The sequence below is a fragment of the Cellulomonas sp. genome (assembly GCF_017744555.1).
In the GTDB taxonomy this organism is placed as follows: Bacteria; Actinomycetota; Actinomycetes; order Actinomycetales; family Cellulomonadaceae; genus Cellulomonas.
The window spans coordinates 1-40,730 of the sequence record NZ_JAGIBD010000029.1 but is presented as its reverse complement, the minus strand read 5'-3'; the positions used below and the strand labels follow the sequence as shown (position 1 = coordinate 40,730).

Genomic DNA, 40,730 nt, shown 5'->3' with positions numbered 1-40,730 from the left:
CCGACGTGCGCCGGCCGGCGTGCGCCGTCCAGGTCAGAGCGTGACGCGCCCACCCAGCGCCGACCGCACGGCCCCCACCAGCTCGGCCGACCCCGCGAGGTCCCCGAACACCGGCTCGACGGCGAGCATCCGCTCGGCGAGCCCGTCGTGCGGCCCGCGCGCGGCCTCGGCCAGCACCGCCGCCATAGGGTCGTCGAGCGCCACGGCCCGCCCGTCGACCACGAGCTCCCCGAGCGACGCGGCCCGCACGTACGCGATCCATGCCGCGATGGTCGCAGCGGCCGCGACCGGCACCGCACCCGCCGCCAGCCGGTCCCGCACGGTCCCGAGCAGCCGCTGCGGGAGCTTCTGCGACCCGTCCATCGCGACCTGCACGGTGGTGTGCCCGGTGTGGGGGTTGGCGAACCGGGCGAGCACGTCGTCGCGGTACTGCTCGAGATCCATGCCGGGCGGCGCGGCGAGGGTCGGCAGCACGTCGTCGTCGACCAGCGCCCGGACGGTGGCCGCCAGGTCGGGGTCGGCCACGGCCTGCGCGATCGTCGCGTACCCGCGCAGCGCGCCGAGGTAGGCGAGCGTCGAGTGGCTCGCGTTGAGGATTCGCAGCTTGGCCCGCTCGTACGGCACGACGTCGTGGGTGAGCAGGGCGCCCGCGCTCTCCCAGGCGGGCCGAGGGCCGGCGAACGCGTCCTCGACCACCCACTGCGAGAACGGCTCGCCGACCACGAGCCCCTCGTCGACGAGCCCGAGCAGCGACTCGGCCTCGGCGCGGTGCGCGGGTGCGGTCGCGGGCACGATCCGGTCGACCATCGTCGACGGGAACCGCACGCTGCCGGCGACCCAGTCCCGCAGCGGACGGGCCCCCGGTGTCACGGCGAGCACCGCGTCGACGAGTGCGGCGAGCACCGCACCGTTGTCGCTGAGGTTGTCGCAGCACACGACGGTGAGCGGCCCGGCGTCCGCCCGGTGCCGGCGAGCCAGCCCACGGACGAGCAGCCCGATCGGCGACCGTGCCGGAGCGTCCGCCCCCGAGGCGAGCGCCGCGAGGTCCGCCGCGAGGTCCGGGTCGGTGAGGTCGGGGCCGCCGCCGGTCGCCCGCCGGTACCCCTTCTCGGTGACGGTGAGCGTGACGACGTGGGTGGTCGGCGCGGCGATCGTCGCGAGCACCCGCTCCGTGTCCGCGCCGGGGAAGGCCACGCCGCGCACCGTGCCGACGACCCGCAGCGACGTCTCCGTCGTGCCCTTCGTCAGCACCCCGTACAGGCCGTCCTGCGGCGCGAGCTGGTCGGCGACGCGGGCGCTGCGTTGCGTGACGCCGAGGATGCCCCAGCGGACGTCGCCGGTCGCGGTCGCGGCGTCCTCGGTCAGCACCGCCTGGTGCGCGCGGTGGAACGCCCCGAGGCCGAGGTGCACGATGCCGGTGCCCAGGTCCTCCGGGTCGAGGGCGGGCAGCGTGACGTCGGGTCGTCCGGTGGCGGATCGCCAGGTGGCGAGGGACAGGCGCGGCGTCATGCGTCTCCTGCGGTCGCGGCCACGCCGGTCGAGTCGCGGACGACGAGCTCGACGGACAGCCGCACGGGCGCGGGCGACTCGGTCTCGCCGGACGCGGTGCGCCGCCGGGCGGCTCGGGGCGCGTGGTTGACGAGCGCGTCGACGGCATCCCGCCCGAGCCGTGCGAGCGGCACGCGCACGGTCGTCAGGGCCGGCGCGACGAGGGTCGCGGCGGGGCTGTCGTCGTACCCGACCACGGACACGTCGTCCGGCACCCGCACCCCGCGGGCCACGAGCCGGTGCAGGATGCCGAGCGCGACGAGGTCGTTGTGGGCGAGCACCGCGGTCGCGGCGTTCGCGACGACGAGATCGGCGACGGACACCCCGCCGTCGAACACGGGTGCCACGTGTCCGAGCTCGACGACCTCGGTCCCCGGCAGCGACGCGGCTGCCCGGTGGAGGCCTTCGCGACGTCGGGCGTCCGACCACGACCCTGCAGGCCCGCCCGCGTAGGCGATGCGCCGGTGCCCGAGCGCGTGCAGGTGGGCGACGGCCTGACGGACGCCGTCGGCGTTGTCGATGACGACGGACGCCGCGCCGGGGTGCTCGCGGTTCACGAGGAGGAGCGGGACGTCGCGGGCCAGGGCCTCGTCGAGCGCCTCGTCGGTCATGCGTGGCGAGCACAGCACGACCCCGTCGACCTGCGCGCCGAGCCGTCCGACCAGCTCGGTCTCGAGGTGGCCGTCCTCCTCGGAGTCGGCGACCACGACGGCGAGCCCCAGCGCACGCGCGCGGGCCTGGACACCCTTGGCGACGGCGGCGAAGAACGGGTTCTCGAGGTCCGGGACGACGAGGCACAGGTTGCCGGTGCGTCCGGTGATGAGCTCGCGGGCGGCGCGGTTGGGGCGGTACCCGAGCTGTGCGGCGACCTTCCGGACGTGCTCGCGACGGGCGGGCGCGACGAGCTCGGGGGCGTTGAGCGCGCGTGAGGCGGTGGCGGGGGAGACGCCGGCCTCGCGTGCCACGTCCTGCAACGTCACGGGCACGGGACCCTCCGCTCGTCGCGTGCGCCCCGCTGTTCGAGGCGCCATGAAAGCGATTGCAGCACGTCTCTACCGTCGACGGCAAGCCTGACGTGAAGGGCTTGCCAGGTAGAACCGGATGCTGGTTGGGTGGCATGAATACGTTTGCAGTCGGTCATCACTGCGAACTCGTCACGCGAGGAGAGCAACGGCATGACCTCAGCACCCGGCTGGTCGCTGCACCCGGACCGCGCGCTGCCCAGCGACCCCGCGGTGCGCCCGCTCGCGCGCGAGATCCTCGCCGCGACCGAGGCGCTGCCGATCGTGTCGATGCACGGCCACGTCGACGCGGGGGTCCTCGCGCGCGACGAGCCCTTCGCGGACCCCGCGTCGCTGCTCGTGATCCCGGACCACTACCTCGTGCGGATGCTCGTCTCGCAGGGTGTCCCGCACGACGACCTCGGCGTCCCGCGCCTCGACGGCGGGCCGGTGCAGACCGACCCGCGCGAGATCTGGCGGACGTTCGCGTCGCGGTGGCACCTGTTCCGCGGCACCCCGACCCGGTACTGGCTGGAGCACGTGCTCGTCGACGTGTTCGGGGTCGACGAGCGTCCGTCCGCCGACAGCGCCGACCGGCTCTACGACCACCTGGCCGACCGGCTGGCCGAGCCCGCGTTCCGCCCGCGCGCGCTCTTCGACCGTTTCGGCATCGAGGTCCTGTCGACGACCGACGCGGCCACCTCGACGCTCGCCGACCACTCGGTGCTCGCGGCCGACGGCTGGCGCGACCGCGTCGTCCCGACGTTCCGGCCCGACGCCCTGTTCCACGTCGACCGCGCGACGTGGCGTGACGACCTGCAGCTGCTCGAGGAGCGGTCGGGCGTCGCGATCCACGGGTACCAGGACTACGTGCGCGCGGTCGAGGCGCGCCGCGCGACGTTCGTCGAGGCGGGCGCTCGGTCGAGCGACCATGGCCACCTGTCGGCGGACACCACCCCGCTGTCGGCGCGCGAGGCCGCGCGGGTGTTCGACGAGGCGCGCGTCGGCACGGTGAGCGCGGCGGACGCGGCGGCGTTCTCGGCGCACATGCTGTTCGAGACGGCCCGGATGGCGAGCGAGGACGGCCTCGTCATGCAGCTCCACCCGGGCGTGCTGCGCGACCACGACCACGGCGTGGTCGGCGTCCGCGGGCCTGACGTGGGCTACGACATCCCCGTGCCGACCGACTACGTGCACGGGCTGCGGCCGCTGCTGGAGGCGTTCGGGCACCACCCCGGCCTCAGGATGGTGCTCTTCACGGTCGACGAGGACACTTTCAGCCGTGAGCTCGCGCCGCTCGCCGGCGTCTACCCGGCGGTGCGCCTGGGTGCGCCGTGGTGGTTCCTCGACACGCCCGACGGCATGCGGCGCTTCCGGGAGGCGGTGACGGACACGGCCGGCTTCTACAACACCACGGGCTTCGTCGACGACACCCGGGCGTTCTGCTCGATCCCCGCACGGCACGACCTCGCCCGACGGGTCGACGCAGGGCATCTCGCCCGTCTGGTGGCGGAGCACCGGCTCGACCTGGCCGAGGCGGTCGAGACGGCCGTAGATCTCGCCTACCGGATCCCGCAGGGGGCCTACGCGCCCCCGAGGACGGCGACCGTCTACCAGAACGTCTGACGCGTGCGAAGGAGCACCCCGTGAGCGAGATCCTCCAGCGACTGTCCGCGCACCGGATCGTCCCGGTCGTCGTGCTCGACGACGCCGGCGACGCGCACGGCCTGGCCGACGCGCTCGTCGCGGGCGGACTGCCCGTCGCCGAGGTGACGTTCCGGACCGCCGCCGCCCCCGACGCCATCCGGGCGATGACCGACCGCGGCGACCTGCTCGTCGGCGCCGGCACCGTGCTGACCGCCGCGCAGGTCGACCAGGCCGTGGCCGCAGGCGCGTCGTTCGTCGTCTCGCCCGGCCTCAGCCGCGCGGTCGTCGAGCGGTGCCAGGAGCACGGCATCCTCGCGCTCCCCGGCGCCGTGACCGCGACCGAGGTCATGGCCGCGCTCGACCTCGGCGTCACGACCGTCAAGTTCTTCCCGGCCGGCACCTCCGGCGGTGCGCCCGCCATCACCGCGCTGGCCGCACCGTTCGCCGACGTCGGCTTCGTGCCGACCGGCGGCATCGGGCCCGCCAACCTGCACGAGTACCTCGCGGTCCCGTCCGTGCAGGCCGTCGGCGCGTCGTGGATGGTGCCGCGCGGGCTCGTCCGGGCCGGCGAGCTCGAGGTCGTCAAGGACCTCGTGGCCGACGCGGTCGCCCTCGCGAACGCCTGACGACCGACCCTGCCCGAGCCCCCACCGGAGGAGCCCGCCGTGTCCGACCTGACGATCCGCCCGGCCGCCGAGACCCGCTACGACGCGGTGTCCCTCGGCGAGGTCATGCTCCGCCTCGACCCGGGCGAGGGTCGCATCCGCACGGCCCGACAGCTGCGGGTGTGGGAGGGCGGCGGCGAGTACAACGTGGCCCGCGGCCTGCGCCGAGCATTCGGCCTGCGTACGGCGATCGTCACGGCGCTCGCGGACAACGAGGTCGGCCGGCTCGTCGAGGACTGCATGCTCACGGGCGGCGTCGACACCTCGCTGGTCCGCTGGGTCCCGTACGACGGCGTCGGCCGGGCCGTGCGCAACGGCCTCAACTTCACCGAGCGCGGCTTCGGCGTCCGCGGCGCCGTCGGGGTGAGCGACCGCGGGCACACGGCGGCGTCCCAGCTCGCCCCGGGCGACGTCGACTGGGACCACCTGTTCGGCGAGCTCGGCGTGCGCTGGTTCCACACGGGCGGCATCTTCGCGGCCCTCTCCGACTCGGCGGCCCAGACCGTGGTCGAGGCGGTCACGGCCGCGCACCGCCACGGCACCGTCGTGTCGTACGACCTCAACTACCGCCCGTCGCTCTGGAAGGCCGTCGGCGGTCAGGCGCGCGCCCAGGAGGTCAACCGCGCGATCGCGCCGCACATCGACGTGATGATCGGCAACGAGGAGGACTTCACCGCGTCGCTCGGCTTCGAGGTCGAGGGCGTCGACGAGAGCCTGTCCGCCCTCGAGGTCGACGCGTTCGCCGCGATGATCGACCGCGCCGCGACCGCCTACCCGAACTTCCGCGTCGTCGCGACGACCCTGCGCACGGTGCACAGTGCGACGGTCAACGACTGGGGCGCGATCGCGTGGTCCCGCTCGACGGGCGTCGTCCGCGCGACCCTCCGCGAGCGCCTCGAGATCCTGGACCGCGTCGGCGGCGGCGACTCGTTCGCGTCCGGCCTGGTCTACGGCCTGCTCGCGGGCGAGGACCTGCAGACCGCCGTCGACTACGGCGCGGCCCACGGCGCCCTCGCGATGACGACGCCCGGCGACACGTCGATGGTCACGAAGGCCGAGGTGCTCAAGCTCGCGGGCGGCGGCGGGGCGCGGGTCGACCGCTGACGGGCTCCGACGGTTGCCCGTCCGCAGCCTCGACGGTTCGTCGCCGTCTCGCCGTGCCCGGGTGGGCAGGCGACCCCTCACTCGTCGACGAAGCGCCACCAACCGACCGTCGAGTACGCCGAGTCCGAGATCATCTCGCCCGCACCGGGCTCGAGCGGGTAGTGCTTCACGTTCCCGGCCCAGTACCGCAGGATGCGGCCGAGCTCGCCGTTGACGTCGTCGGGCACCACGCCCGCCGCCAGGTCGACCTCCAGCACGAACTTCACGGTCACGCCCCTTCTCGTCCGACCACCGAGCCGCGTCCACTCGCGAGACCACCATGATGGTCGACCGGTCAGGACACGGTTCCCTGGCGGGCCCGACGACCGTGGGGGTCACGCTCGTCGAGTCAGATGCCCGTGCCCAGGTCGACCGTCGGCGCGACGGGGACGTCGGCCGAGCGCGGCCCCGTGAACGCATCCTCCAGACGCAGCAGGTGCATGCCCATCCGCAGCCGCGCCCTGTCGGGGTCGCGTGCCGCGAGGGCGGCGAGGATCTCCTCGTGCTCCACGAAGGTGCGATCGGCCGCGCCGTCGCGGGTGAGCTCGCGCCACAGCCGCAGCTGCGTCGAGTGCCCGGCGAGCCCGGCGACGAGCGCGGTGAGCACGGCGTTGCCCGACGCGCGCGCGATCGTCGCGTGGAACGCGAGGTCTGCCGCGGCGAGCCGTTCGGGGTCGACGGGGTCGGCAGTGAGGGCGCGCGCCGTCTCGTCGAGCGCCGCGCGGGCGCAGGCGAGGTCCTCGTCGCCGATGTGCAGCGCGGCGAGGCCGGCCGCCTCGGTCTCGATGAGCCGGCGGACGGCGTGCGCGGCACCGGACTCGTCGGGCAGGTCCGCGACGAACAGCATCGGGGCGAGCAGCGTGGCCGGGTCGAGGTTCGTCACGTAGGTGCCGTCGCCGTGGCGCGAGTCGAGGATGCCGAGCGTCGCGAGCGCCCGGACGCCCTCCCGCAGCGAGCCCCGGGACACACCGAGGGACGCGGCGAGCTCCTTCTCGGCCGGGAGCCGGTCGCCGGCGGCGAGCGCGCCGTCGAGGATCATCTGCTTGATGCCGTCGACGACATCATCGGAACGAGCCACCTGCGCAGTATTCCCCCTGTGCGTCCCGCGCGGGCCGGTCCGGTCTCAGAGGTCGTCGAGCGGGAGGCGGTACACCCGGTTGGCGGTACCGCCCAGCACGAGGTCGCGGTCGCGCTCGGGGAGCTGGTCGACCGTGCGGCGCAGCCCGTGCCACACCTGCGAGTACGAGTCGCCGGACAGCAGCGCGTACGGCCAGTCGCTGCCGAGCATGAGCCGGTCGGGGCCGAACAGCTCGAGCGCGCGGTCGACGGCCGGCTGCAGGTGCTCGCTGGTCCAGCCGGGTCCGGCCGCCGTGGCGAGGCCCGACAGCTTCGCGACGACGTTGGGCATCTGCGCGACGGCACCGAGGATGGCCGACCAGCGGGTCCAGCCGTCCCGCTCGCCGGCCCGCAGCGCCGCGAGCGGGGGAGCGCCGAGGTGGTCGACGACGAACGTGAGCTTGGGGTGGCGCTCCGCGAGCGTCGCGACGTGGGCGAGCAGCGTCGGGGTGTGCGCGGTGAGGTCGAACGTGAGGTGACGTTCCGCGAGCAGCGCGAGGCCGTCGTCGACCGCGGGGCGCAGCAGCCAGTCGGGGTCGGGCTCCTCGTGCACGCGGTGGCCCACGCCGACCACGGGCTCACGGCGCCAGGCGTCGAGCTGGGCGGCCGCGTCCTCCGGCTGCAGCAGCGGCACCCACGTGACGACACCGGCGACGCGCGGCGAGCACAGGGCCTGGAAGAGCATGAGCTCGGAGTCGGCCTTGTTGTCGGCGGACTGCACGAGGACGACCTTGTCCACGCGCTCGGCGTCGAGCTCCTCGGTGACGTCGCCGAGGCGGAACTCGCGGGCGACGGGGCCCACGTCCGGCGTCATCCAGGGGTAGTGCACCGCATCCGGGTTCCACACGTGCAGGTGGGCATCCACGACATCGGGCATGGATCGGACGCTAGCAGTGGTCCGATGTCTGAATCGATGTCGAATCGAATTCCTCATCGAACCCTCATGCAACCGGACGATCGCCCCCTACTCGTCGGATGACTTTCTGTGTGTCAGTCGGGATGAACTGGGTCATTGCTGACCAGCACTCCGAGCGGCCGTGCCGGTCGGCGGGCGTCACCGAGCGGCGCCCGTCACCGCCCGACCGCGTACCCCTGCATCCCACGCGGGTTCGCCGCCGCCACGAGCATCCCGTCACCGCGCACCCCGGCGGCGCTGAGCCGCCCGAGCTGCCAGGGTCCGACGTCCTCGACGAGGTGCCCGCGCGCCGACAGCGCGACGAGCACCGCGTCGCCCAGCCGCGACTCCGCCACGAGCCCGTTCGGCGTGTGCGTGCGCGGGTAGAACGAGCTCGGCACGCCCGACGAGTGCCACGTCGGCGCGTCGATCGCGGCCTGCAGGTCGTCCCCGCCGAGCAGGTGCCGCAGCAGGAACGGCACCGTCCACTGGTCCTGCTGGTCGCCGCCGGGCGTGCCGAACGCGAACCCGCGACCGTCGTCGTCGAGCACCATCGCGGGGCTGAGTGTGGTCCGGGGCCGCTTGCCGGGCGCGAGGCTGTTCGGCAGGCCGGGCTCCAGCCAGAACATCTGCGCGCGCGTCGGCAGCGGGAAGCCGAGGCCCGGCACGACCGGGCTGGACTGGAGCCAGCCGCCCGACGGCGTCGCGGACACCCGGTTGCCCCAGCGGTCGACGACGTCCACGTGGCACGTGTCGCCCGGGCTGAGGCCGATCGGGGACACCGTCGGCTCGCCGGTCCCGACCGCGCCGGGCGGCACCTCGCTGCCCGGACCGGTGAGCACGGACGACAGCCACGGCACCCGCCCGTCGGGTGCGCCGGGCCGGAGGTCGGCGACCGCCGCCGGGCCCACGAGCGACGCCCGCGCGGCGGCGTACCCGGGGGACAGGAGCGTGTCGAGCGGCACGTCCGGCACGTCGCCGTACCAGGCCTCCCGGTCGGCGAACGCGAGCTTGGCGACCTCGACGGTCACGTGCACGAGCTCGGCGAGCCCCTCGTCCGACGACGAGTCGCGCACGAGCGCGTCGACGCCGAGTGCGTCGAGCATGGTGAGCTGCTGGAGCAGCACCGGACCCTGGCCCCACGCGTGCGTCTTGTGCACCGTGCGTCCCGCGAACCGCACCGACGCGGTCGGTTCCTCTGTCGCGTGCCAGCGCGCCAGGTCGTCGCCGCGCAGCAGGCCCGTGTGTGCCCGGCCCGACGAGTCCATGACCGGCGTGCCGGACTGGAACGCGTCGATCGCCTCGGCCACGAACCCGCTGTAGAACGCGCGCCGCGCCGCCTCGATCCCGGCCTCGCGCCCGTGCCTCGACGCGCCGCCGGCCGCGCGCGACTCCGCGACGAGCCGCTCGAACGTCGCCGCCAGCTCGGGGTTGCGGAACCGTGCGCCGGCCTTCGGGGTCGGCAGGTAGACGGCCGCCGACGTCGGCCAGTGCGCCGCCATCATGTCCGCGACCGTCGCGATCGTGCCGACCGCCGCCCTGACCAGCGGGAACCCGTCGCGCGCGTACCCGATCGCCGGCCCGAGCACGTCCTCGAGCGGCAGCGTGCCGTACCGCGCGAGCAGGTCGAGCCACGCCCCGAACGCCCCCGGCACCACGGCGGCGAGGTGGCCCGTGCCCGGGACGAGGTCGAGGCCGAGCTGCTCGAACGCCGCGATCGACGCCCCGGCCGGGGCCGGACCCTGCCCGCAGACCACGAACGTGCGCCCCTCCGCCGCCCGGTGGGCGACGATCGGCGCGTCGCCGCCGGGACCGTTGAGGTGCGGCTCCACGACGCTCAGCGTGAAGCCGGCCGCGGCCGCCGCGTCGAACGCGTTGCCGCCGGCCTCGAGCACCCGCATGCCGGCCGCGCTCGCGAGCCAGTGCGTGGAGGCGACCATGCCGAACGTCCCGACGAGCTCGGGCCTCGTGGTGAACATCCGAGAATCCTTCCGCACGCCCGTGACGTGCGCCTCTGCCGCGCTGCCGACGTGCGCGTGCGTCGCCGCTCGACGACACGGGGTGACGCCTCGGCGGCGCGGCCATGAACGTCCGGCGAACGGACGGCGAACCCCTGCACCAGGGGCGTCTCACGCCCCTGACCTGCACCGATACTCGTCCGGTGTCCCAGGACCTGACCCACCTCACCCAGCGGCTGTCCCAGGCCGTCGGCGACTACCGGGTCAGCGCGGCGGCCGTCGTGGCCGACCTCGCACACCCGGTCGACGTCGTCGACGCGGACCTGCCCGTGGCCCGGCTGGAGCTCGTCTTCCGCTCCCCGCACGTCGCGAGCGTGGCGGTGCGCGACCCCGCCGACGAGTCCCGGATCGGGCTCATCACACGCCCCCGCTACACCGCCGCGATGACGGGCCGGCTCGGGTTCGGGCGGGCGATCCTCGCGCGCAAGGAGACGGGCGAGCTCGCGGACTGGGCGCCGATGGTCGTGCCGCCGACGGCGGCCGTGTCCGAGGTGGCCGTGCGGGCGATGGAGCGGCACGACGAGCGGCGGTACGACGACGTGCTCGTCGGCGGCGACACGTGGCAGGTGGCCAGCACCGCGGACCTCGTGCGGTCGCTGTCGACGCTGCTCGCCGTCCGGTCGCTGCACGACCCCGTCACCGGCCTCATGCACCGCTCGATGCTCATGCACTCGCTCGGCCGCCGGTGCGCGCAGTCCGTCGGGACGCCCGCCCGCACGGTCGTCGTGCTGCTCGACCTGCAGGGGTTCGCGCACGTCAACGCCGCGCACGGGCAGGCGTTCGGGGACGTCGTCCTCACCGCGGTCGGCGCCCGGCTGCGTTCCGTGACCCCGCAGGGCTGCGACGCCGGACGCACGGGCGGCGACGAGTTCGCCGTGGTCGCGACCATGCCGGGGTCGGCCGGCGACACGCACGCCGCGGCGCTCGCGGACGGCCTGCGGCAGGACCTCGTCGCGGCGCTCGCCGCACCCGCGGGCGGCATCGACCCGGGCGCGTGGCCGCCGGTCCACTCGGCGGTCGTCGTGTCGGCCGAGGGGGGCGGCGACCCCGAGGGGCTGGTCCGGGACGTGCAGCAGTCGATGCGGAACGTCAAGGCGCAGGCCCGGCAGCGCTTCGTCGAGCGGTGGCTCGAGGGGTCGCCCGCACCGGGCGTGCCCGACCCGCGCGGGTACGTCGAGGTCGTCGACATCTGACGACCGGCCGCCGCCCGGCGCCGAACCGGCTGCCCGTCCCGTCGTCGGGTGGTGTCACACGCCGCCGGCGAACCCCAGCCCGCGCCACGCCTCGTACGTCGCGACCGCGGCCGCGTTCGACAGGTTCATCGAACGGCGCCCCGGCAGCATCGGGATGCGGACCTGCTCGGTGACGCGCGGGTGCGCGAGGACGTGTTCGGGCAGGCCGGTCGGCTCGGGACCGAACAGCAGCACGTCGTCCTGCGCGTACGTCCAGTCGGTGTGCCACCGCTGCGCGTGGGTGGTGAACGCGAGGACGCGCGACGACGGCAGGGCCGCGAGCAGGTCGTCGAACGACGGGTGCACGACGACGTGCGCGAGGTCGTGGTAGTCGAGGCCCGCGCGCCGCAGCTTCGCCTCCTCGAGGTCGAACCCCAGCGGCTCGACGAGGTGCAGCGTCGCGCCCGTCCCCGAGACCATCCGGATCGCGTTGCCGGTGTTGCCGGGGATCCGCGGCTCGAAGAACGCGACGTGCAGCACGCGGCCGATCCTAAGCGGCTGGCGGGGGCGGCCCGCGGCGGCCGCGTGCTCGGGCACGGTCGCGCGGCGACTAGCGTGGACGCGCAACCCACCCGAGAGGACGCCACCGATGCCGACCGAGCCCGTCCACCGCGCCGCCGACACCCGCTACGACACCATGACGTACCGCCGCACCGGTCGCAGCGGCCTGGACCTGCCCGCCCTGTCCCTTGGTCTGTGGCACAACTTCGGCGACACCACCCCGTTCGACACCCAGCGGGCCGTGCTGCGCCGCGCGTTCGACCTCGGCATCACGCACATCGACCTCGCGAACAACTACGGCCCGCCGTACGGGTCGGCCGAGGAGAACTTCGGGCGGGTGCTCGCGAAGGACCTGCGGCCGTACCGCGACGAGCTCGTCATCTCGTCGAAGGCGGGCTACGACATGTGGCCCGGGCCGTACGGCGACGGCGGGTCGCGCAAGTACCTGCTGTCGTCGCTCGACCAGTCGCTCGCCCGCATGGGCCTCGACCACGTCGACATCTTCTACTCGCACCGCCCCGACCCGAGCGTCCCGGTCGAGGAGACGATGGGTGCCCTGCACACCGCCGTGACCAGCGGGAAGGCGATCTACGCGGGCATCTCGAACTACTCGCCGTCGCAGACCCGGGCCGCCCAGGAGGCGCTCGCCGCGATGGGCACGCCCTTGCTCATCCACCAGCCGAGCTACTCGATGTTCAACCGGCATGTGGAGCAGGTCGGCGAGGGCGAGACCGAGACGCTGCTCGACGTGATCGGCGCGCTGGGCCTCGGCGCGATCGTGTTCTCGCCGCTCCAGCAGGGGCTCCTCACCAACCGGTACCTCTCGGGCGAGGTGCCGTCGGACTCCCGCGCGGCCCTCGGTCACTTCCTCAAGCGCGGCGCCATCTCCGAGACGTACCTGGAGCGGGCACGGGCCCTCAACGAGATCGCGGCGAGTCGTGGGCAGTCGCTCGCGCAGCTCGCCCTCTCGTGGGTGCTGCGCGACGACCGGATCACCTCGGCGCTCGTCGGCGCGAGCTCGGTCGCGCAGCTCGAGGACAACGTCGCCGCCCTCGACGCCCCGCCGCTGACGGCCGACGAGATCGCCGCCATCGAGCCCCTCGCCGTCCACGGCACGGGCCGCTGAACGGCCCGACGGCCCGGCGGCGCGCCGCCACCGGCCGCTGACGGACCGGGAGAGGTCAGGCGGTGCGCGGTGGGGCCGTGCTCTCGCGGACGACGAGCTCGGTCGCCAGGTCGATGCGCTGGTTCGTCGGGACCTCGCCGCGCGCGAGGGCCAGCACCATCCGGGTCGCCGTGGCGGCCATCTCCTGCAGCGGCTGGTGGATCGTGGTGAGCGCGGGGCCGATCCACTCGGTGACGGGCAGGTCGTCGTACCCCACGATCGACAGGTCCTCGGGGACGCTGAGCCCCAGCTCGCGGGCGGCACGCATGACGCCGAAGGCCTGGAAGTCGGACCCGGCGAAGATCGCGGTGGGCCGGTCGGGCTTGTCGAGCAGGTCCATGCCGTGCTTGTACCCGCCGCCGACGAAGAAGTCGCCGTACCGGATGAGCGTGGGGTCGATGGCGACGCCGGCCTCGTCGAGCGCGGACCGGTAGCCGTCGATGCGAGCCCGTGAGCACAGCACGTCGACCGGCCCCGAGATGACCGCGATGCGCCGGTGGCCGAGGCCGAGCAGGTGCCGGGTGGCGGCGAGGCCGCCGGCCCAGTTCGCGGAGCCGACCGTGGGGACGCCGGGGGGCTGCTCGCCCGCGGTGTCGACGACGACGAACGGGATGGAGCGCGTCTCGAGCTGACGGCGCTGCGCCGGGTCGAGGTCGGACAGCACGAGGATCACGCCGCGCGGCCGGCGGGCCAGGACGTCGTCGAGCCACTCCTGCCGCGGGCGGTGCGCGCCACCGAGCTCGGACAGCACGACACCCGCGCGCTCGGGGCCGGCGACCTCCTCGACGCCCTTGATGATCTGCACGGCCCACGCGGAGTCGAGCTCGTGGAAGACGAGGTCGATGAGCCCGGGGCCGGACGGCGTGCGACCGCGGCGGCGGCGGTACTGGTACCGGTCGATGACCTCCTCGACGCGCGCGCGTGTGACCGCGGCGACGTCGGTGCGACCGTTGAGCACCTTGGAGACGGTCGGGATCGAGACGCCGGCCTCGGAGGCGATGAGCGCGATCGTCGCGGTGCCGCCCGCGGGTCGGTCGTGCTCCTCGTCCGCGCCGGTCGTGGGCTCCTCCGGCTGGCGCGGGTCGCCGCCGGTCTCCGTGATGGTCATCGTGCTCGTGGGCCCCTCGGTTCGCCGCAAGTTTCGGCTTCGAACCTAGCATCGCGGGACCTTCTCGGGTACCGACTTCACCCTGGTCCGCGATGTTTCGAGGTCGAGATGACTGAAAACATGCGGCGATTTGCCAAATGTCATGACCGGATTGACGCTCTCATCCGGCCCGACCTAGTGTCGATACTCGGTTGCTATCGAAACCGATCTCGATACTTGCGGCTCACGACGGCGTGGGGCAGGGAGGTGTGTGGGACATGACGGCGGACGCCACGGATCGGGCCGAGGAGCAGGCCGGAGAGCAGGCCGAGGAGGCCGGTCAGCAGGCTGCGCAGGCCTGGCGGGACGTCACGTTGGGCGCGGCCGAGCGGGTCGACGACCTCGTCGGGCGCATGACGCTCGACGAGAAGCTCTCGCAGCTCGTCGGCCTGTGGGTCGGCGCGGACGCGTCGGGCGGCGGCGTCGCCCCCCACCAGTCGGAGATGACGGCGGACGGTCTGGGCTGGACCGAGGTCATCGAGGGCGGCCTCGGGCAGCTCACGCGGCCTTTCGGTACCGCTCCTGTCGAGCCCTCGGTCGGCGCCCGGTCGCTCGCGCTGTCACAGGCGCAGATCGTCGCGGCCAACCGCTTCGGGATCCCGGCGCTCGTGCACGAGGAGTGCCTCGCGGGCTTCGCCGCCTGGAAGGCCACCGCGTACCCGGTGCCGCTGTCGTGGGGTGCGACGTTCGACCCCGCGCTCGTCGAGGAGATGTCCGCCGCGATCGGTGCGTCCATGCGGGCCGCAGGCGTGCACCAGGGCCTCGCGCCGGTGCTCGACGTGACGCGCGACTACCGCTGGGGCCGCACCGAGGAGACCATCGGCGAGGACCCGTACCTGGTCGGGACCGTCGGCACGGCCTACGTGCGTGGCCTGGAGGGCGCCGGGGTCGTCGCCACGCTGAAGCACTTCGCGGGGTACTCGGCCAGCCGGGCGGGCCGCAACCTGGCGCCCGTGTCCGTCGGCCCGCGCGAGCGTCAGGACGTGATCCTCCCGCCGTTCGAGATGGCGGTCCGCGAGGGCGGCGCCCGATCGGTCATGCACTCGTACTCCGACGTCGACGGGGTGCCGTCGGCCGCGGACGTCGAGCTCCTCACGACGCTGCTGCGCGACACGTGGGGCTTCGACGGCACGGTCGTCGCCGACTACTTCGGCATCCGCTTCCTGCACACGCTGCACGGGGTCGCCGCCGACGAGCAGCACGCCGCCGCCCTCGCGCTGACCGCGGGCGTCGACGTCGAGCTGCCGAGCGTGCACTGCTACGGCAACCCGCTGCGCCGCGCGCTCGCTGCGGGCGACGTCGACGAGGCGCTCGTCGACCGGGCGCTGCGCCGGGTGCTCGCGCAGAAGCTCGAGCTCGGCCTGCTCGACGCGGGCTGGCAGGCGCTGCCCGACGGCGTGGACGACCTCATGCTCGACGACGAGCACGGCCGCGACATCGCGCTCCGGCTGGCCCGCGAGGCCGTCGTCCTGCTCACCAACCCGTCAGGTTCGCTGCCGATCGCGCGAGGCCGTCGTGTCGCCGTCGTCGGCCCGCTCGCGGACGACCCGATGGCGATGCTCGGCTGCTACTCGTTCCCGGCGCACGTCGGCGTGCACCACCCGGACCACGAGACGGGCATCACGATCCCGACGGTGCTGGGCGCGCTGCGCGAGCTCCTGGGCGCGGGGCGCGACGAGCACGTCGACGTCGTCCACGCCCGTGGCTGCGACGTCACGGACGGCGACCGCTCCGGGTTCGACGCCGCGGTCGCGGCGGCCCGGGACGCCGACGTGTGCGTCGTCGCGGTCGGCGACCGGTCCGGGCTGTTCGGCCGCGGGACGTCGGGCGAGGGCTGCGACGCGACCGACCTCCACCTGCCGGGCGTGCAGGCCGACCTGGTGCGCGCGGTGCTCGCGACCGGTACGCCCGTCGTGCTCGTCCTGCTCACCGGCCGGCCGTACGCGCTCGGCGACCTCGCCGACCAGGCGGCCGCCGTGGTGCAGACGTTCTTCCCCGGCCAGCTCGGTGGCCGGGCGATCGCCGAGGTGCTCACCGGTGTCGTGTCGCCGTCCGGGCGGCTGCCCGTGAGCGTGCCCGCCGACCCGTCCGGGCAGCCCGGCACGTACTTGACCGCGAAGCTCGGCACCCGTTCCTCGGTGTCGTCGGTGGACCCGACCCCGGCGTTCCCGTTCGGCCACGGGCTGTCCTACACGAGCTTCGAGTGGGACGTCGCGCCCGTCGAGAGCACGTGGGCAGTCGACGGCGAGGTCGTCGTCGAGGTCGTCGTCCGCAACACCGGTGACGTCGCCGGCGCGGACGTCGTGCAGCTCTACCTGCACGACCCCGTGGCGCAGGTGACCCGGCCCGTCGTCCGGCTCGTCGGGTACGCGCGCGTCGCGCTCGACGCGGGGGAGCAGGCCCGCGTGACGTTCACGGTGCCCGCCGACGTCACGGCGTTCACCGGCCTGCGTGGCGACCGCGTGGTCGAGCCGGGCGACGTCGAGCTGCGGGTGTCCCGGTCGAGCGCCGACGTGCACACCGCGCTGGCGTTGCGGCTCGTGGGCGCCGAGCGCGTCGTCGACCACACGCGCCGCCTCACCACCGCGGTGGACGTCACCGCCGGCGTGCCCGCTGCCGCGGAGCTGACGGAGGCGGTCAGCGCATGAGCAGCGTGCAGCAGGACCCGGTCGTCACCGGCGAGGCGGGCCAGGGCGGCGTCGACACCTTCCCCGGGATGGTCGCCGGGCAGCCCGTGGAAGACGCCCCCGCGACCGACGGACCGTCGCGCCGTAAGTCCCGCAGGTCCCGCACGCAGACGTGGACCACGCACGACGGCCAGGTCGTCCACCCCGTCACGCAGACGTGGGCCCAGGCGCTGCGCCGCGACTGGCGGCTGTACTCGTTCCTCGTCCTGCCGCTGCTGTTCCTCGCGGTGTTCCGGTACTGGCCGATCCTCGGCAACGTCGTCGCGTTCCGCCGGTTCCGCCCGGGCGGGAGCATGTTCGGCGACGAGTGGGTGGGCCTCTACTACTTCCGCATGTTCCTCAACGACCAGCAGTTCTGGCACGCGTTCACGAACACCGTGATCCTCGGGCTGCTCACGCTGGTCGTGGTGTTCCCGCTGCCGATCCTCCTCGCGCTCATGCTGAACGAGGTCCGCTCGCGGCACTTCAAGCGCAGCATCCAGACGATCTCCTACCTGCCGCACTTCATGTCGATCGTCATCGTCGCCGGCATCGTGTTCCAGCTGACGTCGGTCGACGGCACGATCAACCAGCTCATCGAGAAGTTCGGCGGCACCGCGATCGCGTTCATGCAGGACCCCAGCTGGTTCCGCACGATCTACCTGACGTCCGAGGTCTGGCAGACCGTCGGGTGGGGCACGATCCTCTACCTGGCCGCGCTCACGACCATCGACGACCAGCTGTACGAGGCGGCCCGCATCGACGGCGCGAACCGCTGGTCGCAGACGTGGCACATCACGCTGCCGGGCATCCGGCCCACGATGATCGTGCTGCTCATCCTCAACGTCGGCACGTTCATGGCGGTGGGCTTCGAGAAGATCCTGCTGCTGCAGAACCCGCTGATCTACTCCACGGCCGACGTCATCTCGACGTACCTGTACCGGGTCGGCATCGTCTCGAACTCGATCTCGTACGCGACCGCCATCGGCCTGTTCGAGGCCGTCATCGGCGTGGCACTGATCCTGTCCGCCAACGCGATCTCGCGGAAGACGGTGGGGGCGAGCCTGTGGTGACCACCGACCTGACCCCGCCGACCCCGGAGGCCGCCGTCGCGGCTCGCGCCTCGTCGCGCACGGGCACCCACGTCAAGGACAGCCGGGGCTTGCGGGCGTTCCGCCTGGTCAACGGCGCGCTGCTGATCCTGCTTGCGGCCCTGGTGCTGTATCCCTTCGTCAACATCGTGGCCCAGGCGTTCAGCTCCGAGGCGTACATCACGACCGGCCAGGTCAACCTGGTCCCGCGCGGCTTCAACCTCGTGACGTTCGACGTGGTGCTGAGCGACCCGATGTTCTGGCGGAACTACCGCAACACCGTCGAGTACACGGTGGTCGCGACGGCCATCGCGATGGCGCTCACGACCACGTACGCGTACGCCCTGTCGAAGGCGCACCTCAAGGGCCGCAAGTTCTTCATCGGCGTCGCGGTGGCGACCATGTTCTTCAACGGCGGCCTGATCCCGAACTACATCCTCATCAGCCACCTGGGATTCCGGAACACCCTGTGGGCGATCGTGCTGCCCAACGCGATCAGCATCTTCAACCTGCTGGTGATGAAGTCGTTCTTCGAGAACTTTCCGAGCGAGCTCGAGGAAGCCGCGCAGATCGACGGCATGAGCACCTACGGGGTGTTCTTCAAGGTCGTCCTGCCGCTGAGCAAGGCCGTCGTCGCGACGATGCTGCTGTTCTACGCGGTGTCGTTCTGGAACGGCTGGTTCGGGGCCTTCCTCTACATGGACGACCCGAACCTCTACCCGGTGACCGTGTACCTGCGCAACCTCATGGCGGGAGTCACCGGGGGCACCTCGATCCAGGGTGGCGGCACCGACAACCTCACCCAGATCGGCGCCAACGTGCAGGCCGTGACGATGCTCCTCACCGTCCTGCCCATCGTCTGCCTCTACCCGTTCATCCAGAGGTACTTCGTGTCGGGCGTGATGCTCGGCGCGGTCAAGCAGTGACCCCTTCTTTGACCCCTTCTGTGTCCCCTTTCCTCCGGTGCAGGACGACGGAGTTCCACCTTCCAAGGAGAATCATGAGGTCAGCAAGAACGCGCATGGGTGCGGCCGCGTCGGTCGCGGTGCTCGCGCTCACGCTCACGGCGGCCTGCTCGTCGAACGACGACGCGACGTCCGAGCCGTCCGCCTCGGAGTCCGGCATCCCCGCCGCGCAGAGCGTCGGTGCCATGAAGGACTTCACGGTCGGCACGGACTTCGTCGCGACGGAGCCGGTGACGTTCAGCGTGCTGTACCGCGACCACCCGAACTACCCGCTCAAGCAGGACTGGCTGTTCCTCAGCACCCTCAAGGACAAGGCGAAGGTCAGCTTCGACCTGACGAGCGCGCCGCTGTCCGACTGGGACGCGAAGAAGTCGCTCATCATCAGCGCCGGTGACGCGCCGGAGCTCATCCCCGTCACGTACCCGGGCCAGGAGACGCAGTTCGTCTCCGGTGGGACGCTGCTGCCCATCAGCGACTACGCGAAGTACATGCCGAACTTCCAGGCCCGCGTGAAGGACTGGGACCTGCAGCCGGCGATCGACAACCTCAAGCAGGCCGACGGCAAGTACTACATGCTCCCGGGCCTGTACGAGTCGCCGCAGCCGCAGTACTCGATCGCGATCCGGCAGGACGCGTGGGAGAAGGCCGGCATCACCGAGGACCCCGAGACGTGGGACGACCTCAAGGCGGACCTGAAGAAGCTCAAGGCCGCCAACCCCGACGTGTGGCCGATGTCGGACCGCTGGTCCACGACGAACAACAGCCCCCTCGGCGCGGTGTTGCAGGTCGCGGCCCCGAACTTCGGCACCGTCGCCGGCTGGGGCTTCGGCAACGGCCTCTGGTACGACCAGGACTCCAAGAAGTACGAGTACGCCGCGTCTACTGACGGCTACAAGGAGCTCGTCTCGTACTTCGCGTCGCTCGTGAAGGACGGCCTGCTCGACCCCGAGTCGCTCACGCAGGACGACGACACCGCCAAGCAGAAGTTCGCGAGCGGCCAGTCGCTCGCGATCTCCGGCAACACGCAGGAGATCACGGGGTACGCGAAGACGTTCACCGACGCGGGCAACACCACGGCGAAGGTGCACCTCATCCGCGTCCCCGAGGGCCCGGCGGGTGACAACGTCGCCTCGGGCGGCCGCACGGTGTCGGGCTTCATGATCTCGTCGAAGGCGGCCGAGCAGCCGAACTTCCTCGCCCTCCTGCAGTTCGTCGACTGGCTGTACTACTCGGACAGCGGCCTCGAGTTCGCCAAGTACGGCGTCGAGGGGACCACGTTCACGAAGGACGGCGACAAGCGGGCGCTCGCGGCCGACGTCGACTGGAACGGCGTGAACCCGGCCGGTACCAAGAAGCTCAACGCCGACTTCGGCTTCAGCAACGGCGTGTGGATGCTCGCGAACGGCTCGACGAACGAGCTCATCCAGGACCTCAACACCGACGCGACGAACGCGTTCGTGAGCGCGATGTCGGACAAGAAGGAGCTCCCGCTCCCGCCGTCGGCTCCGCTCGACGAGATGCAGCAGGAGCAGATCACGCTGCTGCAGGCCGCGCTCAACGACTCGGTCACGCAGAACACGGCCGCGTTCATCCTGGGCCAGCGCCCCATGTCCGACTGGGACAAGTGGCAGACCGAGCTCAAGGGCCTGAACGTGGATCAGTACGTCGACACGTACAACCAGGCGCTGGCGGCCAAGTGAGCTGACCCCGCCCCCTGACGGCCGGCCCCGCGCACCCCATTTCCTCCCGCGCGGGGCCGGCTGCCGCCGTCCCCCCTCCTGGAGCCGTCATGACCCCCGCCCCCGTCGTCGTCCCCGCCGAACCGCTCGGCCCGCTGCCGGACGCCTGGCGCACCTGCGTCGGCACCGGCCGCCTCAACCTCGCGCTGCGCGCCGACTACCGCGAGTCGCTCGCGACGGTGCAGCGCGACATCGGGTTCCGGTACATCCGCGGGCACGGCCTGCTGTCGGACGACATGGGTGTGTACCGGCCCTACGACCACGACGGCGAGCGGCGCGTGCGGTACGGCTTCTCGTACGTCGACCAGGTGCACGACGCGTTCCTCGGACTCGGCATCCGGCCGTTCGTCGAGCTCGGGTTCATGCCGTCGGAGCTCGCGTCGGGCTCGCAGACGGTGTTCTGGTGGAACGGCAACGTCACGCCCCCGACGTCGTACGAGTCGTGGACGGAGCTGGTGGTCGCGCTCGTGCGGCACCTGGTCGACCGGTACGGGATCGAGGAGGTCCGGACCTGGCCGATCGAGGTGTGGAACGAGCCGAACCTCGACATCTTCTGGCAGGGCGCCGACCAGGCCGAGTACCTGCGCCTGTACGAGGCGACGGCCCGGGCGATCAAGGACGTCGACGCGTCGCTGCAGGTCGGCGGTCCGGCGATCTCGCCCGGGTCCGACGAGTGGTGGGCGCCGTTCGCCGAGTTCGTGACGAGCCGCGACGTGCCGATCGACTTCGTCAGCCGGCACGCGTACACGTCCGGACCCGCGCAGACCGTGCCGTTCGCTACCTACCAGACGCTCGACGCCCCGCAGGCGCTGCTCGACCAGTTCGACGCACCCCGCCGGCACCTGGCGGGCACCGCGCTCGCGGGCCTGCCCGTCCACATCACCGAGTTCAACTCGTCCTACCGGCCCGACAACCCGATCCACGACACCGCCTACAACGCCGCCTACCTCTCGCCCGTGCTCGCGGGCGGCGGCGACCTCGTCGACTCGTTCTCGTACTGGACGTTCGCCGACGTGTTCGAGGAGATCGGCGTGCCGACGTCGCTGTTCCACGGCGGCTTCGGCCTGCTCACGCACCGGCAGGTGCCCAAGCCGACGTACCACCTGTACGCGTTCATGGCGCGGATGGGCCGGCACGTGCTCGCCCGGGGCACGGACCACCTCGTCTGCTCGGACGACGACGGGCGCGTGACGGTGCTCGCGTGGCAGCCCGTCGGTGGGACGGACGCGCCTGCCGCCGAGGAGCGGCACACGGTGCGCCTCTCGCTCCCGGTCCTCGCCGGCTCGGTGCCGGGCGCGACCGACGACCGCACCGCGTTCGTCGTCCGGGAGCGCGTCAACGAGCAGGACGGCAACGCGTTCGCCGCGTGGCGCGAGCTCGGCCGGCCCGCGTCCCCGACCGAGCGGGACGTGGACCTGCTGCGCGACCTGGCCCGGCCCGCGACGTCCCACGCGGCCCTGCCCGTGGTCGACGGCCGCGTGCAGCTCGACCTCGAGCTCGCACAGCACGAGGTCACGTTCGTGGAGGTCCGGCCGGTGCGACCCGAGCAGCACGACGGGCTCGACGACCGTCGCCTGCTCGGCGCGTCCGACGACCGGCTCGTCGCCGACCCGCCCGGCCGGGGCCGGGCCGCGCGACTCGTGACCGGCGGCACGGCATGGTGAGCGGATGAGCCGCGACGCCGAACGCTTCTCCGAGGTCGGCCGGGGCCCGCTGTCCCGGTGGTCGGCGGTCGTCTACTGGGCGCTCGTGATCGAGGGGCTCGTCGTCCTCACGTCGCTGCCGGGCCTCGTGCTCCTGCTCGTGCTGGACCGGTCCCCGGGCAACGCGCCGTTCTTCGCGCTCGCGGCCGTGCCGCTCGGGCCGTCGCTCGCCGGAGCCGTGTTCGCGTGGCGGCAGTGGACGGCGACGCCGTCGGGCGACCGTGACCTCGCACCCGCACGCCACTACCTGCGCGGGTACCGCCTCAACTGGCGCGACGTGCTGCTGTGGTGGGTGCCGACGCTCGTCCTGCTCGCCGTGCTCGGCATCAACGCCGCCGGCGGAGGCCCGTTCGCGCTGGTCGCCGTGCTGCTTTGCGTGGCCGTGCTGGCCTGGGCCGGCAACGCGCTCGTGCTGTCGTCGGTGTTCTCGTTCCGCACCCGCGACGTCGCCCGGCTCGCCGCCTACTACCTCGCCGCGAAGCCCGGGCCAGGCCTCGGGGTCGTCGCACTGGTCGTGATCGGGGTCGGCATCGCCGTGCTCGCCACCGACTGGCTGCTGCTGCTCCTGCTGTCGGTCCTGGTGCTGCTGCTCGTCCGCAACGCCGGTCCGGTCATCGCGGACGCGACGGAGAAGTTCACCGCGTAGCACCGCCCGTCGCGCCGCCCGCCCGATGGGCAGCGCGTCCGCGCGGCGCTCCGATCAGTAGATCCGGCGTCCCCGGGCGTCCGGGATGCCGCTGTGCCGGTAGACGTACGTGCAGAGCTGGTCGCGCCACTCGTGCGCGCCGCGCACCTGCTCGGCGAGCCGTTCGGTCACGCGTGCGTGCAGGTCGGCGGGCACCTGGCCGGCCAGCCGCTCCCACGCCGCCGCGTTGACCTCGGTGCGAGCCGCGCCTGCCCAGTGCGTGTCGTACACGTGCTGCGCGACGGACACCCCGCTGTGCAGCTCGTGCGACCAGGGCACGTGGTGGAAGAACAGCAGCAGGTCGTCGGGGCACGTCGTGACGTCCTCGTAGACGTCGCGCCACGGCGCGGGGTACTGACCGGTGAAGCCGGTGCCCGTCGCGCGCGTGCGGTCGACGCCGATGCCGTCGCGGTCGGCGAAGTGGTACGTGCCCCACGGGGTGTACTCGTAGCCGTCGACGTCCGGGCCGTAGTGGTGGCCCGGGCGGACCATGAAGCCGACGCCGAGCGGCGCGGTGTAGTCCTCGTAGGTGCGCCACGAGCCGTCGAGGATGCCGTGGACCGTGTCGCCGACCGACGGCGGCGCGTCGGGGAACGTCAGACCGATCCACTCGTCGAGCAGCGCGACCGGGTCCGCCGACGGGTCCCACGCGAGGCGGGCGAACGTGTAGAGGTTGGCCTGGGCGAGCGGGTGGCCGGTCCAGAACTCGTCGTCCCCGACGTTGGACACCGCGACGACCCCACCGGCGGGCGCGTCGGCGGAGCCCGCCGCGACGTCCGCGACCGTCGGTCCGGTGTCGCCCCACAGCCGGAACCGCAGGATCTCCGACCATTGCGGCCCCAGCCATACGGCGTGCCGCTGCTGCCCGGTGTACTCCTGGGTGACCTGCAGCTCGACGGCGAGCCGGGTCCGCGCCATCGCGGCGATCACGGGGGAGACGGGCTCGCGCGTCTGGAAGTCCATCGGGCCGTACTTCACCTGCAGGACGACGTTGTCGTCGAACCGGCCGTCGAGCGGCGCGAAGTGGTCGTGCGCGGCGCGGGCGCGGTCCGTCGAGCGGTCCCGCCAGTCCTGGTGGTGGTCGTAGACGAACGCCCGCCAGAACACCGTCCCGCCGAACGGCTTGAGGGCGCGGGCCAGCAGGTTCGCGCCGTCGGCGTGGTCCCGGCCGTACGCGAACGGTCCCGGCTGACCCTCGGAGTCGGCCTTGACGACGAACCCGCCGAAGTCGGGGACCGCCGCGTAGACGCGCGCGACGGCGTCGGCCCACCAGGCCTGCACGTCGGGGTCGAGGGGGTCGGACGCCGGCAGGCCGCCGACCGTCATGGGCGCAGCGAAGCTCACGGACAGGTACACGCGGATGCCGTGCGGCCGGAACGCCCCCGCGAGCCGGACGACCCCGTCGAGGTGGTCGGTGAGCAGGCGCGCCTCGGTCACGTGCACGTTGACGTTGTTCAGCCCGACGGCGTTGATGCCGACGGACCCGAGCAGGCGCGCGTACTGCTCGACGCGCGTCAGGTCGTCGCGCACGCGCCCGTCCGCGTAGAAGATCGACCCGCCCGCGTACCCGCGCTCGACCTGGCCCATCACCGGGTGCACGGTCATGTTGTCCCAGTGGTCGAGCATCCGGACCGGCTGCACGGGCGCGTGCCGCTCGTCCGCACGGTCGGAGCCCAACGCGTCGTCGCCCTGGCGCACCACGTGGTGCAGGCCGTGCAGCAGCGCGGCGCCGCCGGCCGCGCGCACCGACGTGACGCGGTCGCGGCGCCCGACGACGAAGGCCTCGTCGCCCTCGACTGCCGGGTCGACGGTCAGCAGCAGGTCGGCTGCCGCGGGGTCGTCCACGACGGTTCCGCCGTGCGCGGCGGTCGCGGCGCGGACCTCGTCGCGCGCGGTCGCGACGAGCGGCCCGTCGCCCCGGACGTGCACGCGCCGCACGCCGACCGCGCGCCACGCGGCGCTCGGCAGCCAGGCGGGATGGACGTCGGCCGGGGTGCTCGTCATGCGGTGGTCGTCCTCGTCGTGGCGTCGGGGGTGGTCTTCCGTGTGGCGCTGCGGCCCGCTCACCAGTCGTGGACCGTGCCGTCCTTGAGGCGGTTGAACGGCAGGTATGCCGGCTGGTACGGGTAGCGACCGGCCGCGGCGTCGTCGTACTCGACCCCCAGGCCGGGGACCTCGCCGGGGTGCAGGTAGCCGTCGTCGAACGTGAACGTCTGCCGGAACACCTCGTCGGTCCGGGAGCCGTGCTGCATGTACTCCTGGATGCCGAAGTTGTGGATCGCGAGGTCCAGGTGCAGCGCCGCGGCCATGCCGACGGGGGAGATGTCGGTCGGCCCGTGGATGCCGGACTTGATCTGGTACTGCGCGGCGAAGTCGAGGATCCGGCGCAGCGCCGTGATGCCGCCGGTGTGCGTGACGGCGGACCGCACGTAGTCGATGAGCTGCTCGCGGATGATCGTCTGGTAGTCCCAGACGGTGTTGAACACCTCGCCGATCGCGAGCGGTGTCGTGGTGTGCTGCCGGACGAGGCGCAGGGCGTCCTGGTTCTCCGCGGGCGTGCAGTCCTCGAGCCAGAACAGGTCGTACGGCTCCAGGTCCTTGCCGAGCCGGGCGGCCTGGATCGGCGTCATGCGGTGGTGGCCGTCGTGCAGCAGCGGCAGCTCGGGCCCGAACTCGTTCCGGACCGCCTCGAAGACCGTCGGGATGTGCCGGAGGTACGCGCGGGTGTCCCAGTCCTCCTCCGCGGGCAGGGGTGCGCGCTGCGCGGGTTCGTAGTCGTAACGCCCGCTCGTGCTCCGCTGCGCCGCGACCCCGTAGACGGCGTCGATGCCGGGCACCGACGTCTGCACGCGGATGGACCGGAAGCCGAGCTCCTGGTGGTGGCGGATCGAGTCGAACAGCTCGGGCAGGTCGCGGCCGCTCGCGTGGCCGTACGCCATGATCCCTGTGCGGCTCGCCCCGCCGAGCAGCTGGTACAGCGGCAGGCCCGCGACCTTCGCCTTGATGTCCCACAGGGCGACGTCGACCGCGGCGATCGCGGCCATCGTCACCGGCCCGCGCCGCCAGTAGGCGCTGCGGTACAGGAACTGCCACGTGTCCTCGATGCGGTGCGCGTCGCGGCCGAGGAGCAGCGGCACGACGTGGTCGTACAGGTAGCTCGCCACCGACAGCTCGCGGCCGTTGAGCGTCGCGTCACCGAGGCCGACGACGCCGTCCTCGGTGGTGATCCGCAGCGTGACGAAGTTCCGGTCCGGGCTCGTGACCAGCACCTCGGCGGACCGGATCGCGCTGCCGGATCGTGCGGGGCCGCGGGTGACGGCGACCGGGTCGGCCGGCGCGTCGGGGTGGACGGCGTCGAGCGTGGCGTCCGGGGCTGTGCGGGACGCCTGGGCGGCGGCGGAGGGCGCACCCGGCGCAGGGTCGGCGGCGGAGGGCGCGCCCGGAGCGGGGTCGGCGGTGTTCGGCGTCGAGTGGTCAGGCTGCGTCATGGCGGTGGAGTCTCCTGATCCGCGCGCGTCACCGGTCCGTCGCCCTCGACGGGGGTGCACGCGCCTCGGCGAGCCTACGGTCGTCACCCGGCGGGTGGCAATCGTTTGCCAGACATTGCCAAGCGGCGGACCGAGCGCCACCATGACCCGGTGACCGACAAGCCGCCGACCCTGCGCGACGTCGCCGCCGCGAGCGGCGTCGCCATCTCCACGGCCTCCCGCGCCCTCTCGCGGCCGGGCCGCATCAACGAGGAGACCGCGGTCCGCGTCCGCGAGGCCGCCGCCGCCCTCGGGTACACCGTCGGTGCGTCCGGACGGGCGCTCAGCTCCGGCAAGACCGGCACCGTCGCGCTCGTCGTCCCCGACGTCAGCAACCCGTTCTTCTTCGGCATCGTCCGCGGCACCCAGGCCGCCCTGCGCGCGGCCGGCTACACGCACGTGCTCGTCGACACCGAAGAGTCCGTGCAGGCCGAGGAGCGTGCCCTGCGCATGCTCCGGACCAGCGCGGACGGCGCGGTGCTCGCCGCCCCCCGGCTCGGCGACGAGTGGCTCGTCGCCTGGTCGTCGGCGCTCCCGCTCGTCACGCTGAACCGGCCCGTCAACGGCGCCGGCGTCGTCATCGACACCCCCGGTGGTGCCGTGCAGGCCCTCGAGCACCTCGCGTCCCTGGGCCACGAGCGCATCGCGTACGCGGGGGGACCGCGCACCTCGTGGTCCGACGGCCGCCGGCGCAACGCCCTGCGCGCCGCCGCCCGCCGCCTGCGCGTCGAGGTCGTCGTCCTCGGCCCCTACGCACCCCAGCGCGAGGCCGGCGCTGCGGCCGCCGACGCCGCCTGGCAGTCCGGGGCGACCGGCGTGCTCGCGTTCAACGACCTGCTCGCATTCGGCATGCTCGAACGGTTCGGGGCGCGCGGCGTCGACGTTCCCGGGCAGATGAGCGTCGTCGGCTGCGACGACGTGTTCGGCGCCGACCTCGTCCGGCCCGCCCTCACCACCGTCTCCGCCCCGCTCGAACGGGCCGGTCACCGCGCCGCCGACCTGCTGCTCGCCACGATCGACCGCCGCTCACCCGGACCGGCCGGCGCCTACGACGAGCTCCCGACGCACCTCGTCGTCCGCGACTCGACCGGCCCCGCGACACCGCGCTGAGGACGAGGTCAGGCGGTGCGGCCTGCGCGCCGGCCGACGACACCGGAACGATCCGGACCGACGTGCGCCCGACCGTTCAGGCGGTGTCGTCGCCGCCCTCCAGCGCGGCCAGCAGGCCGGCCCCGTACCGGTCGAGCTTGGCCGCGCCGACGCCGCTGATCGTCCCGAGCTCCTGCAGCGACGTGGGTCGGCGCTCGACGACGGCCCGCAGCGTCGCGTCGTGGAACACCACGTACGCGGGCACGCCCTGCTCGCGTGCGGCACCGGCGCGCCAGGCGCGCAGCCGCTCGAACAGCTCGGCGTCGGGACCGTCGAGGTCCGCCGCCGCAGCCCGCCGACCGCCGCGCTCGTCGCGCGACCCCCGCGACCGGGGCGCCTTCTCGACCTCCCGCCGCAGCCGGACCTCGCGCTCGCCGCGGAGCACCTCGGCGCTCGCGGGTGCGAGCCGCAGGGTGCCGTAGCCGTCGGTGTCGACACCCAGGAGCTCGGCCGCGAGCAGCTGCCGGACGACGCCCCGCCACTCGCCGTCGGACAGGTCGGTCCCCACGCCGAACGTCGACAGCGACTCGTGGCCGAGCTGCTGCACACGCGGGGTCGACTTGCCGCGCAGGATGTCGACGAGGTGCCCGACGCCGTACCGCTGACCCCGCTGCTCAAGCCGCACGACGGTCGACAGCAGCTTCTGCGCGGGAACGGTCCCGTCCCACGACTCCGGTGGGCTCAGGCACGTGTCGCAGTTGCCGCACGGCTCGGCGCCGCTCTGCCCGAAGTAGTTGAGCAGCTGCACCCGGCGGCAGGACACCGTCTCGCACAGCGCCAGCATCGCGTCGAGGTGCTGCGTCAACCGGCGCCGGTGCGCGGCGTCGCCCTCGGACGTGTCGATCATGCGGCGCTGCTGCACCACGTCGGCCAGCCCGTACGCGAGCCATGCGGTCGACGCCAGCCCGTCCCGGCCTGCGCGACCGGTCTCCTGGTAGTACCCCTCGACGGACTTCGGCAGGTCGAGGTGCGCGACGAACCGCACGTCGGGCTTGTCGATGCCCATGCCGAACGCGATGGTCGCGACCATCACCACGCCGTCCTCGCGCAGGAACCGTGCCTGGTTGCGCGCCCGGACCTGCCGGTCGAGACCCGCGTGGTAGGGCAGCGCCGGGATGCCCTGGTCGACGAGGTACGCGGCGGTCTGCTCGACGGACGCGCGCGAGAGGCAGTAGACGATCCCCGAGTCGCCCGGGTGCTCGGTGCGCAGCAGGTGCAGCAGCTGCGCGCGCGGGTTGTCCTTGGGGGCGATCCGGTACTGGATGTTGGGCCGGTCGAAGCTCGCGACGAAGTGCCGGGCCTCGCGCAGCTGCAGCCGCTCGGCGATCTCGGCGTGCGTGGCCTCGGTCGCCGTGGCGGTGAGCGCGATGCGCGGCACCTCGGGCCACCGCTCGTGCAGCATCGACAGCTGCAGGTAGTCGGGCCGGAAGTCGTGCCCCCACTGCGACACGCAGTGCGCCTCGTCGATCGCGAACAGCGCGACGTGCCCCTGGTCCAGCAGCTCGACGGTCTCGCGCACGCGGAGGCGTTCGGGTGCCAGGTAGAGCAGGTCGAGCTCGCCCGCCAGGTACGCCTGCTCGACGGCCCGGCGCTCGTGCGGCTGCTGCGTCGAGTTGAGGAACCCCGCGCGCACGCCCAGGGCCGACAGCGCGTCGACCTGGTCCTGCATGAGCGCGATGAGCGGGGAGATGACCACACCCGTGCCCGGCCGGACCAGCGCGGGCACCTGGTAGCAGAGCGACTTGCCGCCACCGGTGGGCATGAGGACGAGCGCGTCGCCGCCGCCCACGACCGTCTCGATGATCTCGGCCTGGTCACCGCGGAACTCGTCGTAGCCCCACACCCGGCGCAGGACCTCGAGCGCCGACGGCGGCGGCCCGTCGACGACCAGGGTCGCGGCCGGACGGGACGGTGCCTCACGCGCCGGCAGGCCGTGCCCGGCAGCCACCGAGCGCGACGGCCTCGGCGGGGTGGCCGCCGCACGCGAGCCGCTCCCGGCGCCCCGGGGCGGTCCCGACGACCACGGGTCGACGAGGTCGGGCGGGACGTCGTCGTACGCGGGGTCGTAGGGCGGCTCGTCGAGCGGCGGCTCGTCGTACGCCGCGAACGGCAGGTCGTCGACGGCGGCGTACGCGGGCTCGTCGGACGGTCGGGAAGGCACGCGCCCACCCTACGAGGGCGAGCCGACACCCACGCCCACCCGAGGAGGCCCGGGGTGCGCGCCGGCGCCGCGCAGTGCCTGTGGGCGGTTCGCCGGACACCGCGACCGACCGCGCGCCCCAACTCGTGCCACCTCCCGCCCGCGGTCCGTAGGGTGACGGCATGGGAACCGCACTCGTCACCGGCGCCAGCGCCGGCCTCGGACTGGAGTTCGCCTGGCAGCTCGCCACGGCACGGCACGACGTCGTCCTCGTGGCCCGCAACGAGGAACGGCTCACGCGCCTCGCCGACCAGCTCCGCGCTGCCGCCGGCGTCCGCGCGGAGGTGCTCGTCGCCGACCTCGCGGACCGCGCCGACGTGGAGCGCGTCGCCGAGCGACTGCGCAGCGCCGAGAACCCCGTCGGCCTGCTCGTCAACAACGCCGGGCTGGGCCTCAACCAGCGCTTCGTCGAGGGCGACCTCGCCCGCGAGGAGGAGGCGCTCGAGGTCATGGTGCGGACGGTGCTCGTCCTGTCCCACGCCGCGGCGGGTGCGATGGTCGAGCGTGGCAGGGGAGCGATCCTCAATGTCGCGTCCGTCGCCGCGCTCCTCGCGTCCGGCACGTACTCCGCGCACAAGGCGTGGGTCCGCTCGTTCACCGAGGGCCTCGCCGTCGAGCTGCGCGGCACCGGCGTCACCGCGACCGCGCTCTGCCCCGGGTTCGTGCACACCGAGTTCCACGAGCGCGGGCGCATCGACGTCAGCGCCTACCCCGAGATCGCGTGGCTCAACGCCGAGGACGTCGTCTCGACGGCGCTCGCGGACGTCCGCCGGGGCGCCGTGATCTCGACGCCGAGCCTGCGCTACCAGCTCCTCTCGGGGGTCGTGCGCCTGTCGCCGCGGTCCGCGATCCGTGCGGTCGGCCGGTACCGCAAGGCTCTGGAGGCCGACGCGCAGTGACCGTGCGCCTGGCGCGGCCGGACGGGCGTGTGCGCAGGACGTGCGAGGACGGTGAGCGCGGGACGGGCACGGCGCCGCGGCCGGTAACCTGTCGGCCGTGACTCAGGACCTCTCCCCGACGCCCCGCGAGCAGCTCCTCGCACTCATCAAGGACCTCGCGGTCGTGCACGGCAAGGTCACGCTCTCGTCGGGCCTCGAGGCCGACTACTACGTCGACCTGCGCCGCGCGACGCTGCACCACCGGGCGGCCCCGCTCATCGGCCACCTGCTGCTCGACCGGCTCGAGGAGGTCGGTCTGGGCACCGCCGAGATCGACGCCGTCGGCGGCCTCACGCTCGGCGCCGACCCCGTCGCGACGTCGCTCCTGCACGCCGCCGCGTCGCGCGGGCAGGACCTCGACGCGTTCGTCGTCCGCAAGGAGGCGAAGGCGCACGGCATGCAGCGCCGCATCGAGGGGCCGGACATCGCGGGTCGCAAGGTCGTCGTCGTCGAGGACACCTCGACCACCGGCGGGTCGCCGATCACGGCCGTCGAGGCTGCCCGTGAGGCGGGCGCCGAGGTGGTCGGTGTCGCGGTGATCGTGGACCGTGCGACGGGTGCGCAGGAGAAGATCGAGGCGCTCGGCGTCCCGTACCACTTCCTGTTCAGCCTCACGGACCTCGGTCTCGCCTGACGGTCGCAGCATGACGAGTCCCCACCTGCGGCGGTGGACGACGGCGGACGCAGGTGCGCTGCACGCCGCCGTCCTCGAGAGCCCCGACCTCGCGCGGCAGCTCGGCGGTGCCGAGCTGGGTGACCTCCGGGCGTGCGGCGAGCTCATCGAGGGTGAGCTCGCGGTCTCCTCGCCGTCGCAGCACCACTTCGCGGTCGTCGTCGACGGCACCGTGGTCGGCAACGTGGGCGTGGGCAGCGTGGAGCACGTGCACGAGACGGCGTGGACGTTCTACTGGCTGACGGCCAGCGCCCGCGGGCAGGGACTCGCGACGCGCGGCCTGGCGACGGTCGCGCGCTGGGCGCACGACGAGCTCGGGCTGTTCCGTCTGGAGCTCGGGCACCGCGTGAACAACCCCGCGTCCTGTGCGGTCGCGACCCGTGCCGGCTTCGCGGCGGAGGGCGTCGAGCGGGCGAAGCTGCGGTACGGCGCCGAGCGGTACGACGTCGAGACGCACGCGCGGCTCATCACCGACCCCGCGCCCGGCGTGCGGACGCTGCGGCTCGCCGCCTGACGCTCGCGCGCCAGGCGCGCGCCAGGGACTCAGACCCGGTCGACGAGGTCCTGGATCGACGGGACGATCTCGTTCGGCCGGAACGGGAACCGGGCGACGTCCGACTCCTTCGTCGACCCGGTGAGCACGAGGAACGTCCGCAGACCGGCCTCGATCCCGGCGACGACGTCGGTGTCCATCCGGTCGCCGACCATCACGGTGGTCTCGGAGTGCGCGTCGATGCGGTTGAGCGCGGACCGGATCATCATCGGGTTGGGCTTGCCGACGAAGTACGGCTGCCGCCGGGTCGCCGCCTGGATCATCGCGGCGACGGCACCGGTGGCCGGCAGGTCGCCCTCGGCGCTCGGGCCGGTGACGTCCGGGTTGGTGGCGATGAACCGCGCACCGCCCTGGATGAGCCGGATGGCCTGCGTGATGGCCTCGAACGAGTACGTGCGGGTCTCACCGAGGACGACGAAGTCGGGCTCCGCGGCGGTGAGCGTGTACCCGGCCTCGTACAGGGCGGTCGTCAGGCCCGCCTCGCCGATGACATACGCGGACCCGCCGGGCATCTGGTCGGTGAGGAACTGCGCGGTCGCGAGCGCCGAGGTCCAGATGGCGCCCTCGGGCACGTCGATTCCCGACATCGACAGGCGTGCCCGCAGGTCGCGCGGGGTGAAGATCGAGTTGTTCGTGAGGATGAGGAACGGCCGCTCGGCGTCCCGCAGCGCGCGGACGAAGTCGGCGGCGCCGGGCAGCGCGGTGCCCTCGTGGACGAGGACACCGTCCATGTCGGACAGCCAGGAGCGGATCTCGCGGGTCACGCGCCGAACGCCTTGCGCTCGACGGCGTCGCGCTCGGCCTGCTCGTCGTACCGCTCGTCGCGCTCCGTGACCGGAACCCCGGCAGCGGCCGCAGCGCGTTCCTTGCGGCGCTTGCGCCACAGCTCGACGAGCACCGGCAGGACGGACGCGAAGACGACGAGGACGAGGAGCGCCTCGATGTTCTCCTTGATGAACGTGATGTTCCCGAGCCCGTAGCCGAGCCACGTGACGCCGCCCGCCCACAGGACGACGCCGATGAGGTTGAACTTCACGAAGTGCTTGTACGGCATCCGCCCGACGCCGGCGGCGACCGACGCGTACGTGCGCACGAACGGGATGAACTGCGCGACGATCAGCGTCCGGCCGCCGTAACGGTCGAAGTAGGCGTACGTCTGGTCGATGTACTTCTGCTTGAAGAACCGCGAGTCCGGCTTGTTGAAGACCTTCGGGCCGAGGGTCCGGCCGATCCAGTAGCCGCACTGCGTGCCCGCGAACGCCGTGACGATCAGCAGCAGCGACAGCGGCCAGATGCCGATCGGGATGTCCAGCGAGTCCTGCGCGACGAGCGCCCCGGCCGTGAACAGCATCGAGTCGCCCGGCAGGATCGGGAACAGCAGCCCGACCTCGACGAAGATCACCGCGAGGATGCCGACGAGCGCGGCCGTCCCGAACGAGTCGATGAGGTGCTGCGCGTCGAGGAAGTCGGGCATGAGCGTGTGCACGGGCGCGCCCGCGTGGACGGCGGGCAGGGCGGCCGCGAGGGCCGTCGTCGTGAGCATGCGGTCCAGCCTACGGTGCGGTCTGTGGCCGACACGTGCGAGCGTGTGACCAGGGTGTGCGCGGCCTGTGGGTCGGGGGTGCGCGGCGGGCGGCGTGGAGAATGGGCCGTCCGTGTGCGCAGGAACGTCGGCCGGTGCCGGTTCGTTGGCGGGTTCGTGGCAGGAGGTGCGGTGCGGTCCACCGTGAAGGACGTGGCGGCGCGCGCCGGGGTGTCCCCGAAGACCGTCTCGAACGTCATCAACGGCACGGTGTTCGTGCGGCCCGAGACGCGCGCCCGCGTCGAGGAGGCCCTCGCCGAGCTCGACTACGTGCCGAACCTCGGCGCGCGCGGCCTGCGCAACGGCCGGTACGGGCTGATCGCGCTCGCGCTGCCCGACCTGTCGACCGCGTACTCGGCCGAGCTCGCGCACCACTTCGTCGAGGAGGGGCATGCGCGCGGCTGGGGCGTGCAGATCGAGGAGACGGCCGCCGAGCCGCGTCGTGAGCGTGACCTGCTGTCGCGCGCCCGGTCGCAGCTCGTCGACGGGCTGGTGCTCAACCCGGTGTCGCTCGAGGACTCCGTCATCAACGACGAGGTGGGCCTCGCGCGCGGGCCGCTGCCGCCGACCGTCCTCATCGGCGAGGTCGTCCAAGGACGCACCGACCAGGTGGGCGTCGACAGCGTGCTGGGTGCCCGGCACATGACGGAGCACCTGCTCGCGACCGGGCGACGGCGGATCGCGGTCGTCGGTGCGCCGGGAGCGATCGAGACCGCGGCGGCCCGGCAGCGCACCGAGGGGTACCGCCAGGCGCTCGAGGCGGCCGGTGTGCCGCTCGACCCGTCGCTGGAGATCACCGTGCCGCGGTGGACCACCGAGGCCGCGGTCGACGGCGTCCGCGCGTTCCTCGACGCGCACGAGCCGCCCGACGCGTTCTTCTGCTTCACCGACTCGATGGCGGTCGGTGCGGTCAGCGTGCTCTGGAAGCGGGGCCTGCGGGTGCCCGACGATATCGCCGTGGCCGGGTTCGACGACGTCGTGGCCAGCCGCTACGCCGTGCCGCCGCTCACGACTGTCGCCTTCGACCTGCGGCAGCTCGTGGTGACGACGCTGGAGCTGCTCGCCGAGCGGATCGCCGAGCCGGGGCGCGCGCCGCGGCGCGTCATGGTGCCGCACCACGTGGTCGCGCGGGAGAGCACCGCGGCCGTCGAGGCCTGACCGCGCCGGGGTCCGCGCGGCACGGCGACCCGTCCCGCGCGAGGGCCGGGCCAGGGCGCCCACCGCCGTCCGTTCTCTCCCGGAATTCGCCTCTTGCCCACCCGTTCCAACGATGTAATGATCGGTCACGTCGAGCACTCCAGGCCTCACGGCCTCCGGGAGCGCTCGATCCCTTCTCGGGGTACAACGATGTAACCGCGTGTGTCTCACGAAGGAGTGACGGCATGAGAACGCACCACGCACCACCCGGTCCCCAGGACCTGGTCGCCCGCGCCGCGAACGTGGAGCTCAGCCGCCGGCAGATGCTGCTCGGCTCGCTCGCCGCCCTCGGAGGGGGTGCCGTGCTGGGCAGCCTCGCCGGCTGCGCGCCCTCCAGCGCGTCCGCGTCGGGCGTCCCCGAGCTCAGCTTCTGGCACCTGCTCAGCGGCGGCGACGGCATCAACATGGCCAACCTCGTCGGGAAGGTCAACGGCGAGCACGACGGCTACCACGCCACCCAGACCGTGCTCGCGTGGGGTGCGCCGTACTACACGAAGCTCGCGATGGCGAGCGTCGGCGGACGGGCGCCCGACGTCGCGATCATGCACGCCTCACGCGTCGCCGGCTACGCCCCGGGCGGCCTGCTCGACCCGTGGGACCTCGACATGCTGGCCGAGGTCGACGTCGCGAAGGCCGACTTCCTCGACCGCGTGTGGGCGAAGGGCGGCCTGAACGGGACGCAGTACTCCCTCGCGCTCGACTCGCACCCGTTCATCCTCATGTACAACACCGACGTCGCGTCGAAGGCCGGCGTGCTGGGGCCCGACGGGCAGCTCGCGCCGATCAGCAGTCCCGACCAGTTCCTCGAGGTCGCCCGCGCGATGCAGGGCGTCACCGGCAAGCACGGCCTGTCGTACGGGTACCTGGGCGACGGCGCCCAGATGTGGCGGCTGTTCTACACGCTGTACAAGCAGCACGGCGCCGACTTCGACCTCTCGGGCACCGTCGCGAAGGTCGACGAGGACGCGGCGGTCGAGTCGCTCCAGTTCATCCAGCAGCTGCTCGACGGCACGATCTGCACCCCGAACGGCGACTACGGCACCGCGGTGTCCGAGTTCATGTCGGGGGAGAGCGGCATGTTCCTCACGGGCGTCTGGGAGCTCCCGACGGCCAAGAAGGCCGGCATCCCGTTCGACGCCCAGCCCATCCCGACGCTGTACGGCACGCCCGCGGCGTACGCCGACTCGCACGCGTTCACGCTGCCGCACCAGTCCAGCCCGGACCCGGTCACGCGCAAGGCCACGTACCAGTTCGTGAGCGACCTGCTGCACCAGTCGCTCGACTGGGCCGAGGCCGGTCACATCCCGGCGTTCCAGCCCGTCATCCAGAGCCCGGAGTACCAGGCGCTCCTGCCGCAGGCGCACTACGCGCCGGCCGCCGAGATCCTCAACTACGACCCGGAGGCGTGGTTCACCGGGTCCGGCAGCGACTTCCAGAACTACTTCCTGGAGACCGTGCAGAACGTCTACCTGCAGGGCGACGACGCCGCCAAGGGCTTCGCCGCCTTCGTCCGTCGGGTGAACGTGCAGCTCGCCAAGCCCAACCCGGTCTGACCGTCACCCCGATCGACGAAGGAGTCCGATCGTGTCCTCTGCAGCCCTCGACGTCGGCGCCGGCGCCACCCGCGCCCGCACGTCGGCGTCCGACCAGCCCCGCACCCGCACGCAACGGTCCCGCAACACGCAGGTCGGCTGGCTGTTCGTCGCACCGTTCGTCATCGTCTTCGCGATGTTCCTGCTGTGGCCCCTGATCCACGGCTTCTACCTCAGCTTCACCGGCGAGAGCATCACGGGCGCCGGCGGTGCCTTCCTCGGGTTCGACAACTACGTCGAGGCCCTCAAGGACCCGATCATGTGGCGGTCGATGCTCAACACCGCCTGGTTCACGCTGCTGTCGACGATCCCGCTCGTGCTCGTCGCCCTGGTCATGGCCCTGCTCGTGTTCCAGGGGCTGCCCGGCCAGTGGCTGTGGCGGCTGTCGTTCTTCATGCCGTTCCTCATGGCGTCGACCGTCGCCGCGCAGTTCTGGATCTGGATGTACAACCCGCAGCTCGGCCTCGTGAACTACCTGCTCGGCGCCGTCGGCATCGAGGGGCAGGCCTGGTTGCAGGACCCGACCTGGGCCATGATCGCCGTCGTCGTCGAGACCCTGTGGTGGACGGTCGGGTTCAACTTCCTGCTCTACCTGACGGCCCTGCAGAACATCCCCGAGCAGCAGTACGAGGCCTCCGCGCTCGACGGCGCGGGCCGGTGGCGCCAGATCTGGTCGATCACGATCCCGCAGCTCGGCCCGACGACCGTGCTCATCGTGATCCTGCAGGTCCTCGCGTCGCTCAAGGTGTTCGACCAGATCTACGTCATGACCCAGGGTGGTCCCGGCGGCGTCACGCGACCCGTCGTGCAGTACATCTTCGAGACCGGGTTCACGGGGTACCGGTTCGGCTACGCGTCGTCGATCGCCTACATCTTCTTCGCGGTCCTCGTCGTCGTGTCGCTGGTGCAGTTCCAGTTCACGCGGAGGAGCCAGTCATGACCACGAGCGTCGCGCCCCAGCCCAACGCCGCCTACCGGCCCGGCTACACGCGGGGCTACTTCGCGCGGGCCGCGAATCTGCGGACCGGTGAACGCTTCTGGAGCGTCGGCCGCATCGTGGCGATCCTCGCTCTGGTCGTCATGGCCGTCGCCTGGCTGCTCCCGTTCCTGTGGGCGGTCGTCACGTCGTTCAAGTCGGAGACCTCGGCCGCCGCGACCCCCGTCTCCTGGCTGCCGTCCGACGGGTTCACCACCGACGCCTACACGAGCGTGCTGCGGGAGGGGAACATCCCGCTGTGGACGTGGAACAGCCTCGTCACCGCCACGGCGATCACGGCCATCACGCTCGTCGTGTCGTCGCTCGCGGCCTACGCCCTCGCGCGGATCGACTTCCGGGGCCGGCGGTGGCTGTTCCTGCTGATCGTCGCGTCGATCATCGTGCCGCCGCCCGTGCTGATCGTGCCGCTGTTCTACGAGATGCTGAACCTCAACCTCGTGGACACCTACTGGGCGATCATCCTGCCCCAGCTCGTGCACCCCGCCATGGTGTTCGTGCTCATGAAGTTCTTCCAGCAGGTGCCCGTCGAGCTCGAGGACGCGGCCCGCATCGACGGCGCCGGTCGGGTGCGGGTGTTCTGGTCGGTCGTGCTGCCGCTGTCCCGGCCGATCCTCGCCGCCGTCGGGATCTTCGTCTTCGTCCTGGCGTGGAACAACTTCCTGTGGCCGTTCATCATCACCAGCGACGCGTCGCTGATGACCCTGCCCGTCGGCCTGCAGACCGTGAAGAGCGCCTACGGCCTGCAGTACGCCCAGACGATGGCGTCCGCGGTGCTCGCGGCGCTGCCGCTCATCGTGGTCTTCCTGTTCTTCCAGCGGCAGATCATCCGCGGGTTCTCCACGACCGGCTTCGGCGGTCAGTGAGCAGGCCGAAGATCCCGGACCACGATTTCTTCAGCCGATAAGTTCGCCCCGGGCTCGACCCGTTCCACCTCCCGACCTGAGGAGCCTCAGTCTCATGACCACCGCACACGTGACGCTCGACCGTGACTTCACCGCCGGTGAGGTACCGCGCCGGATCTTCGGCTCGTTCGTCGAGCACATGGGTCGGTGCGTCTACACCGGCATCTACGAGCCCGGGCACGCCGCCGCGGACGACCGGGGGTTCCGCACCGACGTGCTCGACCTCGTCCGCGAGCTGGGCCCCACCGTCATCCGGTACCCCGGCGGCAACTTCGTCTCCGGGTACCGGTGGGAGGACGGCGTCGGACCGCGGTCCGAGCGGCCGCGCCGGCTCGACGGCGCGTGGCACACGGTCGAGTCCAACGCCTTCGGGCTGCACGAGTTCATGGACTGGTCGCGCGTGGCCGGCGTCGAGGTCATGGAGGCCGTCAACCTCGGCACGCGCGGCGTCGACGAGGCCCGTGCGCTCGTCGAGTACGCCAACCACCCCGGCGGCACCGAGCTGTCCGACCTGCGCCGCAAGAACGGGCACGACGAGCCGTTCGACATCAAGCTGTGGTGCCTCGGCAACGAGATGGACGGCCCGTGGCAGATGGGCGCCAAGACGGCCGACGAGTACGGGCGCCTCGCCGTCGAGGCCGCGAAGGCCATGCGGCTCGTCGACCCGACCATCGAGCTCGTCGCGTGCGGCTCGTCGGGCTCGCAGATGCCGACGTTCGGGTCCTGGGAGCAGACCGTGCTGCGGCACACCTATGACCAGGTCGACTACGTGTCCCTGCACGCCTACTACCAGGAGCACGACGGCGACCACGCGTCGTTCCTCGCGTCCGCCGTCGACATGGACCACTTCATCGAGTCCGTCGTCGCCACCGCCGACGCCGTCCGGGCCGCCGGCAAGCACACCAAGCGCATCCACCTCTCGTTCGACGAGTGGAACGTCTGGTACCAGACCGGCAAGGACACCGAGGACCAGCCGCACGTCATCGAACGGGCCAACATCTGGCGCGAGCACCCGCGGATCATCGAGGACGAGTACAACGTCACCGACGCCGTCGTCGTCGGGACCCTGCTCAACTCGCTGCTGCGGCACGGCGACCGCGTGAAGATCGCCAACCAGGCGCAGCTCGTCAACGTCATCGCACCGATCCGCTCCGAGGAGGGCGGCCCGGCGTGGCGGCAGTCGATCTTCTGGCCGTTCGCCCGGACCGCCGAGCTCGCGCGCGGCGAGATCCTGCGGGCCGTCGTGCGGTCCGACCGCTACGACACGTCGCGGTTCGGCGACGTCGACCTCGTCGACGTGTCGGCCACGTGGTCGCAGGAGCACGGCCGCGTCGCGCTGTTCCTCGCGCACCGCGGCCTCGACGACGACGCCACCGTGACCGTCGACCTGCGCGGCTGGACCGCCGGCCGGGTCACCCGGGCCGAGGTCCTCGACACGCCCGACGGCGGCGACCGGTTCTCGTCCAACACCGAGGACCGGCCGGACACCGTCGGGCTTCGCGCTCTCGACGGCGTCACCGTCGACGGGAGCACCGTCACCGTGCGTCTGCCCGCACTCTCGTGGGCGGTCGTCGAGCTGGAGGCCACGGCCTCCTGACGGGTCGGTCGACCCGGTTCGCCCACGGACGCACCGCGACCGCAGCCCGCGCGGCTACGGTGACGCGCGTGGCCTCCGAGCACGACGACACCCCCGACGCACGCCCGCACGAGCCGACGCACCAGGCGCGCGACCTCGACGCGGTCGGCGTCGGCCCATGGCAGGGTCCGCTGCCCGACGACCCCCGCTACGACCCGGAGCTCCTGGCCCACGGCGACCGCCGCAACGTGGTCGACCGGTACCGGTACTGGACGGTCGAGGCGATCGTCGCCGACCTCGACACCCGCCGGCACCCGTTCCACGTGGCCGTCGAGAACTGGGCGCACGACCTCAACATCGGGTCGGTCGTCCGCACCGCCAACGCGTTCGCCGCCGCCGAGGTGCACATCGTCGGCCGCCGCCGCTGGAACCGCCGCGGCGCCATGGTCACGGACCGCTACCAGCACGTCCGCCACCACGCGACGATCGACGACCTGCTCGCCTGGGCCGCCACGGGCGGACCGGACGGCGCGGCGATCCCGGTGCTGGGCGTCGACAACCTCCCCGGCTCCGTCCCGCTCGAGGGCTACCCGCTGCCCCGCTCGTGCGTGCTGCTGTTCGGCCAGGAGTCCGTCGGCCTGTCCGACGCCGCACGCGCGTCGGCCGTCGACGTGCTGCACATCGCCCAGTTCGGGTCGACGCGCTCGATCAACGCCGGTGCCGCCGCCGCGATCGCGATGCACGCCTGGATCGGGCAGCACGCGGTGGGCGAGGCCTGACGGCGCGGCCGCCCGACACCCGGCCGGTTCAGCCGTTCTTGACGACGATCGCCTTGCCGGTCGTGTCGAGGTTGTTGGTGTAGGTGGTGACCGCGGTGGTGGTGGCGGGGGAGATCACGTTGCAGGCCTTGCGGCTGT

The 40,730-nt window shown here is 72.7% G+C and carries 34 protein-coding genes; 21 read left to right on the top strand and 13 right to left on the bottom strand.

The annotated features are described in order from the left end of the window. Positions 1-33: 33 nt before the first annotated feature. Together J7523_RS16110 and J7523_RS16105 are read right to left on the bottom strand one after the other, a co-directional pair. Positions 34-1,509 (bottom strand): mannitol dehydrogenase family protein, encoded by a 1,476-nt coding sequence (locus J7523_RS16110; RefSeq protein ID WP_291888838.1) that lies wholly within the window; start codon positions 1,507-1,509, stop codon positions 34-36. Further along, a complete protein-coding gene (locus tag J7523_RS16105) occupies positions 1,506-2,534 on the bottom strand; it encodes a LacI family DNA-binding transcriptional regulator (RefSeq protein ID WP_291888835.1) in 1,029 nt (342 codons plus the stop codon). Before J7523_RS16105 ends, J7523_RS16110 begins: the two co-directional genes overlap by 4 nt. A gap of 189 nt (positions 2,535-2,723) precedes the next feature. Here J7523_RS16105 and uxaC point away from each other — a divergent pair, with 189 nt between their 5' ends. From uxaC to J7523_RS16090, 3 genes are read left to right on the top strand one after another with little or no spacing between them, the layout of a single operon-like run. Continuing rightward, on the top strand, positions 2,724-4,175 hold the full coding sequence (gene uxaC, locus J7523_RS16100; RefSeq protein WP_291888832.1) for a glucuronate isomerase: 1,452 nt from the start codon (positions 2,724-2,726) through the stop codon (positions 4,173-4,175). Between the two features lie 20 nt (positions 4,176-4,195). Then, positions 4,196-4,822 (top strand): bifunctional 4-hydroxy-2-oxoglutarate aldolase/2-dehydro-3-deoxy-phosphogluconate aldolase, encoded by a 627-nt coding sequence (gene eda / locus J7523_RS16095; protein WP_291888829.1) that lies wholly within the window; start codon positions 4,196-4,198, stop codon positions 4,820-4,822. A 39-nt stretch (positions 4,823-4,861) separates the two neighbouring features. Next, positions 4,862-5,965 carry a sugar kinase gene (locus J7523_RS16090; protein WP_291888827.1) on the top strand — a complete coding sequence of 368 codons (1,104 nt, stop codon included), beginning with the start codon at positions 4,862-4,864 and terminating at the stop codon, positions 5,963-5,965. A 77-nt stretch (positions 5,966-6,042) separates the two neighbouring features. Here the strand turns inward: J7523_RS16090 and J7523_RS16085 are convergent, their stop codons facing one another. The 4 genes from J7523_RS16085 to J7523_RS16070 all read right to left on the bottom strand — a co-directional run bounded on the left by J7523_RS16085 (position 6,043) and on the right by J7523_RS16070 (position 9,994). Next, the gene (locus J7523_RS16085) at positions 6,043-6,237 is read right to left on the bottom strand and encodes a hypothetical protein (protein ID WP_291888824.1); all 195 of its coding nucleotides are present in this window, start codon (positions 6,235-6,237) and stop codon (positions 6,043-6,045) included. Between the two features lie 116 nt (positions 6,238-6,353). Next, on the bottom strand, positions 6,354-7,082 hold the full coding sequence (locus tag J7523_RS16080; RefSeq protein ID WP_291888821.1) for a FadR/GntR family transcriptional regulator: 729 nt from the start codon (positions 7,080-7,082) through the stop codon (positions 6,354-6,356). A gap of 45 nt (positions 7,083-7,127) precedes the next feature. Next, a complete protein-coding gene (locus J7523_RS16075) occupies positions 7,128-7,997 on the bottom strand; it encodes an amidohydrolase family protein (RefSeq protein WP_291888817.1) in 870 nt (289 codons plus the stop codon). 194 nt (positions 7,998-8,191) lie between these two features. Continuing rightward, positions 8,192-9,994: a gamma-glutamyltransferase gene (locus J7523_RS16070; RefSeq protein WP_291888812.1), complete on the bottom strand. Its 1,803-nt coding sequence runs from the start codon at positions 9,992-9,994 to the stop codon at positions 8,192-8,194. 182 nt (positions 9,995-10,176) lie between these two features. Between J7523_RS16070 and J7523_RS16065 the strand changes: the two genes are divergently transcribed. After that, a complete protein-coding gene (locus J7523_RS16065) occupies positions 10,177-11,226 on the top strand; it encodes a GGDEF domain-containing protein (protein WP_291888810.1) in 1,050 nt (349 codons plus the stop codon). Between the two features lie 54 nt (positions 11,227-11,280). Here the strand turns inward: J7523_RS16065 and J7523_RS16060 are convergent, their stop codons facing one another. Further along, positions 11,281-11,745, bottom strand: coding sequence for a tRNA (cytidine(34)-2'-O)-methyltransferase (locus J7523_RS16060; protein WP_291888808.1), 465 nt, complete (start codon positions 11,743-11,745; stop codon positions 11,281-11,283). Between the two features lie 109 nt (positions 11,746-11,854). Here J7523_RS16060 and J7523_RS16055 point away from each other — a divergent pair, with 109 nt between their 5' ends. Further along, positions 11,855-12,892: an aldo/keto reductase gene (locus tag J7523_RS16055; RefSeq protein ID WP_291888804.1), complete on the top strand. Its 1,038-nt coding sequence runs from the start codon at positions 11,855-11,857 to the stop codon at positions 12,890-12,892. A gap of 55 nt (positions 12,893-12,947) precedes the next feature. On the opposite strand, the gene J7523_RS16050 is transcribed toward J7523_RS16055, so the two are convergent. After that, complete coding sequence (locus J7523_RS16050; RefSeq protein ID WP_291888800.1) at positions 12,948-14,039, bottom strand: LacI family DNA-binding transcriptional regulator; 1,092 nt, start codon at positions 14,037-14,039, stop codon at positions 12,948-12,950. Between the two features lie 257 nt (positions 14,040-14,296). On the opposite strand from J7523_RS16050, the gene J7523_RS16045 reads away from it, so the two are divergent. From J7523_RS16045 to J7523_RS16020, 6 genes are all read left to right on the top strand, one after another. Further along, positions 14,297-16,726, top strand: a complete 2,430-nt coding sequence (locus J7523_RS16045; RefSeq protein WP_291888797.1) for a glycoside hydrolase family 3 N-terminal domain-containing protein — start codon at positions 14,297-14,299, stop codon at positions 16,724-16,726. Further along, a complete protein-coding gene (locus J7523_RS16040) occupies positions 16,723-17,817 on the top strand; it encodes an ABC transporter permease subunit (RefSeq protein WP_291888794.1) in 1,095 nt (364 codons plus the stop codon). The genes J7523_RS16045 and J7523_RS16040 overlap by 4 nt, the downstream gene beginning before the upstream one ends. Next, a complete protein-coding gene (locus J7523_RS16035) occupies positions 17,811-18,761 on the top strand; it encodes a carbohydrate ABC transporter permease (RefSeq protein ID WP_291888791.1) in 951 nt (316 codons plus the stop codon). Before J7523_RS16040 ends, J7523_RS16035 begins: the two co-directional genes overlap by 7 nt. 74 nt (positions 18,762-18,835) lie before the next feature. Continuing rightward, entirely contained in the window at positions 18,836-20,500 is a 1,665-nt protein-coding gene (locus J7523_RS16030) for an extracellular solute-binding protein (protein ID WP_291888788.1), read from the top strand. Positions 20,501-20,589: 89 nt separating this feature from the next. After that, on the top strand, positions 20,590-22,203 hold the full coding sequence (locus tag J7523_RS16025) for a xylan 1,4-beta-xylosidase (protein ID WP_291888785.1): 1,614 nt from the start codon (positions 20,590-20,592) through the stop codon (positions 22,201-22,203). A 4-nt stretch (positions 22,204-22,207) separates the two neighbouring features. After that, positions 22,208-22,888, top strand: coding sequence for a glycosyl transferase (locus tag J7523_RS16020; protein WP_291888782.1), 681 nt, complete (start codon positions 22,208-22,210; stop codon positions 22,886-22,888). Positions 22,889-22,942: 54 nt separating this feature from the next. Here J7523_RS16020 and J7523_RS16015 read toward each other — a convergent pair whose 3' ends face one another. After that, a complete protein-coding gene (locus J7523_RS16015; protein WP_291888781.1) occupies positions 22,943-24,931 on the bottom strand; it encodes an alpha-glucuronidase in 1,989 nt (662 codons plus the stop codon). 59 nt (positions 24,932-24,990) lie between these two features. Further along, entirely contained in the window at positions 24,991-26,415 is a 1,425-nt protein-coding gene (manD, locus tag J7523_RS16010; protein WP_291888778.1) for a D-mannonate dehydratase ManD, read from the bottom strand. Positions 26,416-26,565: 150 nt separating this feature from the next. On the opposite strand from manD, the gene J7523_RS16005 reads away from it, so the two are divergent. Beyond that, positions 26,566-27,564, top strand: coding sequence for a LacI family DNA-binding transcriptional regulator (locus J7523_RS16005; RefSeq protein WP_291888776.1), 999 nt, complete (start codon positions 26,566-26,568; stop codon positions 27,562-27,564). 76 nt (positions 27,565-27,640) lie between these two features. Here J7523_RS16005 and recQ read toward each other — a convergent pair whose 3' ends face one another. After that, a complete protein-coding gene (gene recQ, locus J7523_RS16000; RefSeq protein ID WP_291888773.1) occupies positions 27,641-29,764 on the bottom strand; it encodes a DNA helicase RecQ in 2,124 nt (707 codons plus the stop codon). A gap of 161 nt (positions 29,765-29,925) precedes the next feature. On the opposite strand from recQ, the gene J7523_RS15995 reads away from it, so the two are divergent. The 3 genes from J7523_RS15995 to J7523_RS15985 all read left to right on the top strand — a co-directional run bounded on the left by J7523_RS15995 (position 29,926) and on the right by J7523_RS15985 (position 31,928). Next, complete coding sequence (locus J7523_RS15995) at positions 29,926-30,702, top strand: SDR family NAD(P)-dependent oxidoreductase (protein ID WP_291888770.1); 777 nt, start codon at positions 29,926-29,928, stop codon at positions 30,700-30,702. 97 nt (positions 30,703-30,799) lie between these two features. Next, complete coding sequence (gene pyrE, locus J7523_RS15990) at positions 30,800-31,375, top strand: orotate phosphoribosyltransferase (protein ID WP_291888768.1); 576 nt, start codon at positions 30,800-30,802, stop codon at positions 31,373-31,375. 10 nt (positions 31,376-31,385) lie between these two features. Next, positions 31,386-31,928: a GNAT family N-acetyltransferase gene (locus J7523_RS15985; protein ID WP_291888765.1), complete on the top strand. Its 543-nt coding sequence runs from the start codon at positions 31,386-31,388 to the stop codon at positions 31,926-31,928. A 29-nt stretch (positions 31,929-31,957) separates the two neighbouring features. Here the strand turns inward: J7523_RS15985 and J7523_RS15980 are convergent, their stop codons facing one another. Both J7523_RS15980 and J7523_RS15975 read right to left on the bottom strand, forming a co-directional pair. Next, the gene (locus J7523_RS15980; protein ID WP_291888762.1) at positions 31,958-32,731 is read right to left on the bottom strand and encodes an HAD-IIA family hydrolase; all 774 of its coding nucleotides are present in this window, start codon (positions 32,729-32,731) and stop codon (positions 31,958-31,960) included. After that, the gene (locus J7523_RS15975; RefSeq protein ID WP_291888759.1) at positions 32,728-33,510 is read right to left on the bottom strand and encodes a VTT domain-containing protein; all 783 of its coding nucleotides are present in this window, start codon (positions 33,508-33,510) and stop codon (positions 32,728-32,730) included. Before J7523_RS15975 ends, J7523_RS15980 begins: the two co-directional genes overlap by 4 nt. 171 nt (positions 33,511-33,681) lie before the next feature. On the opposite strand from J7523_RS15975, the gene J7523_RS15970 reads away from it, so the two are divergent. From J7523_RS15970 to J7523_RS15945, 6 genes are all read left to right on the top strand, one after another. Then, the gene (locus J7523_RS15970) at positions 33,682-34,707 is read left to right on the top strand and encodes a LacI family DNA-binding transcriptional regulator (protein WP_291888757.1); all 1,026 of its coding nucleotides are present in this window, start codon (positions 33,682-33,684) and stop codon (positions 34,705-34,707) included. 224 nt (positions 34,708-34,931) lie between these two features. After that, positions 34,932-36,299, top strand: a complete 1,368-nt coding sequence (locus tag J7523_RS15965) for an extracellular solute-binding protein (protein WP_291888754.1) — start codon at positions 34,932-34,934, stop codon at positions 36,297-36,299. Between the two features lie 31 nt (positions 36,300-36,330). Further along, a complete protein-coding gene (locus tag J7523_RS15960; protein ID WP_291888751.1) occupies positions 36,331-37,278 on the top strand; it encodes a sugar ABC transporter permease in 948 nt (315 codons plus the stop codon). Further along, on the top strand, positions 37,275-38,198 hold the full coding sequence (locus tag J7523_RS15955) for a carbohydrate ABC transporter permease (RefSeq protein ID WP_291888748.1): 924 nt from the start codon (positions 37,275-37,277) through the stop codon (positions 38,196-38,198). Before J7523_RS15960 ends, J7523_RS15955 begins: the two co-directional genes overlap by 4 nt. A gap of 94 nt (positions 38,199-38,292) precedes the next feature. Next, positions 38,293-39,834: an alpha-N-arabinofuranosidase gene (locus J7523_RS15950; protein ID WP_291888745.1), complete on the top strand. Its 1,542-nt coding sequence runs from the start codon at positions 38,293-38,295 to the stop codon at positions 39,832-39,834. Positions 39,835-39,902: 68 nt separating this feature from the next. Then, positions 39,903-40,592, top strand: a complete 690-nt coding sequence (locus J7523_RS15945) for a TrmH family RNA methyltransferase (protein WP_291888742.1) — start codon at positions 39,903-39,905, stop codon at positions 40,590-40,592. Positions 40,593-40,730: the final 138 nt, after the last annotated feature.

Excerpts from the sequence above, each read along its gene's own strand:
- J7523_RS16055 (WP_291888804.1), top strand. The coding sequence starts at position 11,855 with ATGCCGACCGAGCCCGTCCACCGCGCCGCCGACACCCGCTACGACACC.
- manD (WP_291888778.1), bottom strand. The coding sequence starts at position 26,415 with ATGACGCAGCCTGACCACTCGACGCCGAACACCGCCGACCCCGCTCCG.
- uxaC (WP_291888832.1), top strand. The coding sequence starts at position 2,724 with ATGACCTCAGCACCCGGCTGGTCGCTGCACCCGGACCGCGCGCTGCCC.
- J7523_RS16045 (WP_291888797.1), top strand. The coding sequence starts at position 14,297 with ATGACGGCGGACGCCACGGATCGGGCCGAGGAGCAGGCCGGAGAGCAG.
- J7523_RS16025 (WP_291888785.1), top strand. The coding sequence starts at position 20,590 with ATGACCCCCGCCCCCGTCGTCGTCCCCGCCGAACCGCTCGGCCCGCTG.
- J7523_RS15995 (WP_291888770.1), top strand. The coding sequence starts at position 29,926 with ATGGGAACCGCACTCGTCACCGGCGCCAGCGCCGGCCTCGGACTGGAG.
- J7523_RS16020 (WP_291888782.1), top strand. The coding sequence starts at position 22,208 with ATGAGCCGCGACGCCGAACGCTTCTCCGAGGTCGGCCGGGGCCCGCTG.
- J7523_RS16030 (WP_291888788.1), top strand. The coding sequence starts at position 18,836 with ATGAGGTCAGCAAGAACGCGCATGGGTGCGGCCGCGTCGGTCGCGGTG.
- J7523_RS15950 (WP_291888745.1), top strand. The coding sequence starts at position 38,293 with ATGACCACCGCACACGTGACGCTCGACCGTGACTTCACCGCCGGTGAG.
- J7523_RS15955 (WP_291888748.1), top strand. The coding sequence starts at position 37,275 with ATGACCACGAGCGTCGCGCCCCAGCCCAACGCCGCCTACCGGCCCGGC.
- J7523_RS15975 (WP_291888759.1), bottom strand. The coding sequence starts at position 33,510 with ATGCTCACGACGACGGCCCTCGCGGCCGCCCTGCCCGCCGTCCACGCG.
- J7523_RS16015 (WP_291888781.1), bottom strand. The coding sequence starts at position 24,931 with ATGACGAGCACCCCGGCCGACGTCCATCCCGCCTGGCTGCCGAGCGCC.
- J7523_RS15965 (WP_291888754.1), top strand. The coding sequence starts at position 34,932 with ATGAGAACGCACCACGCACCACCCGGTCCCCAGGACCTGGTCGCCCGC.
- J7523_RS16050 (WP_291888800.1), bottom strand. The coding sequence starts at position 14,039 with ATGACCATCACGGAGACCGGCGGCGACCCGCGCCAGCCGGAGGAGCCC.
- J7523_RS16110 (WP_291888838.1), bottom strand. The coding sequence starts at position 1,509 with ATGACGCCGCGCCTGTCCCTCGCCACCTGGCGATCCGCCACCGGACGA.
- J7523_RS16075 (WP_291888817.1), bottom strand. The coding sequence starts at position 7,997 with ATGCCCGATGTCGTGGATGCCCACCTGCACGTGTGGAACCCGGATGCG.
- J7523_RS15985 (WP_291888765.1), top strand. The coding sequence starts at position 31,386 with ATGACGAGTCCCCACCTGCGGCGGTGGACGACGGCGGACGCAGGTGCG.
- J7523_RS16070 (WP_291888812.1), bottom strand. The coding sequence starts at position 9,994 with ATGTTCACCACGAGGCCCGAGCTCGTCGGGACGTTCGGCATGGTCGCC.
- J7523_RS16040 (WP_291888794.1), top strand. The coding sequence starts at position 16,723 with ATGAGCAGCGTGCAGCAGGACCCGGTCGTCACCGGCGAGGCGGGCCAG.